The following is a 55,733-nucleotide window of genomic DNA, read 5'->3' as shown; positions in this document are numbered from 1 at the left end:
TCTATTTACGATGCGGATCGTAAACAGGTTCTCAATGCGCGCCGCTGTCGCCGCCAGCAGCGGTGAACGGCGGCTTGGCGAACCACACCAGGCCGATCAACAGCACGAACAGCACGCCGGACAGCCAGAAAATCTCATTGGCCGCCATGATGTAGCCCTGCTTGGTGATTTGCAGCGAGGTCAGCGCCGCCTGCTGTCCGGAGGACAGGCCGGCCATGTCCAGCAGCCGGAACCAGGCGTTGGACGCCTGATCGTAGAGGCTGACATGCTCGGTCAGGCGCGCGTGGTGCATCGCCTCGCGACGGTCCCACATCGTGGTGGTGATCGAGGTGCCGATGCTGCCGGCCAGAATCCGCAGGAAGTTGGACAGGCTGGACGCGCTGGCGATCTGGCTGGGATGCAGGCCGGACAGGGTGATCGTGGTCAGCGGCATGAAGAAGCAGGCCACGCCTATGCCCTGCACCACCTGCGGCCACACCACGTAGGCGAAGTCCATCTGCGGGTTGAAGGTGCTGCGCCAGAAGAAGCAGATCGCGTACACGCTGAAGCTCACCGTCACCACCCAGCGCATGTCCAGCCGCTGCGCGTACTTGCCGATGATGGGCGACAGCACCACCGGAATCAGCCCGATGGGGGCCGCGGCCAGGCCGGCCCAGGTGGCGGTGTAGCCCATCTGGGTCTGCAGCATCAGGGGCAGCAGCACCACGGTACCGAAGTAGAGCATGAAGCCCAGGCTGATGGCGACGGTGCCGACGGTGAAGTTGCGCTGCTTGAACAGGCTCAGGTCGACGATGGGATGTTTCTCGCCCAGCTCCCAGATCACCAGATAGACCAGCGCCAGCACCGCGATCACCGCCAGGGTGACCACCTCGGTGGAGTTGAACCAGTCCAGCTCCTTGCCGCGGTCCAGCACCATTTGCAGCGCGCCGACGCCGATTACCAGCAAGGCGAGGCCGATGCGGTCGATGGGCAGATCGACGGTTTCGGTTTCACGCGGCTTGAGGATGCGCCAGGAAATGAAGGCCGCCGCCAGGCCCACCGGCACGTTGATGAAGAAGATCCAGCCCCAGTGCCAGTTGTCGCTGATCACGCCGCCCAGAATCGGGCCGAACACCGGCGCGACGATCACCGTCATCGCCCATAGCGCCAGCGCCATGCCTTTCTTCTCCGGCGGGTAGCAGGACAAGAGCAGGCTCTGCGACAGCGGAATCATCGGGCCGGCCACCGCGCCTTGCAGCACGCGGAAGAAAATCAGCATTTCCAGGCTGCTGGACATGCCGCACAGCCAGGAGGTGAGCACGAAGAGCAGGGTGGAGGCGGTGAACAGCTTCACTTCGCCCAGGCGCTTGGCCAGCCAGCCGGTCAGCGGCACCGCGATGGCGTTGGCCACCCCGAAGGAAGTGATCACCCAGGTGCCCTGGCTGGTGGCCGCGCCGAGGTTGCCTGAGATGGTGGGCAAGGCCACGTTGGCGATGGTGGTGTCCAGCACTTGCATGAACACCGACATCGACAGCGCCAGCGTGATCCAGACCAGCTTGGAGCCGGTCAGTGGTGGATGATTCATGGTCCGGACCCCTTATTCGGCCTTGCCTTCACCCGCGTTGGCCGCCAGCAGCGTCCGCACCAGTTCGTCGGCCTGTTTCAGGTCCGGCAGCTGGCCGGAGACGTCCTGGTGGGCGACGAAGGGCTGGGCTTCGGCCACGGCCTTGCCGTCCGTGCTGGAGGTGTCCACCACGGCGTCCATTGACAGGCCGACGCGCAGCGGGTGCGATTGCAGGTCTTTCGGGTCCAGCTGGATGCGCACCGGCACGCGTTGAACCACCTTGATCCAGTTGCCGGTGGCGTTCTGCGCCGGCAGCAGCGAGAAGGCGCTGCCGGTGCCGGCGGACAGGCCCACCACTTTGCCGTGGTAGACGATCTTGCCGCCGTAGAGATCGGACTTCAGTTCCACCGGCTGGCCGATGCGGATCTTGGCCAGCTGGCCTTCCTTGAAGTTGGCGTCCACCCACAGGTTTTGCAGCGGGATCACCGACATCAGCGGGGTGCCGGCGGCCAGGCGCTGGCCAACCTGCACATTGCGGCGGGCGACGGCGCCGTCCAGCGGGGCCTTGATCTCGGTGCGCTGCAGCGCGAGCCAGGCTTCCTTCAGCCGGCTGGCTGCGGCCTTGACCGCAGGCTGCTGCGCCAGCGCGTCCTTGCCCAGCAGCGCGGCGCTGGCTTTTTGCTGTTCGCGCGCGGCGTCCAGCGCGGCCTTGGCGGCGGCGACGGCGTCGTTGGCGTGGCCCAGTTCTTCCGCCGACAGCGCGTCGGTGCCGGCCAGCTGTTTGCGTCGTTTCAGGTCGGCGTCGGCGCGGGCCAGCTCGGTTTCGCGCAGGGTGACCTGGGCCGCCAGCTGCTGGGTGTTGCTCATCAATTGGCGGGTTTGACGCACGGCTTGGGCGAATTCATTGCGGGCGCGGTCGAAGTTCAGCTGCGCGTCGTTCTTGTCCAGGCTGACCAGCAATTGACCGGCCTTGACGTGCTGGGTGTCGTCCACCAGCACCTTGGCGACGGTGCCGCCCACTTCCGGGGTGACTTGCACCAGGTGGCCGCTGACATAGGCGTCGTCGGTACTTTCCTGATGGCTGAGCACCAGCGCCCAGTAGGCGCCGTAGCCGATGGCGATGGCGGCGAACAGGGTGGTGGCGACGATCAGATTGCGTTTGCGCCCTTGCGCGGTTTTGGTTTTCTTGTCCATGGATGCGTTCTCAGTGGGTGGCGGGCGCAGCGTTGAAGCCGCCGCCCAATGCGGTGTTCAGGGAGACCCAAGCCAGTTTGCGGCCGGCTTCGGCGTCGATGCGCGCCGACTGTTGCGCCAGCGCGCTGTCCTGGGCGTCCAGCAGGTTCAGCTTGTTGATGATGCCGGCCTTGAAGCGGGCGGCGGCGGAGTCGGCGGCGCGGCCGCTGCTGTCCTGCGCCTGGCGCGCCTGTTCCAGTTGCTTGCCGCTTTGCTGCCAGCCGCTGACGGCGTCGGCGGCGTCGCGCATCGCGTCCAACACGGTCTGGTTGTAGCTGTGCACGGCCAGGTCGTAGCCGGCCTTTTGCTTGCCCAGATTGGCCTGGATCGCGCCGGAGTGGAAGATGGGCAGGCTGATCGCCGGCATGAAGCCCCAGAAGGTGGAGTCGCCGTTCATCAGCTTGTTCAGTTCCAGCGAGGTTTGGCCGGCGAAGGCGGTCAGCTTGATATTGGGGTAGAACTCGGCGCGCGCGGCTTTGACCGCGCCGGCCATGGCTTCCACCCGCGCGCGTTGGGCGGCGATGTCCGGGCGTTTGCCCAGCAGTTCCGCGTGCAGGCTGTCCGCGTCCAGCGGCGGCAGCGCCGCGCTCTTGGCGGCTTGCAGCGCGTTCAAGGCGTCCGGTCCCTGGCCGGTCAGCGCTGCCAGCGCGTGGCGGGCGCGGTCGCTGTCCTGGGCCAAGGCGCTTTGTTGTTGGCGCAGACGGTGCAGCGAGACTTCGTTGCCCCGCTGGTTGTCGCCCGGCAGCAGGCCGGCGTTGATGCGGGCCTGAGTCAGCGTTTGACGGCTCTCCGCCAGCTGGATGCGCTTGGCCAGCACCGCGCTTTGCGCCTGCAGCCGCTGCAACTGGGTGTATTGGGCGATGACGGCCTGAGTCAGCGTCAGCCGGGTCTGAGCGCCTTCGAAGGCGATGGCTTGCTGTTGGCCGACGGCTTCGTCGATCTGGCCGCGGTGCTTGCCCCAGAAGTCGAACTCCCAGCTGCCCATCAGCATGGCGGTGTAGGCGTTGACGTAGTCGCGCGAGATCGGCGCCGGAAACTCGTAGTTCAGCTGGGTCATATTGGCGCTGAAATCGAGTTTGGGGCCGCTATTGCCTTCGACGATGCCGACGGCGGCGCGCGCCTGGCGCAGCCGGGCTTCGGCCAGCTTCAAGGACGGCGCTTCTTGCAGGGCGCGCGCCACCAACTGGTTCAGCGTCGTGTCGTTCAGCTGGGTCCACCAGTCGCTGGCGATCTGCCCGCCTTGGCCGTCGCTCAGCCGCAATTGCCCGGCATCGAGCTGCGTGGCCGGCGCGCTGTCCGGGCCGAAGCTCGCGCAGCCGCCCAACAGGGCGCTGAGCAGCAGGGCGCTGACGCCGTGCTGCCATTGAGTCTTTTTCACCTTGTGGGACTCCCCGTGTTCACTTGCTGTATTAGCAATTGATGAAGTGATTAATGATGTGATAGTCACGCAAGTTATTATAAGGACGAAAAAAAGCCGGTTCCCCAGCTTCAACCGCCCAGGCTGCAGAGCAGTTTGCGCAATAAGCGTTCGAACTCCTGCTTTTCCGCGGCGTCGAAATCCGACCACAGCTCCCGGTGGCATTCGCGGGAGACGGGCAGCAGCGATTCGACGAGTTGCACGCCCCCCGGCGTCAACTCCAGCAGGATCTTGCGTCGGTCTTCCGCGCTGGGCGAGCGGGCCGCCCAGCCGTTTTTGACCAGTTCGTCGGCGATGCGCGTAGCGTTGGTGCGCGATGAATCCAGCGTGTCGCTGATTTCAGACGGGTAGAGCGCCTGTTGCGGACAGGCGTACAGCGCCAGCAGGGCCATCCACACCGTCTCGTTGAGACCGTGATGCTTCAGCTTGTCGCACAGGTGAGCGGACAGCCGCGGCAGGATGTGGTACAGCAAGCGCGCCAGAATGACTTCCTGGCGCGGCACGCCGGGAAAACGCGCTTCGATCCGGTTGACGGCCTGCTCAAGCGTTTGAAATGACTTGGTTGGATTCATAGCCGTTATTTTAGTAACGGAAGTTACTATTCCGCAAGTGATAATTTTGAAGGCAATGGGCTGGGCAGGGGCGGCCGCATGTAAAAACGCCCAAGGCCAAAGCCCTGGGCGCTGATGGGCGATGCCGGCTAAGGCTAGCCCAGCAGCTGCAGCACCCGCTCCGGCGGACGTCCCACCACGGCGCGATCGCCGCAAACGGCGATAGGGCGTTCAATCAGCTTGGGATTGTCTATCATGGCGATAATCAGGTGCTTGGGTTCCAGCGTGATGTCGTCCAGATAGAGTTCGGCGTACTCCTCCTCTTTCTGGCGGATCAGATCGCGCGGTTCCATATTCAGCAGCGTCAACAGGCGCTCCAGCTCTTCATAGCTGGGCGGGTGCTTCAAATATTCGACGATTTCGATTTCCGCGCCGGCGTTCTCCAGCAGGCTCAGCGCCTCCCTGGATTTGGAACAGCGCGGGTTGTGGTACAGGCGAATCATGCTGGTCTCTCCTTGTTATGGCCGGCGTGGAGTGGATTGATCGTGGCACGAAATTGAAGCCGGCGCCAGCGGCGCGCGCCTGAGCGCAGCGATATCCGGCTATGACGTTTTATTTACATCAGTCCGGTTTGGCAAGTTCCGGCCCAACCGTTACCATGCATTGACTCTCATTGTTATTTATCCGCCATGCATCCCACCACACGCAGCCACTTCGGGCTGGCAATCCTGTTGGCGGCCCTGTCCACGCTGGGGCCGTTTTCGATCGACACCTTCTTGCCGGCGATGAGCGCGATCGGGCAAAGCCTGGCGGTCTCGCCCTTGCAGATGCAGCAGGCGTTGACGGTATATCTATTGTCTTACGCGGTGATGATGTTGTGGCACGGTTCCATCTCGGACGCGGTGGGCCGCCGTCCGGTGGTGCTGGTCACCACCTTGCTGTTCAGCCTGGCGTCGATAGGCTGCGCGCTGTCGGACAGCCTGGGGCAATTGCTGTTGTTCCGCGCGCTGCAGGGCTTTTGCGGCGGCGCCGGCCTGGTGGTGGGGCGGGCCATCATCCGCGACAAGCTGGACGGCGCCGACGCTCAGCGGCTGATGTCGCAGGTGACCATGTTGTTCTCGCTGTCGCCGGCGATTGCGCCGGTGGTGGGCGGCTGGCTGTTCGGCGCCTTCGGCTGGCATTCCATCTTCGTCTTCATGGCGCTGATCGGTCTGGCGCTGTTCCTGATGAGCTGGTTCGCCTTGCCGGAAACCCATCACGAGTCCGCGCGCCAGCCCTTGAAGGTTAAATACCTGTTGGCCAATTACTGGCAGGTGGGGCGCAAGCGCGAGTTCCAGTTGCTGACCGCGGCGGTGTCCTTCAATTTCGCCGGCTTCTTCCTTTACATACCGTCGGCGCCGGTGTTTCTGATGCAGCATCTGCACCTGGGGCCGGAACAGTTTCTATGGATGTTCGGCCCGGCCGTGTCCGGCATCATGCTGGGCGCCTATCTGTCCGGCAAGATGGCCGGACGGGTGGCGCAGAAGGACATCGTGTCGCGCGGCTACGCGGTGATGTTCGTCGCCGCAGGCTGGAATCTGCTGTACAACCTGCTGGCGCCGGAGGCCGCGATGCCGTGGGCGGTATTGCCGTTGGCGTTGTACACCACCGGCATGTCGATCGCTGCGCCGTCCATCACCCTAAACCTGATGGACCAGTTTCCATCGCTGCGCGGCACCGCTTCCTCGCTGCAGGGCTTCTTCCAGACCATGATGTCCAGCGTGGTGGCCGGCCTGATCGCGCCGCTGGTCTGGTCCAGCCCGCTGAGCCTGGCGGCCAGCATGATGGTGATGCTGGTCCTGGGCTTCGTGTTCCGGATGGGGTATAGGCGGCGGGTGACGCGCTAGCGCTCTTTCAGCGCCCAGTTCAATTCATGCAGGCGGCCGGACTGTTGCGCGATCTGGAAACGTTCGCGCAGTAGGGCCAGCGCGATGCCGAGCACCAAGCCGCTGAATAGTCCCACGACGGTGATCAAAGAGCGAATAGGCTTGCTTCTGAGCTCGGGTATTGCGGCGCTGTCCAATATCTGGATTTGTGACGAATCCTTGGCTTCGTCGATTCTGGCCAGTTCATATTGTTTGGCCAGCAGCTCGAAAATCGTCTCCTGGTACTTTACCTCGCGTAGCCGTCTCAGGTATTCCAGCCCGGATTGCGGCATTTTGCCGGTGGGCACCATCACGTCGCCGGCGATTGCAGCGCCGTTTTCCAGTTTGGCCAATTGCGTTTTCAAACCGGCCAGTTCTTGCCGGCTGCGTTGATAGAGCGGGTTCTGTTCGGTGGCGTAGCTGCGCAGGGCCTCTAGTTGCACTTCCTTGGCGGCGATGCTGGCTTTCAGCTGGGTAACGGTGTTCATAATGGCCTGGACCTGACCATCCGGCTGAATCATGCCGGTGCGCTCCTGGGTCTGGCGCAACGCGGTTTCCGCGGTGGCCAATTGCTCCTTGGTCTGTTTTAGCTGGGTCTCGAAAAACAGCCGGCGTTTGGCCGCGTCGGTGACCGCTAGGGATTGATTGAGCCGGATCAATTGGGCGATATAGCCGTTGGCCAGAGCCGCGGCGAATTGGGGATCCTTGTCTTCCACGTTGATGCTGATCAAGCCGTCCTTGCCGCTGTTGAAGGCGCTGGCGCTCTGTAATGCCTTTCTGGTTTCGTCCATCGTTTCCGTGGCGTAGCGCTGTTTCAATTTGAACTGTTGAATTAAATTGTCCGCCACCGTGCGGCTTTGCAGCAGGCCGATATAGAGTTCGCCCGGGTTTTTCAGGCCGGCGATGCCTCCGGCCGCGCCGGCCAGTCCACCCAGTTGGCCCAGCAGCATATTCATGCTCGAGTTTTGCTGCTGGGGCGGCAGGATCTTGGCGGTGGAGGTATATAGCGGCGGCAGCGTCAGGCTCAGGATCAAGGCGCCGCTGCCCAGCGCGATAACGCTGCCGATGACCCAGCGCCTGTGTTTCAGCAAGGTTTTCAGCACGGTGATGAGATCGATGTCATCGGAAGGTACGGTTTGAGCTTCTGCCCTGTCGTGTGTGGACATGTCTGAATCCCGAGTTAAGTGATGAGGCCTTGTCTTATTTCAAGACTTTCAAGCCGGCGGCGCCCAGCCCGAACTGATAGAGAATCGAGGTCCATTCCTTCAGCGACTGAGTCCAGCTGCTGACTACGAGCTCGTCGGGAACGACGATGGTGTCGCCCGGATTGATGCGCTTGCCGCCCAGGCTGTTGAACCAGCCCGCATTATTATTGCTGGCCACGGTGCCATCGGCCCGGATCACATAGGTCGCGGATTTGTCGCCGGTCTGGCTGATGCCGCCGGCCAGGTCCAGATAGTCTTTCACCGAGCGTTGCGGCCTGTAGATGAAGGCATTGCTCTGGTAAACCGAGCCCAGGACATTGACGGTGCCGGGCCGGCGCGGGATGGTGATGGAGTCGCCGTTCTGCAGGGGCAGATCGGGCAGGTCCTTGACTTGGGCGCCGCTGCCGCTCAGCTCCAGCACGACGCGCCCTTCCGCTTTGATGGCGCGCATTTTTTCCGCCAGTTTGCGCTGACGCTCGACTTCCGCGGTAATGGCCGCGACATTGTCTTTATCGGTCTGTTTGGACAGGCGCGCGGCGGAGGCCTGCTCCAGTTCCTTTTCAAAGCGATTGGCCACCTCATCCAGTTTGGCCTGCTGTTCTTTCTTGATGTTCTCGCGCTGTAAATTGGTGGCGAAGACATAGCCGTTTTCCGTGGAGCCGCCCAGGCGCATGACCAGATCGCGCAGGGTCTCGCCTTTTTGCAGCAGGAAGGTGCCGGTTTGTTTCACTTCTCCGCTGACTCGGACGTATTCGGCGTCTTGCTGAATGTTCACCGGCAGCGCGTTGGGTGCGAACACCCGGAAAATATCGCTGGCCGCTAGCTTGAGTTGTCTTAGGGCGACGTTATCAAGGCCGCTTTTCCCATTGGGCGTCTGCCATTGCGGTTCGAAGCGATTGTCTACGCTTTTCTCCAATTGCCAAGCCTTGCCTTCCGCCGCCGATTCCAGGCCGCCGGCCCAATGCAAAAGGTCTGCGACGCTGTCGCCGTCGGCAAACTCATAGATGGCGGGGTGTTTGACGTCGCCCTGCAGGGCGACCCGCTTGCCCGTCGGTCGGATTTGAATCACGTCGCCGTCGCGCAGGGTCAGATCGCTGGACTTGTCCCCATCTACCAGAATCTTGTAAAGATCGAGCTGACCGACCGCCTTGCCGTCGCGCATCAATTGGATATGACGCATCGATCCATTGTCGTTGGGGCCGCCGGCGGCAAACAGCGCGTTCAGCAAGGTGCTCATCCCGCCCAGGGTATAGCTGCCGGGCGCGCGCGCATTGCCGACGACGTATACCTGCACGGCGCGGGTTTGCAGCAGGCTGGCGCTCAGATCGAAGTTGTGGAATACGCGTGAGACGCTTTTTTTCAGCGTGTCTTGCAAATCCCTGAATTTCACGCCGGCCACCGCGATGGCGCCGACTCTGGGCAGATAGACCGTGCCGTTGCGTTCCACGGTCAGGGTCAGGTCGATATCGACCATGCCCCAGCCCTTGACCTGGATCTGATCACCGGCGCCGATCACATAGTCCGGATTGACCTGGGCGGCGCCGCTGGGGGCAAAGGTCGACGGAGGGCTGTCGAACAGGTCCGCGCCAAAGACCGGCAGGATGTTGCCGGTGGCGACTTTCACGTATTCGACGAAGGGTGGCAGTTTCTCTTCTTGCTGCCCATTTTGCAGCGGGTCGCGTTTGTCTTGTTTTGTGCTGGAGGAAGGAGACAATCTGCGTTGCTGCTGCCATTGCGGTTGCGGCGTTTGGGGCGGCCACGCTTGCGGTTGGGCAAGCGGGGCCTGATTGTTGATGCTGGGTTGACCGTACATCATGGGGTCCGGCTCATAGCTGGGCATCATGGTGCTGGAGAAATTGCCGGCGGCGTTTGCGGCCGCGTAGACGGGACTGGCGACGCACAGGGCGATAAGCAGCGGGATCATCTGGCGGCGGAGGCTTGGATAAGCAGTCATGGTCGCGAGCGGATGGGTCATGGGAGGTCGTCTCAATCCAGTGATTTCGAAACTTGGATGCCGGCCTGCTTGGGGCCCAGCATCAGCGAGGTGCGGTAACGGGACTCGTCCCGCTGGGCATGCCAGAGCCAGGAGCCGGAGGCGTAGCCGAGCAGGCTGCCGGCGGCGATGTCGGACAACCAGTGATCCTTGCCGGCGACGCGGCCGAGCGCGCCGACGGCGGCCAGACCATACAGCCAGGGCTGGTCGTACTCCTTGGCAAACGGCGTCAGCGCGCCGAACAGCACTGCGGCGTGATTGGAGGTGAAGCTGCTTTGGAAGCGGGAGCTGCCCGCCGGCTGCTGTTGCCAAGGGTTATCGCTGGCGTTTGGCCGTGCTCGGTTGCCCAAGCCTTTCAGCGCGATGCTGCCGGCGGCGGACAGCGCCGAGGATTCCAGCGCGATCAAGCCGGTGTTGCTCAGCCTGTCGTCGCCCAGCGCGAAAGCGCCGCCCGCCAGACCTAGTGCGGCAACAGGGAGGGTCTTGCCAATTTGCTTCCAGCCCTTGAGCAGGCGGTTGTCCTGATGCCGGCCCACCGCCTGGTTCACCGGCTTGTCCAGGGCTATCGCCGCCAGGGTCATGCCGGCGGCAATGGCCACGGCGCCTGGCTTGTCCTCCGTGGATGCGAATTGCTTGGAGGAGTCGCTCAGCCGCAGCCGCACCGATGGCCAGGGATGGAAAGACGGAGCGGGCGGGTTGACTTGAGGCAGGTCTTGCTCATCCGGCCGTTCGGCGAAATTGCCTAGGCCGTCGTAGGCGTTCACATCGCTGCGCGGGTCGTTGAGCTGGTCGTAGAGGTCTCCGGGCGACAACACCATTTGGCCGACATCTCGCGTCCATGGGGACAGGGCGAAATTGCCCACCGCCTGGGTGTCCAGCGTCAACATGCTGTTCAGCGGGATGGAAATGAACAGACCCTTGTCCTTATAGGGCGAGCTGGGCGTGCCGGGCGAGGTGATGTCGTTGCCGTTGGTGCTGGTGTACCAGGCGCCGATCTCGATGCCGGAACGAAAGCGGCGTTTCAGCTCCAGACGGGCGCCGCTGTCTTTGGCGAGAAAGCGGCCCGCCCGCACCGTGGCGGTGACGTTCATCGGCAATTTATAGTGCAGCGAGGCCAGCGCGGTGACGGTCTGGTAATCGCGCTTGCCGAGCCAGCCCTTGAAGTCGCGCTGTTGCAAGGCGTCCACGGCGAGGTCTATCGCCCAGTGGCGGGTTTCGGGGTAATAGATGATCTGGCCGCCGGCGCCGCGGAACATTTCCTCGTAAATGCCGGCGGAGGCGCGGGCATAGGTATTCGGCCCCAGGGTCAGATACTGGTTCAGCAGCAGGCGGTCCAGCTTGGGAGAATTGGTTTTCTTGTATTCGGCCACGTCGGAGCGGACATGAGGCAGCAGGCTGTTGGACGTCTGTTTGACACCGGAGACCGTGTTGTAGAGATTGGCGCTGAGCGCGCTATTCAGAAACAAGCCGGTTCCCACTCGCCGCGTATAGGTGGCGGCGGCGGCGATTTCATAGCGGAAGGCGCCGCTGGGGTCATTGAAGTAAACCCCGGTCTTGGGCACCAGCCGGAAGCGATTGGCCTCGTTGTCCTCGGCGTTAAGCTGGACGATGTCGCCGTCCTTGCCCGCCAAAATCTCCAGGTTGACGCTGTCTTTGATGCTGGCGCTAAGCTGCTGCGCGTCGACTTCCTCCAACTCCAAATTCTTGCCCGGCGTGATGCTGACGCTTTCCAGAAAGCGTTGGCGATCGATCTTGCCCAGCAGGTAGTCGTTCAAGGTGGGTAGCTTGAAAAAGCTATAGGTCGCGATCGGCTGTTCCAGCTTGGTGTAGACCACGCGGATGCTGCGCGTTTCAATCGGGGTAAAGTACAGCGCGGTGCGAACCGCGCGGCCCACCGCGCGGCCCACATTGGAAATTCGGCTATTGCTTAGTTCCAGCACGAACTCGTCGCCACGCATGCTGATGCGGATGTTTTTGAAATCCTGTTTGCTCAGCGCGCTGACCAGGCCGTGGCCATAGGCGCTATCGGCATGCCATTGTCGCAAGGTGGGACGGAGCGGTACTTCGGGGCCGCCGCTGAAATAAGCGGGCTCGCTGATTTTGGGAACGAATTCGCGCTCATTCAAGGGGATTTCGATAGAGGCGTTCAGGCTGGCATGGTTTTTTTGCTTGGCCAATTGCAGGCCCAGCCAGCCCCATCGATATTCAAGGCCGGCCGCAGGCCCTTTTTCTCTTTGCGCGGCGGAAGTGTCTTTGGCGCGGAAATCCGATGTGTAGTGATTGGCGTCGTATTCCGCGACCAGCGACCAGCGGGGGAAGCGTTCCGGCGTCCAGCGCAGGCCGCCGAAAGGGCCCTCGATCCGGCCGGAGCCGACGCCCGCGGAAACTTCCAGATTCGGCCGGAGCTGTTTGCTGGCCACCAGATAATTGCCGCGCCACAGGGCGGTGCCGAAAATATCCGTTCGGCCATAGGAGAGCGCGGGCCAAAAGTCGGACTCTTCGAGCAGACGCCATTTGGTGTCGATGGCTTTGTCTTTATAACTGCCGTAGCCGCCGCCGTATTGCTGATCGTCAAAGCCGGCAATGCCGGAAATAGAGATATAACGCCCCGAAATCTGCAGAAAGGGAAGCGCCGTCGCCGAGACCCACAAGGTGTTGTATGGCTTGTCGAAGCTGAATCCAAAGCTTAAGGAGCCATCGCGGCCAGGATCCGCCGATGGCATATTGATGTAGCCGGATTGGCCATTGAGCGACGGTTGCGCGTAAACCGGCAACAGCAGGCCGCAACTACCCCCGAAAACGATCCCTTTTATCAGAATGCCACGCATGGATTGCTTTATTTAGAGTTATTGATTTGGTCTTGCAAACAACAAATGAATATCAATAAAGAACGCTAAGGTTACGCAGCGCCTGTGTCAGACGCAGGCAGAAACACAGGCAGCCTGTTGCGGGTGCAGGCAGGCTGCCTGTTCGGGACGAAGGCCAGTGTCCAGTCAAGCCGCAGTGCATAGGCACGGCGGCTTAATGGTGGGTGGTGGCGGAGTGGGAGGTAGAGGAGTCGCTGTTGCTGGAAACCGCAACCGCTGCGGCAACCGCTGCGCCGATGGCGGCGATGGTGCCTACGCTCAGGCCGGCAATGCCGGCGGTGGTGCCGGCGGCGCCAGCGGCTGCCGCGGAGGTGGTGCCGGCGGCGCTGCTGCCCGCGGCCGAGGTCGCTGCGGCTTCCTCTGCGGCAAACACCGGAGCAGAGAGCAGGCCAGCCAAGGCAAGAATAAAGACTTTCTTCAACATGATAGTGTGCCCTTGTGTATTTGTGCTTCGAAGTTAATCTAAGTGCAACATTTAAAACAGGAAAACTATCAACTTCATAAAATCAATACTACTTGCCATCGGCATAGTGCAAGACTGTAAGTCTGCAAAGTGACAACTGGGGATTTGTCAACGCGACGGGAATGAGTGTGCCATTAATGTCGCAGCCAGCAGTCGCTGCGCGAGCGATGCGCTTCCAGCACGGTTTGGAAGACTTTGGGATCCTTGGTGTAGGTCATCTCGCCCGCCGTCGGGAAATGCAGATCCTGCAACCGCGACACCCAGAAGCGCAGCGCGGCGGCGCGCAGCATCAGCGGCCAGGCTTTTTTCTCTTCCGCGGTGAGTTCGCGTTCCGACTGATAACCGGAGAGCAGCGCGGCGGCGCGCTCGTCGTCTATGCCGTGGTCCGCCTTGCGGGCCCAGTCGTTGACCGCGATGGCCAGGTCGTAGAGCAGCACGTCGTTGCAGGCGTAGTAAAAGTCGATGAAGCCGGCGATGCGGTCGCCGTCCAGCAGCACATTGTCGCGGAATAGATCCGCGTGGATCACGCCGGAGGGCAGGTGATCGAAGCGGTGGCTGTCCTGGAGTTGCACCTCTTCGCGCAGCAAGGCGGCGGCGTCTTCGTCCATGCGGGGGTAGACCTGGCGCGCGGTTTCGCTCCACCAGCGCGGACCCCGCGGATTGGCCATTTTGCCGGGGAAGGTGGCGCCGGCGATATGCATTTGCGCCAGCATTTCTCCTACGGCGCGACATTGCGCCGGGGTGGGCTGCGCGACGTCGGCGCCGTCCAGGCAACTGACCAGGCAGGCCGGCTTGCCGGCCAGCATCGAGGCGAACTGGTCGGTGTTGTCGGCCACCGGCGCCGGGCAGGCCACGCCGTGGCGCGCCAGGTGGCTCATCAGCGTCAGGTAATAAGGCAGTTCCTGCAGCTTCAGCGCTTCGAACAGCGTCAGCACATAGCGGCCGTGCGTGGTGGTGAGGAAGTAATTGGTATTGGTGATGCCGGAGGCAATGCCCTTCAAGTCCAGCAACTGGCCCAAGGTGTAGCGCTTGAGCCATTCCTGCATCTGGTCATGGCTGACCGTGGTGTAAACCGACATAGTGGCCCTCTCAGAACCGGATCAGCACCCAGCGCGGGATGATGATGCGGTTGGCGGGGTCGATCTGCTTCATGGTGCCGGAGCCGTTGTCGTCCATCAGGTAATAGGGCACGCCGTGCGACGGCGTCACCTTGACCATATAGAGGTGGCCGTTGAGCCGGTATTCTTCGATCTTCTCCTCGCCCTTCTGGATGATGCGTACCTCCGGTTCCGCGGTGGCGGCGTTTTGTTCGCTGATCGTCGGCGGCGGCGGCACCGGGGTCTTGGCGGGAGGGGGCGTATCGGCCCAGGCGGCTGTCAATGGCAGCAGGGCGAGGGCGGAGAGCAGGCGGCGCATGGCGTGGTCCTTGATTGTCATCAGTTTTAAAGGTGTAGCAGTTGTTCGCGCTCTTCCGGCAGCGCTTCAAAACCGCGGGTTTCGTAATGTTTGAAGATAGTTTCGACGATTTGCCGCGGATCGTCGATCAGTTGGATCAGATTCATGTCTTCGGGATTGATCATGCCTTCGCTGATCAGCCTGTCCTTGACCCAGTCCAGCAGGCCCTCCCAGAACTCGCGGCAGCACAGGATGATGGGGATCTTGCGGCTTTTGCCGGTCTGTATCAGCGTCAGGGCCTCGAACATTTCGTCCAGGGTGCCGAAGCCGCCCGGCATCACCACGTAGGCGATAGCGTGCTTGACGAACATGACCTTGCGGCAGAAGAAGTGGTTGAACTTGATGCTCAGGTCTTGGTATTCATTGGGTTTTTGTTCGTGCGGCAGCACGATATTCAGCGCCACCGACGGGCTTCTGCCGTAGAATGCCCCTTTATTGGCGGCCTCCATGATGCCGGGGCCGCCCCCGGAAACAACGGAGAAGCCGGAGTCCGACAGCAGACGCGCGACTTCTTCGGTCAATTTGTAATACTTGTGGTCGCGCGGCGTGCGCGCGCTGCCAAAGATGCTCACCGCCGGCATGATGCCTTGCAAGGCTTCCGCCGAATCGACAAACTCCGACATGATCTTCATCACATGCCAGGCTTCGCGGGAACGGAAACGCTGCATCATCGCGTGACGATCGCTGGTTTGCGGTAATTTATCGGACAAGCTCATATTCTGCCTCTTTTTATGAAAACACTGTTATTGATCGACGGCTCTTCTTATTTGTACCGCGCCTTTCACGCGATGCCCGATTTGCGTTCTCCGGATGGCCGCCCGGTGGGGGCTGTCTATGGCATGGTGAACATGCTCAGGCGGCTGGAGAAGGAAGTGCAGTTCGATTATAGCGCCTGCGTTTTCGACGCCAAAGGCAAGACATTTCGCGACGACCTTTACCCCGAGTACAAGGCCAATCGCCCGTCGATGCCGGAGGAACTCGCCTCCCAGATTACGGCGGTCCATGAGGTGGTGCAAGCCTCGGGCTGGCCGATGCTGGTGGTGCCGGGCGTGGAGGCTGACGATGTGATCGGCACGCTGGCGCGCGCCGGCGCGGCCGCCGGCATGCGGGTGGTTATCTCCACCGGCGACAAGGATATGGCGCAGTTGGTGGACGGACAGGTGTCCATCGTCAACACCATGACCAATGAAACCTTCGACCGCGACGGGGTCAAGGACAAGTTCGGCGTGCCGCCGGAATTGATCGTCGACTATCTGACCCTGATCGGCGACAAGGTGGACAATGTGCCGGGCGTGGACAAGTGCGGGCCCAAGACCGCGGTCAAGTGGCTGGAGCAGTACGGCAATCTGGACGCCGTCATCGCCCAGGCGGCGGAAGTGGGCGGCAAGGTGGGCGAGAACCTGCGCGCGGCGCTGGATTGGCTGCCCAAGGGCCGCGAGCTGATCACCATCAAGTGCGATGTGGATCTGAACGCGGACATGCCCTATGGCCTGGACAGTCTGCAGCATGGCCTCAAGGACAAGCCGCGTCTGGCCGAGCTGTATCAGGGCTTGGGTTTCCGCACCTTTTACCGCGAGGTGACCGAGGGCGAGGAGATGCCGGCGGTGGCGCAGACCGCGGCCGGAGCCCAGGGCGACGATCTGTTCGCCATCGAGGCCGCGCAGGACAGCCCGGCCTTGCCGGAAACGGCGGCGGAGCGGCGCTATGAAACCATTCTGGAGGCCGCGCAGTTGGACGCCTGGCTGGCCAAGCTGGCCGCGGCGGATGTGGTGTCGCTGGACACGGAAACCACCAGCCTGGACCAGATGCAGGCGCGCATCATCGGCGTCAGCTTCTCGGTGCGCTCCGGCGAAGCCGCCTATCTGCCGCTGGGCCATCATTACGCCGGCGCGCCCGAGCAGTTGGACCTGGAGCGGAGCCTGGCCAAACTCAAGCCTTGGCTGGAAGACGCCGGCAAGAAAAAGTGCGGCCAGAACCTGAAGTACGACCGCCATGTGTTCGCCAACCACGGCATCCGCTTGGCCGGCGTGGTCGACGATTCCCTGCTGGCGTCCTATGTGGTGGAAAGCCATGAACGCCACAATATGGACGATCTGGCGCGCCGCCATCTGGGCGAATCCACGGTCAGCTACGAGGAGATCTGCGGCAAGGGCGCCAAGCAGATCGGCTTCGGCGAGGTGGACATCGACACTGCCGCCAATTACGCGGCGGAGGACGCCGACATCACGCTGCGCTTGAATCAATATTTCTCCGGCCTGCTGAACGGCCGCTTGCGCGAGGTCTACCGGGATATCGAGCTGCCGGTGGCCGAGGTGCTGTTCGCGATGGAGCGCCATGGGGTGCTGATAGACCGCGAACGTCTGGCGACGCAGAGCCATCAGTTGGGCACCGAAATGCTGAAGCTGGAAAACCAGGCTTACGATCTGGCCCGCCAGCCTTTCAATCTGAATTCGCCCAAGCAGTTGCAGGAAATCCTGTTCGGCAAGCTGGGCATTCCCACCAAGGGCGTGAAGAAGACCCCGTCCGGCGGCTACTCCACCGATGAATCGGTGCTGGAGACGCTGGCGCTGGAGCACCCGCTGCCCAAATGCATTCTGGCGTACCGCGGCCTGGCCAAGCTCAAGTCCACCTACACCGACAAATTGCCGCAGCTGATCAATGCGGCCACCGGTCGCGTGCACACCAATTACGCGCAGGCGGTGGCGATCACCGGGCGCTTGGCCAGCTCGGATCCCAACCTGCAGAACATTCCGGTGCGCACCTCGGAAGGGCGTCGCGTGCGCGAGGCCTTCATCGCGCCACCGGGGCATGTGATCGTCAGCGCCGATTATTCGCAGATTGAGCTGCGCATCATGGCGCATCTGTCCGACGACGCCGGCATGCTGCGGGCTTTCGCCAGCGGCGAGGACATCCATCGCGCCACCGCCGCCGAGGTGTTCGGCGTCGAGCTGTCCCAGGTCAGCGCCGATCAGCGCCGCGCCGCCAAGGCGATCAACTTCGGCCTGATCTACGGCATGAGCGCCTTCGGTCTGGCCGCGCAGCTGGACATCGAGCGCAGCGCCGCCCAGCAATACATCGACCGTTATTTCATGCGCTACCCGGGCGTGGCCGAGTATATGCAGACCACGCGCGAGACCGCGCGCGAGCAAGGCTATGTCGAAACCGTGTTCGGCCGTCGCCTGTATCTGCCGGAAATCAAGCTGTCCAATCCGGCGCGCCGCGCCGGCGCCGAGCGCGCGGCGATCAACGCGCCGATGCAGGGCACGGCGGCGGATCTGATCAAGCTGGCGATGATTGCGACGCAGGACTGGCTGCAGGGCGAGGGCCTGGGCAGCAAGCTGATCATGCAGGTGCATGACGAACTGGTGCTCGAAGTGCCGGACGCCGAGCTGGAGCTGGTCAAACGCCGCTTGCCCGAGATTATGGCCGGCGTGGCCAAGCTCAAGGTGCCCTTGCTGGCGGAAGTGGGCGCGGGGGAAAGCTGGGAAAGCGCGCACTGAGCCAGCTTTGCGTCGCCATCTGAAAGCCAGCCGCTCAGGCTGGCTTTTTTCATGCCTGTGTCGTTTTCCTGGTCCTGGTCTAAATGCTTGGCCAGACGGGCGTCGGCGGGAACAAGATCGGTTCCGTCCGCCTCGCTTTGCTTAATATATTAGCCAGGTACCCAATGAGACGGGGAGCCTGCGATGCGAACTCAGACCGGTTTCACCTTGATTGAGGCCATGACGGTTCTGGCGATCATGCTGCTCTGTTTGGCGATCGCCGCGCCGGGACTGGGCCGTTTATTGTCGACGCAGCAATTGCGCAGCCATGCCCAGGCAATGGCCAATCTATTGCACTTCGCCCGTAGCGAGGCGCTGAGGAGCAAGCGGCCGGTATACGTGTGCGCGGCCAATCTGAAGCGCAATCTGCAATTGCAAGGCTGCGCCAAGCAGCGGCAGGTGTGGGACCGCGGCGCGTTGGTGTATGCGGATAAAGGGGGCGGCGCCCAGGCCGGCTACGACAGCCAGGAGCGTTTGCATCTGCTGGTGTTCGCCGTGGGCAAGGTCAGGATGCGCGCGGAACGGGATCAGCTGCAATTCATGCCGAACGGACGGCTGGCCCGCGGCCAGAGCGCGCGCCTGTTGTTGGAAAGCCCGCGCGCCGGCGTGTGCTTGACGCTGACGGTCAGCGTTCATGGCCGAGCGGAAGTCGGAAGGGCGGATCATGACTGCCCGGCCTGAGCCCGCCGTGTGCGGTGGCGCCTTGCTGGAAACCATGCTGGCCTTGTTCTTGGTCATGGTATCGATGCTGGCGCTGTCCTCGGTGCAATTGCGCGCTCTGCTGCATGGCCGCGACGCCTTGTTGCGGGCGGAGGCGATCGCGGCGGCGCTCGAACTGGGGGAGGCGGCGTTGCTGTGGCCGGAGACGGCGGCGGAGCAAGCGTCGGCGCAAGCTCAGGCGGATTGGGCGCGTTTGCGGCAGCGGCTGGAAGGCTTGGAAGGGGCGATTGAGGCGAGCTCATGCCGCGGCGCGCTGGACGCGATGACGGCGCTTTGCGAGCAGCAGGGCGCCGTTGCCTATGTGAGGCTGACTTGGACCGGCATGTCGGCCGGAGACGGCGCCGGTCGTTTTGAGCGTCGTTACGCGCTGGCCTTGGACGAGCCTTGACCGTGGCGGCCCGCGCGCGCGTCCAGGGCTTCTCCCTGGTGGAAATGATGGTGGCGATGAGCATGGGGCTGCTGGTGTTGGCGCTGGCCTTGCAGGGGGCGTTGACGATGCAGGGCAGCTTGCGCGTGTTGGAGAACGGTTTGCGTCAACATCAGGATGGACAGTTCGCGCTTGCGCAATTGGCGGAAAGCTGGCGCAAGCATGGACGTTTCGCTTGCGCGCAGGCAATGGAGTCGCCGGGGCGAGGGTTCGAGGCGCCGGAAGGCATGCGCTTTCGCTACGGGGTTGGCGCGGCGGCGGCCTTGCTGGCGGAGGACGCGACGCGGACCACGCTGAGTTGGCAAGGCGAGGCGGATTGGGAAGAGGCGGCGCTGGCCAGTTGTTCCAGCCTGAGGCTGTTGAAGCGGGGCGAGCCGGGGCTGGAATGGCGACGGGAGGCCGGCGCGCATGTGCTGACCTGGCCGGGGGCGGCGAAGGCCGGGCTCTTGAGCGGCGCGGACATCGCCTCCTTGGAGGTCTTGGCCATCGCCTCGCAGCGTTACGTTCTGCGTCGCGAGGGTGACGATGGCGACGCGCTGTGGTTGGAGGAAAGCCTGCCCGGCAGGGCGGCGGAGCCGCCGCAATTGCTGGCGACGGGCGTGGCGGCGTTGAGGCAGCGCCTTGGCGTTCGCAGCGGGTGTCGACCATTGGCGCTGGCCTGGAGGGAGGGGCCGGAGCAATTGGCCGCGGAGGATTGGAAGCGGCTGTCGCGGGTGGAACTGGCGCTTGAGTTGCAAGCGGGCGGCCGCCGGCGGAGCTGGACCACGGTGGTGGCGCTGACGCCGGCCCTGCCGTGCGCGCTGGAGCCGGGCGGATGAGGGCCCGGCGGCGCGGAGCGGTGTTGTGGCTGATTCTGCCGCTGCTCAGTCTGCTGACGGTGTTGGCCATGGGCAGCGCGCGCTCGGTGGCGGTGGAGCAGCGCGCCACGCGCAATCTGGCGGAGGAGCGCGCATTGAGGCTGGCGGCTTTGCAGGCTTTGCGGGCGGCGGAACGGCGGACCTTGGATTTGAACCTCCGTTTCGAGGACGCTCTGGCGAGCGAAGCCGGCATTCCCTGGCAAGGAGACGCCCGCGGCCTGGGCTGGTTCATGCCGGATTGCCTGTCCGCCGTCGCCGGCGTCGGATACGGCTTGTGCGCGACCGAGCCCGATGTATGGCGGCGCAGCGCCCAGATCAACGGGGCGAGGTGGCCGCTCTTGCATCCTTGCGGTCCCAGCCGCGGCTTGGAGGCGACGCCCGGCCGTCCTCCGGAGTCCTGCTTGCCGGCGCGGCCGCGCGCTGGGCAGCGCTGGAGTTCGCCGCGTTATGTGCTGGAATTGCTCAATCCGGCGTTCCGGATCGCCGGCGTGGACGGCCGCTTGTATCGAGTCAGCGTGAGGGTCTGGGGCGAGAGCGAGCGCGATATGCTGACCGTGCAGAGTTGGTTCTGGGCCGGGGCGGGCGCGCAGGCCGGCCGAGGCGGGCGTTTGAATTGGCGTTTGCCGGAGGAGGCGCAATGAGGACGCAAGCGGGCATGAGCTTGCTGGAATTGCTGACGGCGATGGCGGTGGCGGCCATTCTGGCCGCGATGGCCTGGCCGGCCTATCAGCAGCAGATATTGCGCGGGCAGTTGGCGGAGGCGCGCGCGGCGCTATTGGAGAATCTGCATTTCATCCAGCGCTGGCATCTCGAAAACCGCTCGGGATCCACGGCATGGCCGCCTCTGCCGCGACCCGCCACCCGCGATTTCGACATTCGGCTGGGCAGCGTCAGCCTGGGCTCGGACAGCGCCGGACAAGCCAGCTTCCGTTTGCTGGCCAAGCCCAGGGCTGGCCACCGTTTGGCCGGCCGCTTGCAGCTGAGCCTGGATCAGGACGGCAATCTGGCGCAATGCGGGCCGGAGGAGTCCGGCCCGCAGTCGTGCCGGGCCTGGGGAGATTAAGCGCCGTCGGCCGTTGCCGGCAGCTGGATCTTGCGGCAGCCTTGCGCCAGCACGCGGCCGCCGCGAGTGGTCAGGCGCGCTTGCTCGTCCAGCAGCGACCAGATCAGTTGTTGGCTGACGTAACGCTCGCCCTGGGCGACCTTGGCCGGCGTCAGCCGGTAGCGGTGATGGTTCCAGTTCAGCTGGATGGCGGCGTCGCTTTGCTGCTGCGGATACTCCACCACCACCATTTTGCTGCCGTTGCAGCGGTATTTGACGGTTTGCATGGCCGTGTCGGCGGAGGCCGACGCGGCGCAGGACGCGCTCAGCAGCGTTGCGCAGAGCAACGCTGGTTTCCATGCCTTCATGCTCCCTCCTTTTCCCTCCATGGGGCGACTTTCAGCAACAACACCATGCCGGGCAGCGCCAGCGCGGTGCACAACAGGAAAAAACTGGTCCAGCCTATGGCGTCGATAATGTAGCCGGTGGAGGCGTTGGCCAGGGTGCGCGGCACGGCCGCCAAACTGGTGAACAAGGCGAACTGGGTGGCGGTGTAGGCCGGGTGGGTACTCTTGGCGATGAAGGCGACGAAGGCCGCGGTGCCAAGACCCACGCCCAGCGCCTCGAAGCCGATGACCACGGCCAGCATGCTCAGTTCATGCGCGCCGATGGAGGCGAAGCGGCCGTAGCTGGCCAGCCAGGCGAAGCCCAGGATGGACAGCACCTGCACCACGCCGAAGGCCCACAGCGCCCGGTTGATGCCCAGCTTGATCATCCACAGGCCGCCGAGCAGGCCGCCTATTACCGCCGGCCACAGCGCCGCGTGCTTGGCCACCAGGCCGATCTGGGATTTGGCGTAACCCATGTCCATGTAGAAGGGGGTGGCCAGCGAGGTGGCCATGCTGTCGCCCAGCTTGTACAGGAAGATGAAGCCCAGAATCCAGGCCGCGCCCTGCCAGCCCTGGCGGGTGATGAATTCATGGAAGGGTTCGACCACGGCTTCGCGCAGGGTCTTGGGCGCTTGGCCGGCGAGCTTGGGCTCGCTGACTCGCAGCGTCATCAGCAGGCCGGGGATCATGAACAGCGCGGTGATCAGGAAGACTCGGTCCCAGGAGATGTGATCGGCCAGGATCAGCGACAGCGAACCTGGAACCAGGCCGGCCAAGCGGTAGGCGTTGATGTGCACGGTATTGCCGAGGCCCAGTTCGTTGTCGCTGAGGATCTCGCGGCGATAGGCGTCCAGCACGATGTCCTGGCTGGCGGAGAAGAAGGCCACGCCCACCGCCAGCGCGGCGATGCTCCAGATGTGCTGGGTCGGGTTGAACAGGCCGAAGCCGGCCATAGTGACGATCAGCGCCAGCTGGGTCAGCAGCATCCAGCCGCGACGGCGGCCCAGCAGCGGCGGCACGTAGCGGTCCATCAAGGGGGACCACAGGAATTTCCAGGTATAGGGCAGGCCGATCAGCGCGAACAGACCGATGGCCTTGAGGTCGACGCCTTCGCTGCGCAGCCAGGCGGGAAGCAGATTGATCAGGGTGTACAGCGGAAGACCGGAGGCGAAGCCGGTGAAGACGCAGATCAGCATCGTGCGCGAAAAGACGTCGCGCCGCCAGTCTATGGTTGTGTTGCTCATGGGCAGGCCAGTTTCTACGGATCGCGCGGCGAGACGAGCCCGCCGCTTGTTGTTATTGGCGCGCCACCCGGTAGAAGGCCAGGCTGCCGCGCAGATTGGGCATGAAAGTCACCCGTTTGACCCCGTTCATCACCACGCGTTCCACCACGCGCAGCCGATTCTTGGCGCACAGCGCTTCGAAGTCGCCGAGCATGCACCAGTGAATGTTGGGCGTATCGTACCACTGGTAGGGAATGGTGTCGGAGACCGGCATGTGGCCTTGCAGGATCTGCCAGCGGTTTTCCCAGTAGCCGAAGTTGGGAAACGTGACGATGGCTTCGCGGCCGACGCGCAGCATCTCGTTCAGGATCTGCTCGGTCTCGCGCATCGCCTGTATGGTTTGCGACAGCACCACGTGGTCGAAGGCGTCGCTGTCGAATTCGGCCAGGCCGGTTTCCAGATCGCCTTGCAGCGCGTTTACGCCGGCGTTTACGCATTTGACGACATTGCCGACATCCAGGTCCACGCCGTAGCCGACCACCTGTTTGTTGCTGCCCAGCCAGGACAGCAGCGCGCCGTCGCCGCAGCCCAGGTCCAGCACGCGGCTGTCGGGCGCGATCCAGTCGGCGATCAGACGCAGGTCGGCGCGCAAGGGCGCCGTGGTTTGCGGAGCGTTCATGCTTGCACCTCCCGCGCCACGCGGTCGAGGTAGGCGCGCATCAATTGGACATAGGGCTCATCGGTCATCAAGAAGGCGTCGTGGCCGTGGACGGATTCGATCTCGGCGTAGGACACAGGCCGGTTGGCGGCCACCAGCGCCTTGACGGTTTCGCGTGAGCGCTCCGGGGAGAAGCGCCAGTCGCTGGTGAAGCTGGCCACCAGAAAGCGGGCGCTGGCCTTTTTCAGCGCGGCGACGAGATCGCCGCCGAAGTCCTTGGCCGGATCGAAGTAGTCCAGCGCCTTGGTCATCAGCAGATAGGTGTTGGCGTCGAAGGCGTCGGAGAACTTGTCGCCCTGATAGCGCAGATAGGATTCGATCTCGAACTCCACGTCGTAGCCGAAGCGGTACTCGCCGGAGCGCAGCATGCGGCCGAATTTCTCGCCCATGCCGTCGTCGGACAGATAGGTGATGTGGCCGAGCATGCGCGCGAGCCGCAGGCCGCGCCGCGGCAGCGCGTCGTGGGCGTAGAAATCGCCGCCGTGGAATTCTGGATCGGTGAGGATGGCCTGGCGCGCCACATCGTTGAAGGCGATGTTCTGCGCCGACAATTTGGGCGCGGAGGCGATCAGCAGCGCGTGGGCGATGCGCTCCGGGTAGTCGATGCTCCACTGCATGGCCTGCATGCCGCCCAGGCTGCCGCCTATCACCGCCGCCCAGCGTTCCACGCCCAGCCGGTCCGCCAGCCGAGCCTGGCTGGTGACCCAGTCTGACACGGTGACGACGGGAAAGCCGGAACCCCAGGGCCGGCCGGTGGCCGGATTGACGCTGGACGGGCCGGTGCTGCCGTGGCAGCCGCCCAGATTGTTGACGCCCACCACGAAGAAGCGGCGGGTGTCTATGGGCTTGCCGGGGCCCACCATATTGTCCCACCAGCCGGCGGCCTTGTCGTCCGCCTGGTGCCGGCCGGCCACGTGATGATGGCCGGACAAGGCGTGACAGATCAGGATGGCGTTGCTTTTGGCGGCGTTGAGCTCGCCGTAGGTTTCGAAGCGCAGCTGATAGCCGGGCAGGACGGCGCCGCTGTTCAGCGGCAAGGGGGTATCGAACACGGCGGTTTGGGCCGTGACGATGCCGACGGAGTCGTGGAGGTCGGACATGGTGACTTGAGTGCCTCTTTTGCTATTTTCGGCATGCGCGGCGAGCCGGGGCCGGCTGCGCGCATGCTGTCGCTCCGCCGGCGGCCGGTCCATGCCGGCCATTCTCTGTCGCGGAGCCTCCTGTAGGCTACAGCCAGGACTTTAGCATGTCTTTCGCCGCCGGCGACAGCCGTCTTGCCAGCCGGGGCGGCGCGCCGGATAATCGGGCGACTTTCTTCCGCTGGCCCGCCATGTTCGGTCGTCTCTTCAAGTTTTTCGTATTGTGCGGCGTTTTGCTGATGCTGGCGCGCTGGCTGCTCAACCGGCACCAGCGGCAGAGCCTGCACGAGCTGTTCAGCACCTTGGCGCTGGCGCTGCTGCTCAGCGCCGGGCTGTTTTCGCTGCTGTATCTATTGGGCTGGCATCGTCTTTAAGAGCGGTGCCGCCGCGTCCATCCTTGATCCCGCTCAGCGCTTCCGGGCGGCCTGCTTGCTAGACTGCCCGGCTTTGGGCTTTGTTTGGCGATGGACCTGACCCGGCATCTGCATACCTTTGGCTATTATCTGAAACGCCGCTTCGGCGAGCCGGTGCACAAATTGTCGCTGGCCGGCGATTTCACCTGTCCCAACCGCGACGGCACGCTGGGGCGCGGCGGCTGCACCTTTTGCAATGTGCGCAGTTTCGGCCGCGACCCGGCCGCCTTGTCTATCAGCGAGCAGTTGGCGCGGGAGAAGGAGAAGACCGACCGCGCGCGGCGCTACCTCGCCTATTTCCAGGCTTATACCAGCACTTATGCCGAAACCGAGCTGCTGCGCCGGCTGTACGACGAGGCGCTGGCAGGCGCCGATGTGGTGGGCCTGTGCGTCGGCACCCGGCCGGATTGCGTGCCGGACGCCGCGCTGGCCCTGCTGGCGGAATATCAGGACCAAGGCGGCGAGGTGTGGCTGGAACTGGGCTTGCAGACCGCGCATGACCAGACCCAGGCCTTGATCCGGCGCGGCCACGGCCTGGCCGAATATCGCGACGCGGTGCGACGCGCGCGCCGGCACGGGCTCAAGATTTGCACCCATCTGATCGCCGGACTGCCCGGCGAGGACGCCGCCGCCGTCCACGCCTCGCTGGACACGGTATTGGATATCGGCGTGGAAGGGCTGAAGCTGCATCCGCTGATGGTGGTGCGCGGATCGCGGATGGCGGCGCAATACCGGCGCGGCGAAGTGACGCCGTGGAGCCTGGACGACTACGCCGAGCTGGCGGCCAGCCTGATCCGCCGCACGCCGCCGCAGGTGGTTTACCATCGGGTGTCGGCCACCGCGCAAGCGCCCACCTTGATCGCGCCGGACTGGTGCGGGCCGCGCTGGACCGCCTTGCAGGCCATAGGCCGGCGCCTGGCGCGCGACGGCGGCCAGGGCAGTGCCTTGGGTCAGGCCTGGTGGGCGGATGCGGAGCCGCTTGCGTAAATTATCGGCGTGGTCGATTGTCAGATTCAGGAGCCGCTCCCGACTCATGGGGGTAAAGACTGGAGACACCGCCATGCTGATCAAGAAACCCGCCGATATTCCCTCGTCGGACATCACGCCGGAAGGCGTGTACCTGAACCGCCGCCACTTCATGCTGGGCAGCGCCGGCCTGCTGCTGTCCGCCGAGACGCTGGCGGCGCTGGCCGCCAAGAAAAGCCCCTTGTCGACGCTGGCCGGCAACGACAAGGCCAATAGCCTGAAAGAGATTGCCGGCTACAATAATTTCTACGAGTTCGGCACCGACAAGTCGGACCCGGCGGCGAATGCCGGCAGCCTGAAAACCCGTCCCTGGAACGTGCTGGTGGACGGCGAGGTGGCCAAGCCGCGCAGCTTCGGCATCGAGCAATTGCTGAAAATGCCGCTGGAGGAGCGCGTTTACCGGCTGCGCTGCGTCGAGGGCTGGAGCATGGTGATTCCATGGGTGGGCTTTCCGCTGGCCAGTCTGCTCAAGCAGATGAACCCGACCTCGCGCGCCAAGTACGTGGCCTTTGAAACTCTGCAGCGGCCGGCGGAAATGCCCGGCCAGCGCGGCCGGGTGCTGGACTGGCCCTACCGCGAGGGCCTGCGCATGGACGAAGCGATGCATCCGCTGACCATTCTGGCCGTCGGCCTGTACAACGATGTGCTGCCCAATCAGAACGGCGCGCCCATCCGCCTGGTGGTGCCGTGGAAATACGGTTTCAAGAGCATCAAGTCCATCGTGCGCATCCATTTGCAGGAAACCATGCCGGCCACCAGTTGGAATAGGGCCAATGCGCGCGAGTACGGTTTCTATTCCAATGTGAACCCGGAGGTGGATCACCCGCGCTGGAGCCAAGCCAGCGAGCGCCGCATCGGCGAGTTCTTCAAGCGCAAGACGCTGATGTTCAACGGCTATGCCGATCAGGTGGCGGGTTTGTACCGCGGCCTGGATCTGCGCAAGAACTATTGATGGGGCGAGGATGACGACATTGCGCCTTAAATCCGCTTCCGCCCGGCCGGCCGATCGCGCGCTGGCCTGGTTCAAATGCCTGCTGTTCGCGGTCTGTCTGTTGCCGCTGGCGCGCGCCGCCTGGATTGTGCTGTCCGGCGAGGCGGTGAACCCGGTGGAGTTCATCACTCGTTCCACCGGCACCTGGACCTTGGTGTGGCTGCTGGCGACGCTGGCGATGACGCCCTTGCGGCGTTTGGGGGCTGGCGGCTGGCCGCTCAAGTGCCGGCGCATGCTGGGCTTGTTCGCCTTTTTCTACCTGAGCCTGCATTTCCTCACCTATTTGTGGCTGGACCAGTTTTTCGATTGGGCCGGCATCGTCAGGGACATCTACAAGCGGCCCTTCATCACCGTCGGTTTCGCCGCGCTCTTGCTGATGACGCCGTTGGCGCTGACCTCCACCCAGGGTTGGATGCGCCGGCTCAAGCGCAACTGGGGCCGCTTGCATCGGTTGGTCTATCCGACGGCCTTGCTGGCGGTCATCCATTACTGGTGGTTGGTGAAGAAGGACCTGAGCCAGCCCTTGATCTACGCGGCGGTGTTGGCTGTGCTGCTGGGGCTGCGGCTGTGGTGGCGGCTGCGCCGGCCCGGCGGCGCTTGAGTTGGGACAAATCCCCCCGCACTGGAGCGGCTAAGCGGCGGCTTGGGGTTTGCCAGCCGGCGCTCAAACTTCTACAGTGGCGTTTTGTTTTTCACCGTGAAGATCATGTCCAAGGAGAAAGCCCCGGTCACTCAGGCGATCCGGGTATTGCGCGAGCATCAGGTCGCTTATAGCGAGCATCTGTACAAGTACGAGGAAAAGGGCGGCACCACGGTGTCGGCGCGGGAGTTGGGCGTGGACGAGCACTGCGTGATCAAGACCTTGATCATGGAGGACGAGAACAAGCGGCCCTTGATCGTGCTGATGCACGGGGACCGCGAAGTGGGCACCGGCATGCTGGCCAAGCAGATCGGCGTCAAGAAGGTCCATCCCTGCGATCCCAAGACCGCGGACAAGCACAGCGGCTACCAGGTGGGCGGCACCAGTCCTTTCGGCGCCCGCCATCCGATGCCGGTGTATATGGAGGCCAGCATCGTCGAATTGGAGCGCATCTACATCAACGGCGGCAAGCGCGGTTTTCTGATCGGGATGTCGCCCAAGGACGCGCAGCGGGTGCTGCAGCCGGTTCTGGTCAGCGCCGCGGCTTGAGTTCGGGAAAGTTGCGCTGGTAAATGGCTTGCAGGCTGCCGTCGGCCTGCATCGCTTGCAGGGTCTGATCGATTGCGCGCCGTAGTTTGACGATGTTCGGATAAGTGCGCGAGTACATCAGCGACAGCGAGGTGGCCTTGTCCAGCGGCGTGGGAATGTAGGCGAAGTCGCGCTCCTGACCGGCGGCCTGGGTGCGGATCAGGAACAGGCCGCGTTCCAGCGTCAGCGGCGCCAGGTCCAGGTGGCCGGCGCGCAGCAGCCTGATCGCGTTTTCCTCGTCGTTGGTGTTCAGCGTGTTCAGGCGGTATTGCTTGAACAACGGCTGGTACCAATAGCCCAGCTGCACGCCGATGCGGTAGGCGCGCAAGTCGGCCAGGCTGTGAAAGTCGTAGGGGGGATTGGCGAGCCGGGGCTTGTAGTAGAAGAAGTAGCTGCTGCTGTGGATCAGCGGCGGGGAGAAATCGAAACTGAGCGCGCGTTCCGGCGTCGGCCGGTAGGGAAAGGCCGCCGCGGCGCGGCCCGCCTTGACTTCGGCTTCCGCGCGGGGCCAGCTCATATAGTGAAAACGCGCGGTATAGCCGGCGCGTCGGCAGATTTGCCGCACCATGTCGGCGAACACGCCGTCGGCGGTGAAGCTGCGCGACACATAGGGTGGCCACTCGCCGGTGGCGAAGTCTATCGCCGGCGTTTCGGCGCGCGCGGTCGCGGCCAGGCAATAGAGGGCAAGCAGCAGCGGACGCCACATGGCGCGACTCCAGGATCAGGGTGGGAGCATGCTTTGTTATCGCACAGCGCCCACCCCGTCGCCAGCGGGACGGCTACCACCACCAGAACATGAAGCCCCAGGCGGCGTCCACCAGGGCCAGCGCCGCCAGCAAGGGAAGCAAGGCCAGCGCCTGACGCCAGCCGGAACTCCAACGCGCGAGGATGGCGCGTCCCAGCCACAGCGACCACAGATTGGCACCGGCCAGCAAGGCCAGCCGCGCGTCGTTGGCCCAGAACATCGGCACCCCTTCGGCTTTCAACAGCGTCACCGTCAGCGCGGACAGACCCAGGAACACGCCGCAGCCGGCCAGCGGGATCAGGCTCTGCGCCAGGTGGTGCAGGCGTTGCAGCCGCCAGGGGCCGGCGATGCGCACGCTGGCCGCCAGGCAGAGCAGCAGGCCGCTGCCCAGCGCCAGCGCGGTGATCAGCACATAGCTGATCAGCGCCGCGCCGTCCAGCCAGGAAAATACGTCGTTATGCTGCGGGTAGTGGGTCAGCAGCCACCACGGCGCCTCGGTGTCCAGCGGCCACAGTATGTCGCGGTCCACCAGCCATTCCGCCGCCGCCTGCTTCATGGCCACGAACCAGGGGCTCATGGTCCAGTGGAAGGCGCCCATCGCCACGCCCAGAAGGCCGTAGACAATCAGCGCGGTTTGCCAGCCGTCGGCTTCCTTGGCGGCGACTTTGACCACTTCTTCAGTGGGCGAGCGCAGGCTCAGTTCGATGGCGTCGCGATGGCCGCTGCAGCGGCCGCACATATGGCAGCCGCTGCCGCCTTGCATATGGCGCAGCGGTTGCAGCGGCGCGCAGTCCACCGCCTGTATCGGGATGGCCTTGCCTTGCTGCGAGGCTTTCCAGGCTGCCTCGTCCACGCGGTAGTACATCGGCGCCAGTTTGGACAGCAGGCCGAACACGCCGTTGACCGGGCACAGGTGGCGGCACCAGGCGCGCTTGCCGCGGGTGTAGATGAAGCCGACGATCACCGCGGCCACGGTGGAGCCGCCCAGCACCAGCAACGCGGCCTTGGGGTATTGGTAAACGCTGACCAACTGGCCGTAGATGGTGGTCAGCGCGAAGGCGACAAAGGGCCAGCCGCCCCAGCGCATCCAGCGCGGGATGGGCCGGCCCAGGCCTTTCTTGGCCGCCCATTCGGACAGCGCGCCTTCCGGGCACAACACGCCGCACCACAGCCGGCCGAAGAGCACCATGGACAAGAGCACGAAGGGCCACCAGATGCCCCAGAACACGAATTGGGCGAAGATGGTCAGATTGTTCCAGATCCGGGCGGTGTCTCCGGGCAGGTCCAGGCAGGCCGGCACGATCAGCAGCGCGGCGTAGACCAGCACCATCCCCCATTGCAGCGCGCGCAGCAGGCCGGCGTGATCGCGCAGCCACAAGCCGACGGCGGCCATGAAACCGGGGGCCGTCGGCTGACTACAGGAAGCGCCGGCGCAAGCGTCGGCGGAATGGGGAAGGGGCGGGCGGGCGGATTTCATACGGCCAGCGTCTGCTTGCGGTTGCGCCACTGGAACAGCGCCCAGATTGTCGCCCAGAACAGCGCGTAGGCGATCAGGCTCATCAGGGCGGGGTGGGCGCGATAGCCGGTGAGCGAGGCGACGACGCCGCCGGCGGGGCTCATATCGTCAAGCAGCGCGGAGCTGTCCCACAGCGGATCGATCAGCGCCGGCAGAATGTCCATCGAGATCAGCTTTTCCACGCCGCTGAGGAAGAGCGAGGCTCCGAGCAGCAGCAGCATGATTTCGGTGATGCGGAAGAACAAGCGCCAGGACAGGTATTTGCCGCCCAGCTGCAAGAGATAGAAGGTCAGGAAGGCCAGGCCCAGGCCGATCAAGGCGGCGAAGCTCATGCTGGCCAGCGTGGAGCCGTCGGCCTCGGCCAGCATGCCGTAGAGGAAGACCACGGTTTCGCTGCCTTCTCGGGCGATGGCGATGGCGGCCAGCAAGGTGACGCCCCACCAGTTGGCGCTGCTGGCGTTCTCGCGGAGGCCGGCCTCCAGTTCTTTCTTCAGCGTGCGGCCATGCTCGCGCATCCACAGCACCATATGCACGATCAGCGCGGCGGCGGTGAACACCATCACCGTTTGGAACACGTCTTGCGCGCCGGCCATCAGGCTGCTGGCGGCGAACAGAGCCACGGCCAGGCCGACGGCGGCGAACAGGCCCAGCGCCACGCCGGCCCACAGATAACGTTTGCCGGCGGCGCCGGCCGGGTTCTGGTTCATCCAGGCATTCAGGATGCCGACGACCAGCAAGGCTTCGACGCTTTCACGCCAAACAATGAATAGGACTTGTCCCATGAGGTGCACTCCTGAATACGGCCTTAAACGGCGGACGGGCCGCGTTTACTTGGCGACGATGACGCCTTGGCCGGTCTTCATGTGAAATTCGTCAAAAAACTTGTACTCGCCGGGGGACAGCGGCTGGAACACCAGGAAGGATTCCGCGCCGGGGCCCAGCACCTTTTCCTTGCGCAGCGGCGTGCTTTCGAATTCGGCCGGCGTTTTGCCGGCGTTGATCACTTCAACCTTGAACTTCTTGCCGGCCGGCACCACCAGGCGGGCGGGCGTGAACACGCCGTCCTTCATCACCAGCTTGAACACCGGCATCTCGTCGGCGAGGACGGACATTGACACTAGGCAGGCCGCGAGGGCGGCCAGGAGCATGCGCGCGAACTTCATCGGAAAGGGTCTCCGGATTGAAAACAGCGCAGGCGAGGGCATGCGCTGTCTTATTTTAACGCATGAGAATGACTGGCGTTTACATTCTCATTCGCATTAATCCTGTTTTTACAAGAACAACGGGATTAATAGCCGCCTTTTTTGCCGATGCCGGCATAAGTGAACTCATAGTTCAGTTCGAAAGGCTTGAACCACGGGCCCACGCCGGTTTCCTTGTCGATGTGACGGCCGAAGTGGGCGTGCTGATTGGCCGACGGCGGCAGGATGGTGTATTTCAGCTTGTATTTGCCCGGGCCTTGCAGCTTGATGTTGTCGCCGTAGTGCGGGCCGTCGTTGGCCACCATCGGCATCAGATCGCCCTTGAGCACTTCCTTGCCGCCGACTTTGCTCAACTCGTACTTGACCACCAGATAGGGCATCCATGCGCCTTCTTCGAAGCCGTTCGGATTGTTCTTGGTGGCGTGGATGTCGGCCTCCAGGTGGATGTCGGATTCCTCGGCCTTGCGCATCATGCCTTCCGGTTCCATCTTGGTCGGCTGCAGGTAGACCGCGCCGATCTCCATGCCGTTTTTCAGGGCCGGCTTGCCGATCGGGTATTCCTTGGCCATGGCGGCGGCGGAAGCGGTCAGTGCTGCGGTGGCGATAGCCAGTTGAACAAAGCGACGCATAGTGTTTCCTTTTGGTTTCAATTGAGTAGGGCACTGCTTGGCCCGAGCGGGCCGCTTGGCGCTTGAAGGCGCCAGCCTGGCGGGTAAGCGCTTTATTTTTGTTTGCTTGGCTTGCCTAAAAATACTAATGCTAATCATTATCGTTTTCAAACGAAAATGTGTTGTCGAATGTAGCAGATGCGACGCCGGGCGGCGCTGGCCATAGGTATGGCATGCGTCGCGGCGTCGCTCAGCGCCCGTCCGTAGTGTTGGCGCGCGTTGACGAGGCGGCCTTGAAAGCGTCGTCAACTCCTTGAGCATTCGGCTTCCTCCGCCGGCTTGGATTCCGGGCGACTCTCAGTCCTGCGCCGCCAGCCGGCTGAGCTGCGCCAGGCTTTCGTCCAGGATCAGCAATTGCAGCATCTGCTCGGCCAGGTGCTCCGCGCCGTCGCGGTAGGCGGCGGCGAAGGCGTCCACCGCGGCGGCGTCCAGCTGGCCGCCGCTCAAGCGGGCCAGGCGCTCGCCCAGGCCGTCCATGCGCGGGGCCAGGCTGGTTTTCAGCCAGCCGGACAGCGGCGGATTGAAGCCGCGCTTCTTGCGCTGGAAGAAGTCCGCCGGCAGCGCCGGGTGGATGGCGCGGCGGAAGATCAGCTTGGCCGGCTGGGTGAAGCGCTGCTTGCCGTCCACCGCCAGCAAAGCCTGGTAGAAGCGGTGATCCACCAGCGGGGCGCGGCCTTCCAGGCCATGGGCCATGGTGCACAGGTCGGACTTTTGCAGGATGTAGTCCGGCAGATAGTTGGCGAAGTCTATCGCCAGCAAATGGTGCAGGCCGGCCGGCGCATTGGCCGGCGGCGGGCCGATGTCGTCCGGCGCGCGCCAGTGGCAGAGCCGCGACAGCGGCCGCTGGCCTTGCAGGAACAGGCGCTGGCCGGGGGTGAAACCGGAGAAGCGCAGCGAATAGGCGTCCTGCCAGCTCATCGCCAGCTCGGTGGCCAGCTTGCCGGCGCCCTTGCCGTCCAGCGACGGTTTGATCGTCAGCGGCAGCTTGATCAGGCTGCGCCAGCGGGTGCGCAAATGCTTGTTGATCCGCTTGTAGCCGGCCAGCAGTTCATCGCCGCCGTCGCCCACCAGCACCACTTTGACGTGGCGGCTGACTTCGCGCGACAGATACCAGGTGGGGAAGCTGGACGGATCGGCGAAGGGTTGGTCGAGGTCGGCGACAATGCGTTCGAAATCCGCCGCCATATTGTCCGGCATCTGCACCGCCAGGTTGGCGAGGCCCATTCTGCGCGCGGAGTCGGCGGCGTCGGCGGCCTCGTCCAGCTTGGAGCCGGGGAAGGCGGCGGTGAAGCTGCTGAATTGCGTCAGTTGCTGCGTGGCCAGCCGGCTGGCGATCACGGTGGAGTCTATGCCGCCGGACAAGAGCACGCCCAGCGGGCGGTCGGCGACGGTGCGCATCGCCACCGCGCGGTCCAGTTCCTGAAGCCAGTCGCCACCGTCCTTGGCCGGCTGCCAGTAGCGCAGCTTGCGCAAGGAACGGGTATCCAGATCGAACTCCAGCCGGTGGCCGTTCTCCAGACGCTGGATATGGCTGAACAGGGTGGCGGGCGACGGAATGTAGCGGTGAGCCAGATAGGCGTCGATGGCGTCGGCGGAGAAGCCTCGCCGCTGCGGCGGCAAGAAGGGCAGCACCGAGCGCACCAGCGAGCCGAAGGCGAAATCGCCGTCCAGCAGCGAATAGACCAGCGGCTTCTCGCCCATGCGGTCGCGCGCCAGGTGCACCTTGCGCTGCTTCAGATCCAGGATGGCGAAGGCGAACATGCCGCGCAGCCGTTGCAGCAGGGCCTCAATGCCCCAGGCCTGGTAGCCGCGCAGGATGAATTCGGTATCGGAGTGGGTGGCGAAGCGCGCGCCGCCGGCTTCCAGTTCGGCCTTGTCGGCGGCCCAGTCGTAGACTTCGCCGTTGTAGCAGATCCAGACCTGGCCGTCGTCGCTGGCCATGGGCTGATTGGCGATGGGCCGCGGGTCGATGATGGACAGCCGCGCGTGCAGCAGCGCGTTGTGGATGTCGCCGTCCGCCGCAGGCTGCCAGTCCGCGTTCAGCAATAATTGATTGGCGGCGTCGGGTCCGCGCCGGCCCAGCTCCGTCAACATGGCCTGGGCGGTGGCCGCGGAGGCGGGGCGTTGAGAGAAGAAGCCGGCGATTCCACACATGATTTTCTGTCCGAATGGGCAACGCGCCCGGCAAGCCGCCGAGCGCTCGGACGGCGCCGCAGGCGCGTTGGAAAAATTGAATGGCGGAAGTATCCGGGCAGGGCGGCGCCAGTGTCAAACCTTGTCGCCGCGCAGATCCGGCAATAGGGCGGCCACCAGGCCCAGCAGCGGCAGGAAGGCGCACAAGCGATAGACGAATTCGATGCCGTGGCTGTCGGCCAGCTGGCCCAGCACCGCGGCCCCTATGCCGCCGATGCCGAAGGCGAAGCCGTAGAACATGCCGGACACCATGCCCACCCGGCCCGGCAACAGTTCCTGCGCGTAAATGATGATGGCGGGAAAGGCGGAGGCCAGCACAAAGCCTATGCCCAGCGACAGCACGCTGGTCCAGAACAGATTGACGTAGGGCAGCATCAGGGTCAGCGGCGCGATGCCGAGGATGGAGAACCAGATCACCCGCTTGCGGCCGATGGCGTCGCCTATCGGCCCGCCGAAGATGGTGCCCAGAGCGACCGCGAGCAGGAATAGGAATAAATGCAGCTGCGCGGCTTGCACGCCCAGGCCAAAATGCTGAATCAGATAGAAGGTGAAGTAGCTGGTGATGCTGGCGGTGTAGAAGTATTTGGAGAACAGCAGCACCAGCAAGGCGAACAGCGTCAGCTTCACGCGCGCCGGCGACAGCGGCGGCGGCGTAACGGCGGCGGCGGCTTTGGCCTTGCGCTGCTGATGGCTGTACCACTGGCCGATCTTGAACAAGACCGCCATCGCCAGCAAGGCGGCGAGACCGAACCAGGCGATGCTGCCCTGGCCCAGGGGGATGACGATCAAGGCCGCCAGCAGCGGCCCGCTGGCGCTGCCGGCGTTGCCGCCCACCTGAAAGATGGATTGCGCCAGACCGGGACGGCCGCCGGAGGCCATGCGCGCCACCCGCGACGATTCCGGATGGAACACCGAGGAGCCGGTGCCCACCAGCGCCGCGGCCAGCAGCAATAGCGGGAAGCTGCCGGCGCTGGACAGCAGCAGCAGGCCGCACAGGGTGGCGCCCATGCCCAGCACCAGCGAATACGGCATCGGCTTCTTGTCGGTATAGAGCCCGACCAGCGGCTGCAGCAGCGAGGCGGTGCACTGATAGGTCAAGGTCATCAGGCCGATCTCGGCGAAGCTGAGCTGGTAATTGCCCTTGAGCAGCGGGTAGATCGCCAGCAGCAGAGATTGCAGCATATCGTTGAGAAAATGGGAGAAACTGATGGCGCCCAGCACGCGGAAACGGGTGCTGTCTTGATCTGGCGCGGAGGCGGCGGTAGTCATGGGCTTGAGAATCATTCAGCTAGTGGGTGAAGTCATACTAGCGAGCAAAGCAACGCCCGTCCTGCGAAAATAGGGCAGGCATCTTTGCAAAAGAGGCGTTATGACGGATTTTGATCATTTGCATGACTACGACGGCGGCGCGGCGCCGGTGGTGGGCAAGGCGCGCGATTACGCGGCCGGCGGCGTATCGCCGCGGCACGCCCATCCCACCGCCCAGCTGCTGTACGCGGTGGAGGGCGTGATGATGGTCACCACCGATCAGGGGCGCTGGATCGTGCCGCCGACGCGAGGCATCTGGCTGCCCATCGCCACCTGGCATCAGGTGAACATGCTGAGCCGGGTGCGGATGCGCACGGTGTACGTGCGCGGCGACGCCTTGAACGGCTTGCCTGAGACGTGCTGCGTGCTGGCGGTGTCGCCCTTGTTGCGCGAGCTGATCCAGGCGGCGACCGGCATTGCCGTGCCTTATCCGCCGGATAGCCGCGCGGAGCGGGTGATGGGCTTGATTCTGGATGAGATCCGCAGCCTGCCCAGCCTGGCTTTGTCCCTGCCGCAGCCGGCGTCGCCGGCGCTGGACCAGCTGTGCCGGCAACTGCTCGGTCAGCCCGGCGACGCGCGCGGCGTCGCCGAGTGGGCGGCGCAGGCGGCGATGGACCCGCGCACTTTGCAGCGCCGTTTTCAGCGCGAGACCGGGCTCAGCTTCGGACAGTGGCGGCGGCAGGCGCGGCTGATCGCGGCCTTGGAACGTCTGGCGCGCGGCGCCAGCGTGCTGGAGGTGGCGCTGGACCTGGGCTACGCCAGTCCCAGCGCCTTCGCGACGATGTTCAAGCGCGAGCTGGGTGCGTCGCCCAGCGCTTTCTTCGATGCGCCGGAGATTTAAATCGGAGCGGCCAGCTTCAGCGCCATCTCCGCCAGCCGGCGGCCCTGGGCCAGCGCCAGTTGTTTTTCATCGTCGCTGATCGGCTGCTCATTGCGCACGCCGGCGACATGGCTGACGCCGTAGGGGGTGCCGCCGCTGCGGGTCTGGCTCAGCGCGGTTTCGGTATAGGGCAGTCCCACCATCACCATACCGTGGTGCAGCAAGGGCACCATCATGGTCAGCAGCGTGGACTCCTGACCGCCGTGCAGCGAGGCGCTGCTGGTGAACACGCAGGCGGGCTTGCCGGCCAGCGCGCCCTGCATCCATTCCGGGCTGGTGCCGTCCAGGAAATATTTCACCGCCGCCGCCATATTGCCGAAGCGGGTGGGGCTGCCCAGCGCCAGACCGATGCACTCGGCGAGGTCCGCGGCTTCGACATAGGGCGCGCCGGACTCGGGGACGGCTGCCTCGGTGGCCTCGCAGACCGCGGACACCTTGGGCACGGTGCGCAGCCGGGCCTGGCAGCCGGGCACGCTCTCTATGCCGCGGGCGATCAGGCGGGCCAGTTCGCGGGTGGCGCCGTGCTGGCTGTAATAGAGCACCAGGAGGTCTTGCATGGGTTTGGAATCTTCCGTCTGAGGTCAAAAAACGATAAGGCGCGCGCCGTTGCGCGAGCCGGTGCATGATAAAGCAAGTCTTCGCGGCTTGCCTGATCCGCGCTTTGCCATTATTTTGCCGGGATGCAAATGAGTCGAATCGAACCGTATCTGGGCTTCGCCCGCTTTCTGGCCCGGCGCATGGGCAGCCATCGCGTCGCGCAAGTGTCCGGCAGCCTGACCTTCACCACGCTGCTGGCGCTGGTGCCCTTGTTCACCATCGCTTTGACGGTGATTTCCGCGTTTCCGGTGTTCTCCGATCTGAGCACCCGTTTCAAGATCATGCTGCTGTCCACGCTGGTGCCGGAGTTCGCCGGCAAGGTGATCACCGTCTACATGCGCCAGTTCGCCGACAATGCGGAAAAGCTGACCGCCGCCGGCATCGTGATGCTGGGCGTGACCGCGCTGATGCTGATGTCCACCATAGACCGGACTTTCAACGCCATCTGGGGCGTGCGCCGCGGGCGGCCGCTGTTGCAGCAGAGCATGGTGTACTGGACGGTGCTGACCTTGGGGCCGCTGGTGTTGGGCGGCAGCTTGCTGGCCTGGCGCAGCCTGTTCAAGATCAGCAAGTTCGACCACGCGCTGCCGGTGCTGGCCAATGTGGTCGAGGCCGGCGGCTCCATCCTGCTGACCGCTTTGGTGCTGTCGCTGTTGTACCGCATCGTTCCCAATCGCTTCGTGCCGATCAAGCACGCCAGCGTCGGCGCCTTGCTGACCGCGATCCTGCTGGAGGCCACCCGCGCCTTGTTCGGCTTCTACATTGGCCAGGTGGCTAATTACCAGCTGGTCTACGGCGCTTTCGCCAGCATCCCCATTTTTCTGCTGTGGGTGTATTGCTTGTGGATGGTGGTGCTCAGCGGCGCGGTGTTCACCGCCTCGCTGTCCTATTGGGAAGGCGACGCCTGGCGGCGGCGCTTCGAGCCCAGGCGGCGCTTTCTCGATGCGGTGGAAGTGCTGCTGTTGCTGGACGAGGCGCAGAACCGCGGCGAATTGTTGAGCCCGGTGAAATTACGCAGCCAGGTGAAGGTGGGCTACGACGAGCTGGGCTGGGTGCTGGACATGTTGAGCTCCCGCGGCTTTGTGCAGAAAAGCCAGCGCGACGGCTGGGTGCTGGGCAAGAAGTTGTCGGCCATCTGCATGGTGGAGCTGTTCGAACTATTCGTCTATCGCAGCGACAACTACCGCGACGACGATGTCGGTGCCGGGGTGGAAAGCCTGCTGGGGCCGATGACGGCCGAGCTTCAGTCGGTGACGCTGGAGGACTTCGCCCGCCGCGTCGGCCGGAAATAATCGCGATTATCGTAAAAGGCCGGGTTTTCGTTGTCCGGCCACCAGCCGGGAATGCCCAGCAGCGGCAGCGGCCACAGCGCGCGCGGCGCCGGCATGAAGGCGTCGTCGTCTAGCCGGCGCGCCAGCGCCTCGTCCAAGTGCGCCAGACGGCGCGCCTCTTCCCAAGCAAAGAATTCCGCCGGCACCTGCAGTGGCAAGGCCTTGCCGCACCAGCCGATATGCGGCCGCAGGCCGACTTCGAACAGCGCGTGGCCGATGGCGTGGACGCCGATGCGACGGCCCCAGTCCTGGCGGTGTTTCAGAAACAGGCGCTGCCACTCCATATCGTCCAGCATCCGGCTGAAGTCGGGATCGGAGACAGCGACGACGACGCCGCATTCGTCCAATAGCGTGGCGGCGTCGCGCAGCGGTCCGCGCTTGGTTTCGCCGCGGGCGATGGCGCGCAGGTGGCGGCGGTTCAGCGCCAGCTTGCTCAGCGGCCAGGCCAGCCAGGCCAGCGCGTTGAACCAGTCGTGCCAATTGCCGGTGCGCGTGGGAATCTCGCCGGTATGGCCGATATGCATCTCGTAATAGGCTTCCGGCTCCAGATCGCAGGCGAAGCGCAGCTCGGGCGGCAGCGCGTCCGGGTGCTGCCGGCGATAGCGCCGCAGCAACTGGTCGTAATCCGCCTGCTCCGGCCAGGAAGCGGGGGCGATCAGCGCGGCGGCGTCGCGGACGGGCAGATACAGCGGATGGGAGAGGTAATCGGTTTGCCAGGCGCTCACGGTGGACATCTTGGGAGAGAGATTCAAGCCGGCATTTTAGCGCAATAGCAGCAATTCCTCGCCGCTGATGCAGTTGCGGCCGTTGTGTTTGGCCTGGTACAGCTGTTTGTCCGCGCGGCCCAATACTTCGTCGATGTCGGTCTCGTCGGCGCGCAGCACGGCGACGCCGATGCTGACCGTGTATTGCAGAGGGCCGGCCTCGCCGCCCGGCAGGCGGGCCTCCGCCACGACGCGGCGCAGGCGTTCCGCCGCCAGCAGCGCGTCTTCCATCCGCGTGTCAGGCAGCACCGCGGCGAACTCCTCGCCGCCCAGGCGGCCGCAGATGTCGGTGCTGCGCAACACATTGCGGCAGCTTTGGGCAAAGTGGACGATCACCTCGTCGCCCTTGGCGTGGCCGTAACGGTCGTTGATGTTCTTGAAGTGGTCCAGGTCCATCATCAACACGGTCAAGGACAATTGGTAACGCCGGTTGCGTTCGATCTCGCGGCTGGACAGCGCGATGAACTGGCGGCGGTTGCACAGGCCGGTCAGCTCGTCCAGGGTGGCGAGCTGATAGAGCTTTTTCTCGTGGGCGTCGCGTTGCAGCGCGATGGCGATCAGGTGGGTGCTGCGCTGCGCCAGCTGCAGTTCTTCCGGCTCGGGCTGGCGCGGCTCAGGATGGTAGATGGCGAAGGCGCCGAGCAGGCGGCGGTCGCTGGAGAAGATGGGGGTGGACCAGCAGGCGCTGAGGCCGAAGGGCGCCACCTGCTCGCGGTAGCCGGCCCACAGCGGGCTGCTGGCGATGTCTTCGACGATGATCAGGCTTTTACGGTGGACGGCGGTGCCGCAGGAGCCGGCCTCCGGGCCCACTGGCACTTGTTCCAGCAGCTTGCGATAACCGGCCGGCAGGCTTTGGCCGGCGGCCAGCCTCAGCGTTTCCCCCGCGGGGTCCAGCAGCATGATGGAGCAGACGCCGCGATTCAGCTGCGACTCCATCATCCGACAGATCTGATTCAAGGTGTCTTGCAGCGGCGCATTGCCGGCGATCATCTCCATCACCGCGTTTTCCTCCGCCAGCAAACGTTCGCTCTGGCGGCTGTGAGTGATTTCCCGCTCCACCGCCAAAATGCTGCGGAGTTCGCCGCCCAGCCCGAATTCGGGAAACAGCCTCACTTCGAAAATGCAGCGCCGAGGGCCAAGGCTCAGCTCCAGCTCGAAGCGGCGCGCCTCGCCGCCGGCGATCAGTTGTTCGCACTCCTCGGCGAAGCGCGCGCGCGCGGCTTCTGGCCAGGCTTTGTCGTGGACGCTGCGGCCGAGGTGTTCCTCGCGCGTCAGCGTCGAATAGCGGCTGACGCTGCGGTTGATGAATTGGCAGCGCAGCTCCAGGTCGTAGCGGGCGATGACGTCTTCCGAGTTCTCCACCAAGGTGCGGAATTCCTGTTCGCGCCGCAGCATCGCGGACTCGGCCAGCTTGCGCGCGGTGACGATCTGGCACAGCGCGTGGATATGGCTGATGCGGCCCGTCTCGTCCTTGTGGAACTGGGTGCGCTGCTCCAGCCATTCCCAGTGGCCGTGGGCGTGACGCACGCGGAACTCCATGCCGCTGGCGCTTTCCTGCCTTTGCTCCGGATGGCTGAGCAGGGCGGTGAACAGCGAACGGTCCTCCGGGTGCAACAGTTCCAGCCAGCGCGAGAACGCCAGGCGTTCGGCGTCGGCCGGCAGGCCCAGCAGGGCGTGCAGGGTTTGCGGCGCGCCGCGCACCGCTTGGCCGGCCAGGTCGAATTCCAGCAAGCCCAGCCGCGCGTCCTGCAGCGCCAGCCGCCAGCCGCCCCAATCGCCGCCGGGGCCGTGAATGGCGGGCGGCGGCTGCAGGCGCAGCAAGAGATGGCCGGGGAGCGGGCAGGGCAGCGGAAAAGCCAGCAAATCGGCGTGGGCCGCGAGCAGGCCGTCGCGATGGCCGGGATGAGCCGGGTCCAGCAGCAAAGCGAGATCGTGCGGGCTGAAGCCGTAGCCGCTCAGGCCGCCGTCCTGGCGCGTGGGCGCGGGCGCATGGCCGGAGACGGCGAGCAGGCGGCCGGCGGCGTCGCACAGCGCCAGCGCTTGCCGGCTGTCGCTGACCTGGCGGCGGAGCGCGCTCAGCTGTCGCCGGCGCCGCCAGAGCGGCAGGCCCAGCAATGCCAGCATAGGAATGAGCAAAGGCCAGCCGGCGAGCCAGTCCGAGGTCGCGGCGTGCGCGTAGTCGGCCCCGAACAGGCATAGCGAGCCCGCGGTGGCGAACAGGCGGCGACGCGGGCTGGCCCGGCGGCGTAAGGCTGGGTTCAAACAGATCTCCGGAGGCGCGATGGCGCGCAAAGCTGCCATGATGGCACCAGGCGCAAAACAGGGCGCTTTTCGTAATATTGATAGCATTCGCCAGCGTCGTTTTTATGCAACAAATGCAGTATGCTGCAAACATTGTTGCGGAGCTGGCCATATGGATTACTTCCCGATCTTCCTTAAATTGCAAGGCGCTTCCTGTTTGCTGGTGGGCGGCGGCGAGGTGGCGCTGCGCAAGGCGAGGCTTTTGCTGTCCGCCGGCGCGGAGCTGACGGTGGCGGCGCCGGAGTTGACGCCGGAGCTGGCCGAGATGGCGCGGCAGGGGCAGTTGACGCATTTGAGCGCCTGTTTCGAGCCGGCCCAAGTACGGGGTCGGCGCCTGGTGGTGGCCGCCACCAACGACCGCGAGATCAACCGCCAAGTGTCGATGTCCTGCCAGGCCTTGAATATTCCGGTCAATGTGGTGGACGACCCGGAATTGTCCAGCTACATCACCCCGGCCATTGTGGATCGTTCCCCCCTGCTGATCGCCGTCTCCTCCGGCGGCGGCGTGCCAGTGTTGGCGCGCTTGATTCGCGGCCGGCTGGAAAGCCTGATTCCCAGCGGCTTCGGCCGTCTGGCGCGCTTTGCCGCCGGGTTTCGCGACCGGGTCAAGGCCGGCATTCCCGACGTCGAGCGGCGGCGGGTGTTTTGGGAGTCGGTGCTGGAGGGGCCGCTGGCCGAGGCGGTGATCAACGGCGATGAAGCCGCCGCCGAGCAGGCGATGGAGCGCCGCTTAGAGAACGCCGACGCGCAGACGGCGCAGGGCGCGGTCTATCTGGTGGGCGCGGGGCCGGGCAATCCGGATTTGCTGACCTTCCGCGCGTTGCGCTTGATGCAGCAGGCCGACGTGGTCTTGCACGACAATCTGGTGGCGCCGGAACTGCTGGAACTGGTGCGGCGCGACGCCGAGCGCATTTACGTGGGCAAGGCCAGGGCCAACCATGCGTTGCCGCAAGGCGACATCAATCTTTTGATGGTAGAACTGGCGCAACAAGGCAAGCGGGTGCTGCGGCTCAAGGGCGGCGATCCGTTCACCTTCGGCCGCGGCGGCGAGGAGATCGAGACGCTGGCGGCGCACGGCGTCGCCTTCGAAGTGGTGCCCGGCATCACCTCCGCTAGCGGGGCGGCGGCGTACGCCGGCATCCCGCTGACTCATCGCGACTACGCGCAGTCGGTGACCTTCGTCACCGGCCACAAGCAGGATGGCAGCATTCACCTTGACTGGCCGGCGTTGACTCGGCCGGCCCAGACCGTAGTAGTCTACATGGGGGTTTCCACCGCCCAGGAGTTGTGCCGGGCCTTCATCGAACACGGCAAGCCGGCGACGACGCCGGCCGCCGCGGTGGAGTGGGCCACCACCGAGCGTCAGCGCACGGTGGCGGGCACGCTGGAAGACCTGCCGGAACTGATGTCCAAACATCATATCGCGTCGCCCGCCCTGATCATCGTCGGCGAGGTGGTGGGCTTGGCGGATAAGCTGGGCTGGTACCGGCGCCGGGTGTGCTGACGTTTTTTTGCCGTTGCGCTGGCCGAGAAAAGCGCGCTATACAAGGCGGAGGGCCGCGGTTTAAAGCTGACGCCGGCCGCCTCTGGCGGAATACTGCTGATACAATGGCGGACTGACGTGTTGATCAACCTTTTTGCTTCAGCGTCCCGGCTCTGCGCCGACGACGCTGCCAACATGAAGAATCAGGCATGGTAGGTGTATTGATAATCGCGCATGGCGACCTGGGGCGCAGTCTGGCGGATTGCGCCAGGCATATCCTGGGTCGAGAGCCGGAAAATCTGGCGGTGATGGCGGTCGACAAGACCGATGACCCGGAAAGCAAGCAAGCCGAAGCCCAGTTGCTGGTGGACAGGCTGGACGCGGGCGACGGGGTGGTGATCCTGACCGATATGTATGGCGGCACGCCGTCCAATATCGCCAGCCGGCTGATCCGGCCGGGGCGGGTGGAGGCGGTGGCCGGGGCGAGCCTGCCCATGGTGGTCCGAGCCTTGTGCTATAGCAGCCAGCCGTTGGAGATCGTCGTCAGCAAGGCGATCACGGGCGGCCTGGAGGGCGTGCTTTATATTATTCCGGGGGAAGGCAATGCTGAGAATTGAAGTCGAAATCATCAACAAGCTCGGCCTGCATGCACGCGCTTCCAGCAAGTTCACCCAATTGGCCAGCCGCTATAAAAGCGATATCTTCATCGCGCGCAACAATCGCCGGGTCAACGGCAAGAGCATCATGGGCGTGATGATGCTGGCGGCGGCCAAGGGCGCGACCGTGGAACTGGAAGTGAGCGGGGAGGATGAGCAAGTGGCGTTGGACGCCCTGGTGGCCCTGATCAACAACCGGTTCGACGAGGCCGAATAAGCCGGAGTCTGAGGATGGGACGATGAGCATCATCCTGCACGGGGTGGCCATAGGCGGCGGCATTGCCATTGGCCGCGCCCATTTGATTTCGCGCAGCATGGACGATGTCGCGCATTATCTGCTGGACGACGAGGAAGTCCCGGCGGAATTGGCGCGTTTCGACGAAGCGATTCGCGACACCCGCAAAGAGCTGGAAATGCTGTGGGGCAGCATTCCTGAGAACGCGCCGGCGGAGCTGGGCGCCTTCCTGTCTTTGCACATCATGCTGTTGGGCGACGTCACCATCTCGCGCGAGCCGCGCGAAATCATAGAGAAACAGCGCTGCAACGCCGAGTGGGCGTTGAAGCTGCAATGCGAGTCCTTGGTCGAGCAATTCGACGCGATCGAGGAAGACTATCTGCGCGAACGCAAGAACGATGTGCTGCAAGTGGTGGAGCGCATCTTCAAGAACCTGGACGGCGACGTGCCGCAGCTGCCGGCGCCGGAGGATCTGGTCGACGACCACATTCTGGTGGCGCACGATCTGTCGCCGGCCGACATGGTCTATTTCAAGGATTCCAACTTCGCCGCCTTCATCACCGACGTGGGCGGCGCCACCTCGCATACCGCGATTTTGGGGCGCAGCCTGGACCTGCCGTCGGTGATCGCCCTGCATCATTCGCGCGAACTGATCCGCGAAGACGAGCTGATCGTCGTCGACGGCTTGCAAGGCGTGGTGATCATCAATCCGGACGATTTGGTGCTGGCGGAGTATCGACGCCGGCTGCGCGCCTGGCGCGACGCAAGGCGCAAGCTGTCGTCCATCCGCAAATCCAACGCCAAGACCCAGGACGGCACCGCGATCGAACTGCTGGCCAATATCGAGCTGCCGCAGGACGTGGAAGACGTGCGCAAGTCCGGCGCGGTGGGCGTGGGCCTGTTCCGCAGCGAATTCCTGTTTCTGGGACGCGACACCTTGCCGGACGAGGACGAGCAGTACGAGGCCTACCGGCACGTGGCGGAAACCCTGAAGGGTTTGCCGGTGACCATACGCACCATGGATCTGGGCGCGGACAAGAATCCGAAATGGCTGAACCACGCGGTGGCGGACAATCCGGCGCTGGGCCTGACCGGCATCCGTCTATGCTTGGCCGAGCCGCTGATGTTCCGCGCGCAGCTGCGGGCGCTGCTGCGCGCCTCGGTGCACGGCAAGATCAAGGTTCTGTTCCCCATGGTCAATTCCTTGCCGGAGCTGAAGCAGGCGCTGGCGCAGTTCGAATACGCGAAGCAGGAGCTGCGCGAGGAAAACATCGCCTACGCCGAGGACATCGAAGTGGGCGCGATGATTGAAATCCCGTCGGCGGCGCTGGTGGTGGGCAGCTTTCTCAAGCATATCGATTTTCTCTCGGTGGGCACCAACGATTTGATCCAGTACACGCTGGCGATCGACCGCAACGACGACTCGGTCAGTCACTTGTACGACCCCATCCATCCGGCGGTGCTGAAACTGATCCTGCACACCATCAAGGCCGGCATCAAGGGCGGGGTGCCGGTGTCGGTGTGCGGCGAGATGGCCGGCGACGCCCGGCTGACGCGTTTGTTGCTGGGCATGGGCCTGCGCAAGTTCTCCATGCATCCGGCCAACCTGCTGGCGGTCAAGCAACAGGTGCTCAATACCCACCTGGATCAGATCGCGCCGATTACGGCGCGCATGCTTAGAAGCGAAGACCCTGATAAAATCGCCGATCTTTTGCAACAATTGAATGCCGAGCCGGGTGTCTGATCCGGCTTTTTCCTTTCTTATGCTGAACGATCCCATCGACCTGAACGCCGTGCGGCGGGTGCTGGTCATCAAGCTGCGCCACCACGGCGACGTGCTGCTGACTTCTCCGCTGTTTTCCGCGCTGCAACAGCAGGCGCCGCATCTGGAGATCGACGCGCTGGTTTACCACGACACCCGGGAAATGCTGAGTCTGCATCCGGCTATCGCGCAACTGCACACCATAGATCGCGGCTGGAAAAAACGGGGGCCGCTGGGCCAGGCCCGGGCCGAACTGGCCCTGCTGAGCCAGTTGCGCGCCCGCGGCTACGATCTGGTGATCACGCTGACCGAGCATAATCGCGGCGCCTGGCTGGCGCGCCTGCTTGCGCCGCGCTGGTCTGTGGGCCCGCAGGGCCCTTACGGCCGCTTCTTCAAAAAGAGCTTCACCCACCGTTATTTGCAGGTGCCGGGCAATCGCCGCCACACGATTGAAATTCATCTGGACGCCTTGCGGCGCATCGGCGTGTATCCGGACGCAAGCCAGCGCGAGCTGGTTCTGGTGCCGGGGCACAACGCCGAGGCCACGCTGGCGGCCAAGCTGGCCGAGCGCGGTCTGCGGCCCGGCGCTTACATCCTGGTGCATCCGACCTCGCGCTGGTCGTTCAAGAGCTGGCCGGCGGAGAAAATGAGCGCCTTGATCGACGCCTTGAGCGCGCGCGGCGAACAACTGGTCTTGTCGGCCGCGCCGGGCGCGGAAGAAATGGCGATGATCGCCGACATCGAAGCGCGGCTGGAACGGCCGGTGGCCAGTCTGGCCGGCGCGCTGAGCTTGAAGGAGTTGGCGGCGGCGATAGACCAGGCGCGTTTGTACATCGGCGTGGATTCGGTGCCCATGCATATCGCCTCGGCGATGAAAACGCCGTGCGTGGCCTTGTTCGGGCCATCTGGCGATATCGAATGGGGGCCGTGGCAGGTGCCGCACCGCGTGGTGTCCGAGCCCATGCCCTGTCGCCCCTGCGGCAACGCCGGTTGCGGCGGAGGCTGGCAAAGCGAATGCCTGCAGCGCATCGATGTGGACACGGTGCTGGCGGCGGTGGATGCGGTCTTGAAGGAAAGCGCATGAAGCGGCTGGCGATTATCCGGCAGAAGTACAATCCGGCGGGCGGCGCGGAACGCATCGTCAGCGCCATCGTCAAGCAATTGCAGACCGGCGGCGAGTTCCGTCCGCTATTGATCAGCCGCAATTGGGAGAGCCTGCCGGGCGTGGAAACGCTGCGGGTCAAGCCGTTTTATCTCGGCAGCGTCTGGCGCGACTGGAGCTTCGCCCGCGCCGCGCGCGCCGCATGGACGCAGGCCGGCGCCGATCTGGTTCAGTCGCACGAGCGCATTCCCGGCTGCCATGTGTTCCGCGCCGGCGACGGCGTGCACGCGGCCTGGCTGGACGCGCGGCTGGAAGGCCGGCCCTGGTGGCGGCGGCTGAGCACCTTTTGCAATCCTTACCACCATTTCATGCTGCGCACCGAGCGCGCGATGTTCCGGCATCCGGCTTTGCGCGCGGTGATTTGCAATTCGGCCTTGGTGCGCGACGATGTGGTTGGCCGTTTCGGCGTGGATCCGAAGCGCTGCGCGGTGATCCACAACGGCGTGGACAGCGGGTTTTTCAATCCGGCGGCGGCGCGCGAGCAGAGGGCGGCGCTGCGCGAGCGTTACGGCATTCCGCCGGAGGCGCCGACGCTGGTCTACGTGGGGTCCGGTTTCGAGCGCAAGGGCGTGGCGCAGGCGCTGCGCGCCGTCGCGCCGCACGCCGCCGTGCATCTGGTGGTGGTGGGCGGAGACAAGAAGCTGGCGCGCTATCAGCGGCTGGCGGCCCGGCTGGGCCTGTCCGAGCGCGCGCACTTCACCGGTCCGCAGCGCGATGTGCGCAGCCATTACGGGCTGGCGGACGGCTTCATCCTGCCGACGCTGTACGAGCCGTTTGGCTCGGTGGTGATCGAGGCGATGGCCTGCGGTTTGCCGGTGCTGACCAGCACGCGTTGCGGTGGCGCGGAGCTGCTGGAGCCGGGCGTCACCGGCTGGTTGGCCGCGGCGGGAGACGCCGCCGCTTGGCAAGACAATGTGGCGGCCTGGCTGGCCGCGCGCGCGGACTGGCCGCGCAGCGGCGAGCTTGCGCGCGCGCGGGTGGCGGGGTTGAGCGAGGGCGCTATGGTGGCGCAGATGCTGGCCTTGTACCGGGAGCTGTCGCTTGGCGACGGCGAAGGCGGGGCCGGAGAATGAGGCCGGGACGCTTTCCCGGACGCTTGCTGATTTTCACGGCGCTGTTGCTGAGGCTGCCCTGGCAATGGCTGCGCCGCAAGCCGGATCCCGAGCGCACGCGTCGGGTATTGATCCTGCATCAGTTTCTGCTGGGCGACGCCTTGATGGCGACCAGTCTGTTGGCCAAGGCGCGCGAGCGTTTTCCCAAGGCGGAGATCGTGCTGGCCTGTCCGCCGGGACAAGCGCCGCTGTATGCGTCGCGGCCGTACGGCATTCGGCCGCTGCCCTGGCAGCCGCGCGACTTCGCCTCGATTCGGCGCTTGTTCGCCGAGGCGCGTTTCGATATCGCCTACCTGATGGGCGAAAACCGGCTCAGCTTTCTCGCCCGTGCGATAGGCGCCCGCTGGATCGTGGGCTTTGCCGGCGAAACGCCGCGCTATAAAAACTGGCTGCTGGACGAGGCGGTGGCGTACGCCGGGCAGCCGGAAGCCTGGACCGATACCGCCGCGCGCTTGATCGACGGACCCGAGCCCCAGCCGTTTCGTTTGCGGGATTGGCCGGTAGCGGCTGAAGGGCTGCCGCCCTTGCCGCCGCGTTTCGTCGTACTGCACGTGGGCGCGAGTTCGGCGACCCGCTTCTGGCCCGTGGCCAGTTGGAATCAGGTCGCGGCCACGGCTCGGGCTTGCCGTTGCGTGGTGTTGTGGTCGTGCGGGCCAGGGGAGCAGCATCTGCTATCGGCCGTCGAGCTGGGGCCGGACGATATCGTCATGGCCGGCACGCTGAGCCTGGCGCAATTGCGCGCCGTCTTGAGCCGCGCCCGCGCCTGCGTGTGTCCGGACACCGGCATCGCGCATCTGGCCAAAGTGGCGGGCGCGCCCTTGCTGATGTTGTTCGGGCCGGGCAGCGAGACCTTGTTCGGCGCGAGCCGGTTTTTCGCCGGCTTCGCCTGCGTCGGCGTCGGCCCGGCGTGGTTTCCTTGCCGCAATCAGCGCAGCGTGCATTATCGCGATGTCGATTGGGCCTTGCGTTGTTTCAGAAAATTTGGCGATCAGGCCGGCGAATGCCGCCAGGCGCAGTGTATGGCGGCGCTGCCTGCCGGGCAGGTGGCCGAAACTTTGGAAAAACTTCTGCATGAATGATCATCTGAGCATAGAGCCGCGCTGGCATAGCCGTTTGGCCATCGGCCTGTCCTTGTTGTTTCTGACCTTGGCCAGCGTGTCTCATACGATTGCGCTGCGTTATGTGATCCTGTTGTTGATGCTGGTTCTGGTGGCGAAAGACTATCCCGAACTCAAACGCCACTGGCGCGAGCAGCGCGGGCCTGTCGCGGCCATCGGCGCGTTCCTGCTGTTCGCCTGGCTGCATAGCGTGTCGCTCTCGATGTGGCCGGAAGCCTCCGCCGGCGAGTTCCGCAGCCAGCTATTGATGGGTGGCTTGTGGTTTGTGGCGGGCCTGGCTTTGTTCCGCCCCCCTCGGCGCTGGACGATTTCGGACTTGGTCATCCTCGCCGGTTGCGTCTTGGCCTTGACCGAGTTTAGCCATGGTGCTTATGTCTATCTGACTACGGGCTTGTGGCCGTATAACGAGGTGTACACCACCGCTACCAAGTTGGAATTCACCTTCTTCATGAACTTTGTACTGGCCTTCGTCGTGGCCGCGTTTTGCTTTGGACAACGCGGGACCCATCCGCTCACGCGCTTTCCCCGCTGGGCGCTATGCTTGGCTGCGGCTTTGATTCTGTTTGTCAGCCTCAAGGCGGGCGCGCGCAATGGCATGATCGGTCTTGTCTATCTGATGTTGTCCATGCTGCTGGTGTACTCCGTGTTTGAAGGGCTGAAGATAGGCTGGGGCAAGACTTTGCTTATCGCCGGCGTGGTCCTGGCCGCGGCGGGCAGCATCGCCGCGTATACGATCAAGCAGGATAGCCGGAATCAAGTATTTGTAGAGTCGGCGGCTGCCGGATGGCACTATGCCGACACCAAGGCCTGGCTGCGGATGGAGCCCTATCCTAAGTTGTCAAATGGCATGCCGGTAGATGATTCTGCTTATGAGCGAGTGGCCTGGATTCACAGCGGCCTGGACCTCATCGCGGCCAAGCCCATGGGTTATGGCTATAGCCGCAACGCCTTCACCAATGCGCTGACGGCGACGGGGCACCCCAATCAGGTGGGCCACAGCCACAGCGGTTTCATCGACCTTGGCGTGGGCCTGGGCGTGATCGGCGTCGCGCTGTGGCTGGCGTTTTGCGGCGTGCTGATCTGGACCGGCTATCGGGCCTTCCGTCTGCGCCGCGACACCTTGGGTCTGGTCTTGATGTTGGTGACCTGCGGCTTTCTTGGACGCATGTTGCTGGAAAGCGTGAACAAGGATCATATGCTGCATCTCTTCTTGTTTACCGCCGCCGCTTTGCTGGCGGAGTTGAGACAGCGGGAGAAAGGCGCCGCGCATGCGTGATTGGGTGCTGTTCACCGAGTCTTCCCCCAATGTCGGCGGGCAGGAACTGCAGTTGATGCAGCAGATGCGCCTGCTGGGAGAGCGCGGTTTTCGTACGGTGCTGGCCTGCCGGCCGCAGACGCGAGTGATGGAGGTGGCTTGTCAACGCGGGCTGGAGGTGCTGCCGCTGCGCTTTCGCAACAGCCTCCACATGCCGTCCATCTTGGCCTTGAGCGCTTGGATGCGCCGTCATCGTCCGCGGCTGTCCATTTGCCACAGCGGCCACGACAGCAATAATCTGGCCATTGCCGCGCGGCTAATGGGGCGCGGCCGGCCCTTTCTGCTGCGCTCGCGCACTTATCAGCCGGGTCAGGCGTCGGCCTGGAGCTATAACCAGCTGATGGACGCGACCATGTTGCCCAGCGCCTATCTGAAGCGTTGTTTGCTGGAGAATCCGGCCATCCGCCCTGAAAAGCTGCATGTGGTCTATCCCGGCATCGATTTCTCCGCCTTGGATCAGGCCGCCGCGCAGCCCTTGCCGGCGGAGCTGGAGCAATGGCTGTCCCGTTCCTCCGGCCCTCTGCTGGTGCAGGCGGCGATGTTGCGCGGTGAGAAGGGGCACAGGACGGTGTTGGCGGCCTTGGACTTGCTGAGAGACAAGTGGCCGGACGCGCGTTATCTGATTGCCGGAGAAGGGCCGGAGCAGCAGGCGATCACCGGGTTGGCGCGGCAGTTGGGTTTGCAGGATAGAGTGTTGTTGGCCGGGGTGGTGAGTCCGGTGGCCGCCTTGTTGGCGCGCGCCGACCTGGTGTTGATGCCGTCCAGCTACGAGCCGCTGGGCATGTCGCAGATCGAGGCGCTGGGCCTGGGCGTGCCGGTGATCGCCAGCGACACCGGCGGCATTCCCGAGACCATGTGCAATGGCGAAACCGGCGTGTTGGCGCTGCCGGAGGACAGCGCCGCCTGGGCCGCGGCGATCGACCAGGCGCTGAGTCGGCCGGAGATGATGAAAGCCTGGGCGCAAGCCGGACGCGTCGATGTGCGCTCCCGCTTCGCGCCGGAGCGGAACGTGCGGCGGATCCTGGAACTCAGCGGCCTGGATGCGCCGGGGATTTGACGACTGGCTTGATGACCGCCCGCGGACGCGGGCGTTGGATGATAGGAACGAATGAAGAATTCTTTGCAAAGCAACTGGGCGATTTATCGCCGTTTGCTGGGATATTTGGGCCGTTACTGGAAGGTCTTCCTGATCTCGCTGGTGTCGATGACGGTGGCGGCCTTGACCGAGCCGGCCTTCGCCCGCCTGATGAAGCCCTTGATCGACAGCGGTTTCGTCAACCGTGATCCGCATGCGATCGCCTGGGTGCCCTTGGCCATCATCGGCGTGTTCGCGGTGCGCGGCGTCACCAGCTTTATCAATGAATACACCTCCAGCTGGTTGACCGGCCACTTGGTGCAGACGCTGCGGGAACAGATGTTCGCCAAGATGCTGCGTCTGCCGGTGCAATACTATGCCGACAACCAGTCTGGCCGTCTGGTGTCGCGGATTTCCTACGACGTCAACCAGGTGACCGAAGCCGGCTTCAGCGTGATCACGGTCACGGTCAAGGACGGCGTCACCGCGGTCAGCCTGCTGGCCTGGCTGCTGTATATAGACTGGCAGCTGACCTTGATCTGCTTGCTGGTGCTGCCGATTGTGTCCCTGTGCATGCGGGTGGTGGGCAAGCGCCTGCGCAATCTATCGCGTGAGAACCAGCAGAATATGGCCATGTTGACCCAGGTGCTGGGCGAGGGCATCAGCTGCCAGCGCGTGATCAAGGTCTATGGCGGCGAAGCGCGCGAGAGCGAGCGTTTTCAGCAGGCGGCGGCGGCCATCCGCCGCAACGCGGTCAAGCAGAGCGCGGCCACATCCGCCAACACCGGCATCACGCAGTTGATGATTGCCTGCGCGTTGGCCGCCATCCTGTATTTCGCCACGCTGCGAGCCCAGGGCGGCGCTTTCACCGCTGGCGATTTCATGTCCTTTCTGACCGCGATGATGTTGTTGTTCGCGCCGGTCAAGCGCATCACCGGCATTGCCCAGGCGATGCAACGCGGCTTGGCGGCGGCGGAGTCGGTCTTCGATTTTCTCGATCTGCCGGAAGAGCCCGATTATGGCCGCACCGCCTTGCCGCGCACGCGCGGCAAGCTGCAGCTCTCGGGGGTGAACTTCCGCTATCCGACGGCGGAGCGGCAGGTGCTGCGCGATATCAATCTGCAGGTCCATCCCGGCGAGACCGTCGCCCTGGTGGGCTCGTCCGGCAGCGGCAAAACCACCTTGGTCAGCCTGATTCCGCGGTTTTACGATCCGGACGGCGGCGAGATCCGTCTGGACGATGTGCGCCTGCAGGACATGCCCTTGAGCGATCTGCGCCGGCATATCGCCATGGTCAGCCAGGACGTGGTGCTGTTCAACGACAGCGTGGCGGCCAATATCGCCTACGGCGAAGCCTCGTTCAGTCGCGAGGCGGTGGTGGAGGCCGCGCGCGCGGCCAATGCGCTGGAGTTCATCGAGGCGATGCCGGAAGGGTTCGATACCCTGATTGGCGAAAACGGCGTGCGTCTGTCCGGCGGACAGCGTCAGCGGCTGGCGATTGCCCGCGCTTTGTTGAAGAATGCGCCCTTGCTGATTCTGGACGAGGCGACTTCGGCGCTGGACACCCAGTCCGAACGGCTGGTGCAGAGCGCGCTGGAAAATCTGATGAAGAACCGCACCACCATTGTGATCGCCCATCGGCTGTCGACGATAGAGAACGCCGACCGCATCGTGGTGATGCATCAGGGCGAGATCGCCGAAGAGGGCTCGCACGCGCAGTTGCTCGCGCGCGACGGGCTCTACGCCAAGCTGCACAGCCTGCAGTTCAAGGACGAGGACGCCGCCGCGGATTGAGCGGGCGCTGCGACGAAATCAAGCCGGCCAGGGCGGGAGCCATGGCCGGCTTGACTGCATCGAGGACTCAGAACGCGTTTACGACTCGCAAGCTAAGACGTCAGAGTTTGATTTCGAACAGCGGATCTTGCGGCGCCAGCCGACGGCCGTTTTCCTGAATGGTGTGCCAGACCGGCTGGCCTTGCACTTGGGATTGAACGTCGCGCGCCAGCGAGCAATAGGCTTCGCGATTACATTCGCTGGAATAGGCCCGCAACAAGGTGACCTTGGCCGGCAGATCATCCGGATTGTCTCGCAGCGAATCTTTCAGCACCCGCACCGCGTCGCGGGTGCGGCCGTAGGCGAGAAAAACCTCCGCCTCGCCCACCGGATCGATGCCACGTTGGCACGGCTTGGTGTAACGTACTTTCTTCCATAAGAATCGCAGGGCGTAATATCCCGCCATCAGTCCAAAACTGGCGGCAAACGCGCTCAACGCTACCATGTGGCTTCTCCCCTTCCGCTTTGCAACGACTTGGCCTCGCCGGCGGCTCCCCGACATTGTGCGCTCTGGCTTCAAGCTTTGCGCGGGGTGTCCCTGCCGGCCTTCTCCATCTCCAGTAGATTCATTATTCTGATGAAGCGGCGCAAGCGGCAATCCGTAGAAATCCTTATTGAATCTGTACCGATGCTGTTTGAACGCTAACTATTATTGTTCAGTATTTTCTCGAGTATCGCAGAGGGCAGGCCGGCCTGAATAGTGGCTTGGCCCAGTTGTTGTAATAGTACGAACCGGATGGTGCCGGCTTCCACCTTCTTGTCGTGGCTCATCAGCTCCAGCCAGCGCGCCAGCGGCATCTGCGGGCTCTTGACAGGCAGGCCGGCGGCGGCCACTAGGCTGCGCACGCGTTCGACGTCGGCGGCGGACAGCCAGCCCAATTCGGCGGACGCGGCGGCGGCCAGCACCATGCCGGCGCCTATGGCTTCGCCATGCAGCCAGACGCCGTAGCCCAGGCCGGCCTCGATGGCGTGGCCGAAGGTGTGGCCCAGGTTGAGCAGCGCGCGCACGCCGTGCTCTTTTTCATCCTGGCCGACGATGTCTGCCTTCATCTCGCAGCTGCGCTTGACCGCGTGCTGCAGCGCGTCGGGATCGCGCGCGCGCAGGCGCGGCATATTGTCCTCCAGCCAGCCGAGGAAGGCGACGTCGCCCAGCAGGCCGTACTTGATCACCTCGGCGAGGCCGGCGGACAGCTCGCGTTCTGGCAGCGTATCCAGCAGCGACATATCGGCGATCACCGCCTTGGGCTGGTAGAACGCGCCTACCATGTTCTTGCCCTGAGGATGGTTGATCGCGGTCTTGCCGCCGACCGAGGAGTCGACCTGCGCCAGCAAGGTGGTGGGGATCTGGATGAAGGGCGCGCCGCGTTGATAGCAGGCGGCGGCGAAGCCGGTCATGTCGCCGATGACGCCGCCGCCCAGCGCGATCAGGGTGGTCTTGCGTTCGGCGTTGCGCGACAGCAGCGCGTCGAAAATCAGGTTGAGCGTGTTCCAGTCCTTGTGCCGCTCGCCATCCGGCAAGACGACGCTGAAGGAGTCAATCCGGTGTTTGGCCAGCGCCTGTTGCAGCCGGGCCAGATACAGCGGCGCCACGGTCTCGTTGCTGACGATGGCGACCTTGGGCAGGGGCAGATGGGGAAGCAGCAACTCGACCTGTTCCAGCAAGTCCCGGCCAATGTGAATCGGGTAACGGGTGTCGGGCAGGATCAGGTCGAGGGTAATCACAATCAGCTTCCTTGTTCGGGGCGGTGTTTGGGGGGGAGGCCGGCCAATTGCTCTATCAGGCGGGCAACCAGCAGGCTGACATTCTGCTGAGTGGTGTCGACGACGATGTCGGCCACCTCGCGATATAAGGGGTCTCGCTCGTGGAACAGGCTTTCCAGCTTGGCCCTGGGGTCGGCGATCTGCAGCAGGGGACGGTTCTTGTCGTGCAGAGTGCGGGCCAGCAAATCGTCTATCGTGGCGCGCAGATAGATGACGGTGCCGTGCGCCGCCAGGCAGGCGCGGTTTTGCGGACGGATGATGGCGCCGCCGCCGGTAGCCAGCACGATGTTGTCCAGGCGGGCGAGGTCGGCGATGACCGAGGTTTCCCGGTCGCGGAAGCGCAACTCGCCCTCGATATCGAAGATGGTCGCGA

53 protein-coding genes (1 of these 53 running past the window's edge) are annotated in these 55,733 nt (G+C 64.3%); 24 read left to right on the top strand and 29 right to left on the bottom strand.

Annotated features, from left to right (window positions below):
• Positions 1 to 31: 31 nt before the first annotated feature.
• The 5 genes from DB032_RS18560 to arsC form a co-directional block, all read right to left on the bottom strand.
• Positions 32 to 1,564 (bottom strand): DHA2 family efflux MFS transporter permease subunit, encoded by a 1,533-nt coding sequence (locus tag DB032_RS18560; protein ID WP_107800765.1) that lies wholly within the window; start codon positions 1,562 to 1,564, stop codon positions 32 to 34.
• Positions 1,565 to 1,576: 12 nt separating this feature from the next.
• A complete protein-coding gene (locus tag DB032_RS18555) occupies positions 1,577 to 2,737 on the bottom strand; it encodes an EmrA/EmrK family multidrug efflux transporter periplasmic adaptor subunit (protein ID WP_107800764.1) in 1,161 nt (386 codons plus the stop codon).
• 10 nt (positions 2,738 to 2,747) lie between these two features.
• The gene (locus tag DB032_RS18550) at positions 2,748 to 4,154 is read right to left on the bottom strand and encodes an efflux transporter outer membrane subunit (RefSeq protein ID WP_233246737.1); all 1,407 of its coding nucleotides are present in this window, start codon (positions 4,152 to 4,154) and stop codon (positions 2,748 to 2,750) included.
• Between the two features lie 110 nt (positions 4,155 to 4,264).
• Positions 4,265 to 4,765 (bottom strand): MarR family transcriptional regulator, encoded by a 501-nt coding sequence (locus DB032_RS18545; protein ID WP_043635397.1) that lies wholly within the window; start codon positions 4,763 to 4,765, stop codon positions 4,265 to 4,267.
• A gap of 134 nt (positions 4,766 to 4,899) precedes the next feature.
• Entirely contained in the window at positions 4,900 to 5,247 is a 348-nt protein-coding gene (gene arsC, locus DB032_RS18540; protein WP_107800762.1) for an arsenate reductase (glutaredoxin), read from the bottom strand.
• 186 nt (positions 5,248 to 5,433) lie between these two features.
• Between arsC and DB032_RS18535 the strand changes: the two genes are divergently transcribed.
• Positions 5,434 to 6,630 (top strand): multidrug effflux MFS transporter, encoded by a 1,197-nt coding sequence (locus tag DB032_RS18535; protein ID WP_107800761.1) that lies wholly within the window; start codon positions 5,434 to 5,436, stop codon positions 6,628 to 6,630.
• On the opposite strand, the gene DB032_RS18530 is transcribed toward DB032_RS18535, so the two are convergent.
• The 7 genes from DB032_RS18530 to DB032_RS18500 form a co-directional block, all read right to left on the bottom strand.
• Positions 6,627 to 7,814, bottom strand: coding sequence for a Wzz/FepE/Etk N-terminal domain-containing protein (locus tag DB032_RS18530; protein WP_107800760.1), 1,188 nt, complete (start codon positions 7,812 to 7,814; stop codon positions 6,627 to 6,629). The genes DB032_RS18535 and DB032_RS18530 overlap by 4 nt on opposite strands.
• Before the next feature lie 34 nt (positions 7,815 to 7,848).
• Positions 7,849 to 9,777: an SLBB domain-containing protein gene (locus DB032_RS18525; protein WP_107801994.1), complete on the bottom strand. Its 1,929-nt coding sequence runs from the start codon at positions 9,775 to 9,777 to the stop codon at positions 7,849 to 7,851.
• Positions 9,778 to 9,839: 62 nt separating this feature from the next.
• Positions 9,840 to 12,674 carry a YjbH domain-containing protein gene (locus DB032_RS18520; RefSeq protein ID WP_107800759.1) on the bottom strand — a complete coding sequence of 945 codons (2,835 nt, stop codon included), beginning with the start codon at positions 12,672 to 12,674 and terminating at the stop codon, positions 9,840 to 9,842.
• 193 nt (positions 12,675 to 12,867) lie between these two features.
• A complete protein-coding gene (locus tag DB032_RS18515) occupies positions 12,868 to 13,137 on the bottom strand; it encodes a hypothetical protein (protein WP_019101144.1) in 270 nt (89 codons plus the stop codon).
• Positions 13,138 to 13,310: 173 nt separating this feature from the next.
• Positions 13,311 to 14,255, bottom strand: coding sequence for a homoserine kinase (thrB, locus tag DB032_RS18510; protein ID WP_107800758.1), 945 nt, complete (start codon positions 14,253 to 14,255; stop codon positions 13,311 to 13,313).
• A gap of 10 nt (positions 14,256 to 14,265) precedes the next feature.
• The gene (locus tag DB032_RS18505; RefSeq protein WP_107801992.1) at positions 14,266 to 14,592 is read right to left on the bottom strand and encodes a DUF2782 domain-containing protein; all 327 of its coding nucleotides are present in this window, start codon (positions 14,590 to 14,592) and stop codon (positions 14,266 to 14,268) included.
• 26 nt (positions 14,593 to 14,618) lie between these two features.
• On the bottom strand, positions 14,619 to 15,347 hold the full coding sequence (locus DB032_RS18500) for a TIGR00730 family Rossman fold protein (RefSeq protein ID WP_107800757.1): 729 nt from the start codon (positions 15,345 to 15,347) through the stop codon (positions 14,619 to 14,621).
• 15 nt (positions 15,348 to 15,362) lie between these two features.
• Here DB032_RS18500 and polA point away from each other — a divergent pair, with 15 nt between their 5' ends.
• The 6 genes from polA (at position 15,363) to DB032_RS24210 (ending at position 21,237) form a co-directional block, all read left to right on the top strand.
• Positions 15,363 to 18,131: a DNA polymerase I gene (gene polA / locus DB032_RS18495; protein WP_107800756.1), complete on the top strand. Its 2,769-nt coding sequence runs from the start codon at positions 15,363 to 15,365 to the stop codon at positions 18,129 to 18,131.
• A 183-nt stretch (positions 18,132 to 18,314) separates the two neighbouring features.
• Positions 18,315 to 18,851 (top strand): GspH/FimT family pseudopilin, encoded by a 537-nt coding sequence (locus DB032_RS18490; protein WP_107800755.1) that lies wholly within the window; start codon positions 18,315 to 18,317, stop codon positions 18,849 to 18,851.
• On the top strand, positions 18,835 to 19,278 hold the full coding sequence (locus tag DB032_RS18485; protein WP_146176721.1) for a hypothetical protein: 444 nt from the start codon (positions 18,835 to 18,837) through the stop codon (positions 19,276 to 19,278). Before DB032_RS18490 ends, DB032_RS18485 begins: the two co-directional genes overlap by 17 nt.
• 2 nt (positions 19,279 to 19,280) lie before the next feature.
• Positions 19,281 to 20,135 carry a PilW family protein gene (locus DB032_RS18480; RefSeq protein WP_158274354.1) on the top strand — a complete coding sequence of 285 codons (855 nt, stop codon included), beginning with the start codon at positions 19,281 to 19,283 and terminating at the stop codon, positions 20,133 to 20,135.
• Between the two features lie 23 nt (positions 20,136 to 20,158).
• Entirely contained in the window at positions 20,159 to 20,815 is a 657-nt protein-coding gene (locus DB032_RS24215) for a hypothetical protein (RefSeq protein ID WP_158274353.1), read from the top strand.
• The gene (locus DB032_RS24210) at positions 20,812 to 21,237 is read left to right on the top strand and encodes a type IV pilin protein (protein ID WP_158274413.1); all 426 of its coding nucleotides are present in this window, start codon (positions 20,812 to 20,814) and stop codon (positions 21,235 to 21,237) included. The genes DB032_RS24215 and DB032_RS24210 overlap by 4 nt, the downstream gene beginning before the upstream one ends.
• Here DB032_RS24210 and DB032_RS18470 read toward each other — a convergent pair.
• From DB032_RS18470 to DB032_RS18455, 4 genes are read right to left on the bottom strand one after another with little or no spacing between them, the layout of a single operon-like run.
• Positions 21,234 to 21,584, bottom strand: a complete 351-nt coding sequence (locus tag DB032_RS18470) for an MliC family protein (protein WP_158274352.1) — start codon at positions 21,582 to 21,584, stop codon at positions 21,234 to 21,236. The genes DB032_RS24210 and DB032_RS18470 overlap by 4 nt on opposite strands.
• Complete coding sequence (locus DB032_RS18465; protein ID WP_107800750.1) at positions 21,581 to 22,849, bottom strand: AmpG family muropeptide MFS transporter; 1,269 nt, start codon at positions 22,847 to 22,849, stop codon at positions 21,581 to 21,583. The genes DB032_RS18470 and DB032_RS18465 overlap by 4 nt, the downstream gene beginning before the upstream one ends.
• A 52-nt stretch (positions 22,850 to 22,901) precedes the next feature.
• Positions 22,902 to 23,507, bottom strand: a complete 606-nt coding sequence (gene metW, locus DB032_RS18460; RefSeq protein ID WP_107800749.1) for a methionine biosynthesis protein MetW — start codon at positions 23,505 to 23,507, stop codon at positions 22,902 to 22,904.
• Positions 23,504 to 24,646, bottom strand: a complete 1,143-nt coding sequence (locus DB032_RS18455; protein WP_107801990.1) for a homoserine O-acetyltransferase — start codon at positions 24,644 to 24,646, stop codon at positions 23,504 to 23,506. The genes metW and DB032_RS18455 overlap by 4 nt, the downstream gene beginning before the upstream one ends.
• A gap of 146 nt (positions 24,647 to 24,792) precedes the next feature.
• Between DB032_RS18455 and DB032_RS18450 the strand changes: the two genes are divergently transcribed.
• From DB032_RS18450 to ybaK, 5 genes are all read left to right on the top strand, one after another.
• The gene (locus tag DB032_RS18450) at positions 24,793 to 25,059 is read left to right on the top strand and encodes a hypothetical protein (protein ID WP_233246735.1); all 267 of its coding nucleotides are present in this window, start codon (positions 24,793 to 24,795) and stop codon (positions 25,057 to 25,059) included.
• 90 nt (positions 25,060 to 25,149) lie between these two features.
• Complete coding sequence (locus DB032_RS18445; RefSeq protein WP_107800748.1) at positions 25,150 to 26,085, top strand: TIGR01212 family radical SAM protein; 936 nt, start codon at positions 25,150 to 25,152, stop codon at positions 26,083 to 26,085.
• Positions 26,086 to 26,158: 73 nt separating this feature from the next.
• Positions 26,159 to 27,076, top strand: a complete 918-nt coding sequence (gene msrP / locus DB032_RS18440) for a protein-methionine-sulfoxide reductase catalytic subunit MsrP (RefSeq protein WP_107800747.1) — start codon at positions 26,159 to 26,161, stop codon at positions 27,074 to 27,076.
• Between the two features lie 10 nt (positions 27,077 to 27,086).
• The gene (locus tag DB032_RS18435; RefSeq protein WP_107800746.1) at positions 27,087 to 27,716 is read left to right on the top strand and encodes a sulfite oxidase heme-binding subunit YedZ; all 630 of its coding nucleotides are present in this window, start codon (positions 27,087 to 27,089) and stop codon (positions 27,714 to 27,716) included.
• A 105-nt stretch (positions 27,717 to 27,821) separates the two neighbouring features.
• Positions 27,822 to 28,304, top strand: a complete 483-nt coding sequence (gene ybaK, locus DB032_RS18430; RefSeq protein WP_107801986.1) for a Cys-tRNA(Pro) deacylase — start codon at positions 27,822 to 27,824, stop codon at positions 28,302 to 28,304.
• Here ybaK and DB032_RS18425 read toward each other — a convergent pair.
• The 7 genes from DB032_RS18425 to DB032_RS18395 all read right to left on the bottom strand — a co-directional run bounded on the left by DB032_RS18425 (position 28,288) and on the right by DB032_RS18395 (position 35,936).
• A complete protein-coding gene (locus DB032_RS18425) occupies positions 28,288 to 29,049 on the bottom strand; it encodes an ABC transporter substrate-binding protein (protein WP_107800745.1) in 762 nt (253 codons plus the stop codon). The two genes, ybaK and DB032_RS18425, sit on opposite strands and share 17 nt — an antisense overlap.
• 73 nt (positions 29,050 to 29,122) lie before the next feature.
• Positions 29,123 to 30,565, bottom strand: coding sequence for a 4Fe-4S binding protein (locus tag DB032_RS18420; RefSeq protein ID WP_107800744.1), 1,443 nt, complete (start codon positions 30,563 to 30,565; stop codon positions 29,123 to 29,125).
• Positions 30,562 to 31,386 (bottom strand): FTR1 family protein, encoded by an 825-nt coding sequence (locus tag DB032_RS18415; protein ID WP_107800743.1) that lies wholly within the window; start codon positions 31,384 to 31,386, stop codon positions 30,562 to 30,564. The genes DB032_RS18420 and DB032_RS18415 overlap by 4 nt, the downstream gene beginning before the upstream one ends.
• Positions 31,387 to 31,431: 45 nt before the next feature.
• On the bottom strand, positions 31,432 to 31,752 hold the full coding sequence (locus tag DB032_RS18410) for a cupredoxin domain-containing protein (protein ID WP_255411676.1): 321 nt from the start codon (positions 31,750 to 31,752) through the stop codon (positions 31,432 to 31,434).
• A 140-nt stretch (positions 31,753 to 31,892) separates the two neighbouring features.
• The gene (locus DB032_RS18405) at positions 31,893 to 32,435 is read right to left on the bottom strand and encodes an iron transporter (RefSeq protein WP_019100457.1); all 543 of its coding nucleotides are present in this window, start codon (positions 32,433 to 32,435) and stop codon (positions 31,893 to 31,895) included.
• A 336-nt stretch (positions 32,436 to 32,771) separates the two neighbouring features.
• Entirely contained in the window at positions 32,772 to 34,628 is a 1,857-nt protein-coding gene (gene asnB, locus DB032_RS18400; RefSeq protein WP_107800741.1) for an asparagine synthase (glutamine-hydrolyzing), read from the bottom strand.
• Positions 34,629 to 34,742: 114 nt separating this feature from the next.
• Complete coding sequence (locus DB032_RS18395) at positions 34,743 to 35,936, bottom strand: MFS transporter (protein WP_107800740.1); 1,194 nt, start codon at positions 35,934 to 35,936, stop codon at positions 34,743 to 34,745.
• Positions 35,937 to 36,036: 100 nt separating this feature from the next.
• Between DB032_RS18395 and DB032_RS18390 the strand changes: the two genes are divergently transcribed.
• Positions 36,037 to 36,816, top strand: coding sequence for a helix-turn-helix domain-containing protein (locus tag DB032_RS18390; RefSeq protein WP_107800739.1), 780 nt, complete (start codon positions 36,037 to 36,039; stop codon positions 36,814 to 36,816).
• Here DB032_RS18390 and wrbA read toward each other — a convergent pair.
• Positions 36,813 to 37,412 (bottom strand): NAD(P)H:quinone oxidoreductase, encoded by a 600-nt coding sequence (gene wrbA, locus DB032_RS18385; RefSeq protein ID WP_107800738.1) that lies wholly within the window; start codon positions 37,410 to 37,412, stop codon positions 36,813 to 36,815. The genes DB032_RS18390 and wrbA overlap by 4 nt on opposite strands.
• A 129-nt stretch (positions 37,413 to 37,541) precedes the next feature.
• On the opposite strand from wrbA, the gene DB032_RS18380 reads away from it, so the two are divergent.
• Complete coding sequence (locus DB032_RS18380; RefSeq protein WP_082158910.1) at positions 37,542 to 38,744, top strand: YihY family inner membrane protein; 1,203 nt, start codon at positions 37,542 to 37,544, stop codon at positions 38,742 to 38,744.
• Here DB032_RS18380 and DB032_RS18375 read toward each other — a convergent pair.
• Positions 38,696 to 39,517, bottom strand: coding sequence for a DUF3025 domain-containing protein (locus tag DB032_RS18375; protein WP_370445220.1), 822 nt, complete (start codon positions 39,515 to 39,517; stop codon positions 38,696 to 38,698). The genes DB032_RS18380 and DB032_RS18375 overlap by 49 nt on opposite strands.
• A 27-nt stretch (positions 39,518 to 39,544) precedes the next feature.
• Positions 39,545 to 41,809, bottom strand: coding sequence for a diguanylate cyclase (locus tag DB032_RS18370; protein ID WP_158274351.1), 2,265 nt, complete (start codon positions 41,807 to 41,809; stop codon positions 39,545 to 39,547).
• Between the two features lie 151 nt (positions 41,810 to 41,960).
• Between DB032_RS18370 and cysG the strand changes: the two genes are divergently transcribed.
• From cysG to msbA, 10 genes are all read left to right on the top strand, one after another.
• Complete coding sequence (gene cysG / locus DB032_RS18365) at positions 41,961 to 43,352, top strand: siroheme synthase CysG (protein ID WP_107800736.1); 1,392 nt, start codon at positions 41,961 to 41,963, stop codon at positions 43,350 to 43,352.
• A 188-nt stretch (positions 43,353 to 43,540) separates the two neighbouring features.
• Entirely contained in the window at positions 43,541 to 43,948 is a 408-nt protein-coding gene (locus DB032_RS18360; RefSeq protein ID WP_107800735.1) for a PTS sugar transporter subunit IIA, read from the top strand.
• Positions 43,935 to 44,204 (top strand): HPr family phosphocarrier protein, encoded by a 270-nt coding sequence (locus DB032_RS18355; RefSeq protein WP_019100446.1) that lies wholly within the window; start codon positions 43,935 to 43,937, stop codon positions 44,202 to 44,204. Before DB032_RS18360 ends, DB032_RS18355 begins: the two co-directional genes overlap by 14 nt.
• 22 nt (positions 44,205 to 44,226) lie before the next feature.
• Positions 44,227 to 45,966 carry a phosphoenolpyruvate--protein phosphotransferase gene (ptsP, locus tag DB032_RS18350; protein WP_107800734.1) on the top strand — a complete coding sequence of 580 codons (1,740 nt, stop codon included), beginning with the start codon at positions 44,227 to 44,229 and terminating at the stop codon, positions 45,964 to 45,966.
• 19 nt (positions 45,967 to 45,985) lie between these two features.
• Positions 45,986 to 47,068 carry a putative lipopolysaccharide heptosyltransferase III gene (rfaQ, locus tag DB032_RS18345; RefSeq protein ID WP_107801982.1) on the top strand — a complete coding sequence of 361 codons (1,083 nt, stop codon included), beginning with the start codon at positions 45,986 to 45,988 and terminating at the stop codon, positions 47,066 to 47,068.
• Positions 47,065 to 48,219, top strand: coding sequence for a glycosyltransferase family 4 protein (locus DB032_RS18340; protein ID WP_107800733.1), 1,155 nt, complete (start codon positions 47,065 to 47,067; stop codon positions 48,217 to 48,219). Before rfaQ ends, DB032_RS18340 begins: the two co-directional genes overlap by 4 nt.
• On the top strand, positions 48,216 to 49,337 hold the full coding sequence (locus tag DB032_RS18335) for a glycosyltransferase family 9 protein (RefSeq protein ID WP_107800732.1): 1,122 nt from the start codon (positions 48,216 to 48,218) through the stop codon (positions 49,335 to 49,337). Before DB032_RS18340 ends, DB032_RS18335 begins: the two co-directional genes overlap by 4 nt.
• Positions 49,330 to 50,652, top strand: coding sequence for an O-antigen ligase (locus tag DB032_RS18330; protein WP_158274350.1), 1,323 nt, complete (start codon positions 49,330 to 49,332; stop codon positions 50,650 to 50,652). Before DB032_RS18335 ends, DB032_RS18330 begins: the two co-directional genes overlap by 8 nt.
• Entirely contained in the window at positions 50,645 to 51,748 is a 1,104-nt protein-coding gene (locus tag DB032_RS18325) for a glycosyltransferase family 4 protein (protein ID WP_107800730.1), read from the top strand. The genes DB032_RS18330 and DB032_RS18325 overlap by 8 nt, the downstream gene beginning before the upstream one ends.
• Positions 51,749 to 51,799: 51 nt before the next feature.
• Complete coding sequence (gene msbA / locus DB032_RS18320) at positions 51,800 to 53,560, top strand: lipid A export permease/ATP-binding protein MsbA (RefSeq protein ID WP_107800729.1); 1,761 nt, start codon at positions 51,800 to 51,802, stop codon at positions 53,558 to 53,560.
• A 100-nt stretch (positions 53,561 to 53,660) separates the two neighbouring features.
• Here msbA and DB032_RS18315 read toward each other — a convergent pair whose 3' ends face one another.
• The 3 genes from DB032_RS18315 to aroK form a co-directional block, all read right to left on the bottom strand.
• Positions 53,661 to 54,044, bottom strand: coding sequence for a FimV family protein (locus tag DB032_RS18315; protein ID WP_227105271.1), 384 nt, complete (start codon positions 54,042 to 54,044; stop codon positions 53,661 to 53,663).
• A gap of 197 nt (positions 54,045 to 54,241) precedes the next feature.
• Positions 54,242 to 55,321 carry a 3-dehydroquinate synthase gene (aroB, locus tag DB032_RS18310; RefSeq protein ID WP_107800728.1) on the bottom strand — a complete coding sequence of 360 codons (1,080 nt, stop codon included), beginning with the start codon at positions 55,319 to 55,321 and terminating at the stop codon, positions 54,242 to 54,244.
• Positions 55,322 to 55,323: 2 nt separating this feature from the next.
• Positions 55,324 to 55,733: the 3' portion of a shikimate kinase AroK gene (gene aroK / locus DB032_RS18305; protein ID WP_107800727.1), read on the bottom strand. It continues 151 nt past the right edge of the window; the window shows 410 of its 561 coding nt (coding positions 152-561); its start codon lies beyond the right edge, outside the window — the gene reads right to left on this strand; the stop codon is at positions 55,324 to 55,326.

Source organism: Chromobacterium sp. Panama (assembly GCF_003052555.1).
Taxonomy (GTDB): Bacteria; Pseudomonadota; Gammaproteobacteria; order Burkholderiales; family Chromobacteriaceae; genus Chromobacterium.
This window is presented reverse-complemented; position numbering and strand designations above follow the sequence as displayed.

What these genes read in the sequence shown, in the direction of transcription:
- DB032_RS18395 (WP_107800740.1), bottom strand. Translation starts at nt 35,936, where the DNA reads ATGACTACCGCCGCCTCCGCGCCAGATCAAGACAGCACCCGTTTCCGC.
- ptsP (WP_107800734.1), top strand. Translation starts at nt 44,227, where the DNA reads ATGAGCATCATCCTGCACGGGGTGGCCATAGGCGGCGGCATTGCCATT.
- DB032_RS18555 (WP_107800764.1), bottom strand. Translation starts at nt 2,737, where the DNA reads ATGGACAAGAAAACCAAAACCGCGCAAGGGCGCAAACGCAATCTGATC.
- DB032_RS18455 (WP_107801990.1), bottom strand. Translation starts at nt 24,646, where the DNA reads ATGTCCGACCTCCACGACTCCGTCGGCATCGTCACGGCCCAAACCGCC.
- DB032_RS18355 (WP_019100446.1), top strand. Translation starts at nt 43,935, where the DNA reads ATGCTGAGAATTGAAGTCGAAATCATCAACAAGCTCGGCCTGCATGCA.
- DB032_RS18500 (WP_107800757.1), bottom strand. Translation starts at nt 15,347, where the DNA reads ATGAGCTTGTCCGATAAATTACCGCAAACCAGCGATCGTCACGCGATG.
- DB032_RS18465 (WP_107800750.1), bottom strand. Translation starts at nt 22,849, where the DNA reads ATGAGCAACACAACCATAGACTGGCGGCGCGACGTCTTTTCGCGCACG.
- DB032_RS18505 (WP_107801992.1), bottom strand. Translation starts at nt 14,592, where the DNA reads ATGCGCCGCCTGCTCTCCGCCCTCGCCCTGCTGCCATTGACAGCCGCC.
- msbA (WP_107800729.1), top strand. Translation starts at nt 51,800, where the DNA reads ATGAAGAATTCTTTGCAAAGCAACTGGGCGATTTATCGCCGTTTGCTG.
- arsC (WP_107800762.1), bottom strand. Translation starts at nt 5,247, where the DNA reads ATGATTCGCCTGTACCACAACCCGCGCTGTTCCAAATCCAGGGAGGCG.
- DB032_RS18335 (WP_107800732.1), top strand. Translation starts at nt 48,216, where the DNA reads ATGAGGCCGGGACGCTTTCCCGGACGCTTGCTGATTTTCACGGCGCTG.
- DB032_RS18315 (WP_227105271.1), bottom strand. Translation starts at nt 54,044, where the DNA reads ATGGTAGCGTTGAGCGCGTTTGCCGCCAGTTTTGGACTGATGGCGGGA.
- DB032_RS18405 (WP_019100457.1), bottom strand. Translation starts at nt 32,435, where the DNA reads ATGCGTCGCTTTGTTCAACTGGCTATCGCCACCGCAGCACTGACCGCT.
- ybaK (WP_107801986.1), top strand. Translation starts at nt 27,822, where the DNA reads ATGTCCAAGGAGAAAGCCCCGGTCACTCAGGCGATCCGGGTATTGCGC.
- DB032_RS18545 (WP_043635397.1), bottom strand. Translation starts at nt 4,765, where the DNA reads ATGAATCCAACCAAGTCATTTCAAACGCTTGAGCAGGCCGTCAACCGG.
- cysG (WP_107800736.1), top strand. Translation starts at nt 41,961, where the DNA reads ATGGATTACTTCCCGATCTTCCTTAAATTGCAAGGCGCTTCCTGTTTG.
- rfaQ (WP_107801982.1), top strand. Translation starts at nt 45,986, where the DNA reads ATGCTGAACGATCCCATCGACCTGAACGCCGTGCGGCGGGTGCTGGTC.
- DB032_RS18410 (WP_255411676.1), bottom strand. Translation starts at nt 31,752, where the DNA reads ATGCTCCTGGCCGCCCTCGCGGCCTGCCTAGTGTCAATGTCCGTCCTC.
- thrB (WP_107800758.1), bottom strand. Translation starts at nt 14,255, where the DNA reads ATGTCGGTTTACACCACGGTCAGCCATGACCAGATGCAGGAATGGCTC.
- msrP (WP_107800747.1), top strand. Translation starts at nt 26,159, where the DNA reads ATGCTGATCAAGAAACCCGCCGATATTCCCTCGTCGGACATCACGCCG.
- DB032_RS18520 (WP_107800759.1), bottom strand. Translation starts at nt 12,674, where the DNA reads ATGCGTGGCATTCTGATAAAAGGGATCGTTTTCGGGGGTAGTTGCGGC.
- DB032_RS24210 (WP_158274413.1), top strand. Translation starts at nt 20,812, where the DNA reads ATGAGGACGCAAGCGGGCATGAGCTTGCTGGAATTGCTGACGGCGATG.
- DB032_RS18380 (WP_082158910.1), top strand. Translation starts at nt 37,542, where the DNA reads ATGAGTCGAATCGAACCGTATCTGGGCTTCGCCCGCTTTCTGGCCCGG.
- DB032_RS18425 (WP_107800745.1), bottom strand. Translation starts at nt 29,049, where the DNA reads ATGTGGCGTCCGCTGCTGCTTGCCCTCTATTGCCTGGCCGCGACCGCG.
- DB032_RS18485 (WP_146176721.1), top strand. Translation starts at nt 18,835, where the DNA reads ATGACTGCCCGGCCTGAGCCCGCCGTGTGCGGTGGCGCCTTGCTGGAA.
- DB032_RS18375 (WP_370445220.1), bottom strand. Translation starts at nt 39,517, where the DNA reads ATGTCCACCGTGAGCGCCTGGCAAACCGATTACCTCTCCCATCCGCTG.
- DB032_RS18415 (WP_107800743.1), bottom strand. Translation starts at nt 31,386, where the DNA reads ATGGGACAAGTCCTATTCATTGTTTGGCGTGAAAGCGTCGAAGCCTTG.
- DB032_RS18390 (WP_107800739.1), top strand. Translation starts at nt 36,037, where the DNA reads ATGACGGATTTTGATCATTTGCATGACTACGACGGCGGCGCGGCGCCG.
- asnB (WP_107800741.1), bottom strand. Translation starts at nt 34,628, where the DNA reads ATGTGTGGAATCGCCGGCTTCTTCTCTCAACGCCCCGCCTCCGCGGCC.
- DB032_RS18490 (WP_107800755.1), top strand. Translation starts at nt 18,315, where the DNA reads ATGCGAACTCAGACCGGTTTCACCTTGATTGAGGCCATGACGGTTCTG.
- DB032_RS18470 (WP_158274352.1), bottom strand. Translation starts at nt 21,584, where the DNA reads ATGAAGGCATGGAAACCAGCGTTGCTCTGCGCAACGCTGCTGAGCGCG.
- metW (WP_107800749.1), bottom strand. Translation starts at nt 23,507, where the DNA reads ATGAACGCTCCGCAAACCACGGCGCCCTTGCGCGCCGACCTGCGTCTG.
- DB032_RS18420 (WP_107800744.1), bottom strand. Translation starts at nt 30,565, where the DNA reads ATGAAATCCGCCCGCCCGCCCCTTCCCCATTCCGCCGACGCTTGCGCC.
- DB032_RS18450 (WP_233246735.1), top strand. Translation starts at nt 24,793, where the DNA reads ATGTCTTTCGCCGCCGGCGACAGCCGTCTTGCCAGCCGGGGCGGCGCG.
- DB032_RS18530 (WP_107800760.1), bottom strand. Translation starts at nt 7,814, where the DNA reads ATGTCCACACACGACAGGGCAGAAGCTCAAACCGTACCTTCCGATGAC.
- polA (WP_107800756.1), top strand. Translation starts at nt 15,363, where the DNA reads ATGAAAACACTGTTATTGATCGACGGCTCTTCTTATTTGTACCGCGCC.
- DB032_RS18515 (WP_019101144.1), bottom strand. Translation starts at nt 13,137, where the DNA reads ATGTTGAAGAAAGTCTTTATTCTTGCCTTGGCTGGCCTGCTCTCTGCT.
- DB032_RS18445 (WP_107800748.1), top strand. Translation starts at nt 25,150, where the DNA reads ATGGACCTGACCCGGCATCTGCATACCTTTGGCTATTATCTGAAACGC.
- DB032_RS18330 (WP_158274350.1), top strand. Translation starts at nt 49,330, where the DNA reads ATGAATGATCATCTGAGCATAGAGCCGCGCTGGCATAGCCGTTTGGCC.
- wrbA (WP_107800738.1), bottom strand. Translation starts at nt 37,412, where the DNA reads ATGCAAGACCTCCTGGTGCTCTATTACAGCCAGCACGGCGCCACCCGC.
- DB032_RS18525 (WP_107801994.1), bottom strand. Translation starts at nt 9,777, where the DNA reads ATGATCCCGCTGCTTATCGCCCTGTGCGTCGCCAGTCCCGTCTACGCG.
- DB032_RS18340 (WP_107800733.1), top strand. Translation starts at nt 47,065, where the DNA reads ATGAAGCGGCTGGCGATTATCCGGCAGAAGTACAATCCGGCGGGCGGC.
- DB032_RS18560 (WP_107800765.1), bottom strand. Translation starts at nt 1,564, where the DNA reads ATGAATCATCCACCACTGACCGGCTCCAAGCTGGTCTGGATCACGCTG.
- DB032_RS18535 (WP_107800761.1), top strand. Translation starts at nt 5,434, where the DNA reads ATGCATCCCACCACACGCAGCCACTTCGGGCTGGCAATCCTGTTGGCG.
- DB032_RS18435 (WP_107800746.1), top strand. Translation starts at nt 27,087, where the DNA reads ATGACGACATTGCGCCTTAAATCCGCTTCCGCCCGGCCGGCCGATCGC.
- DB032_RS18325 (WP_107800730.1), top strand. Translation starts at nt 50,645, where the DNA reads ATGCGTGATTGGGTGCTGTTCACCGAGTCTTCCCCCAATGTCGGCGGG.
- DB032_RS18360 (WP_107800735.1), top strand. Translation starts at nt 43,541, where the DNA reads ATGGTAGGTGTATTGATAATCGCGCATGGCGACCTGGGGCGCAGTCTG.